The organism is Cellulomonas timonensis, from assembly GCF_900046455.1.
Classification (GTDB): domain Bacteria; phylum Actinomycetota; class Actinomycetes; order Actinomycetales; family Cellulomonadaceae; genus Cellulomonas_A; species Cellulomonas_A timonensis.
Genome location: NZ_FCOT01000012.1, coordinates 511,026 through 568,696, shown reverse-complemented (window position 1 = coordinate 568,696; position 57,671 = coordinate 511,026). Strand labels below are relative to the sequence as shown.

General features: G+C 72.2%; 48 protein-coding genes and 1 pseudogene (2 of these 49 cut by a window edge). 35 read left to right on the top strand and 14 right to left on the bottom strand.

What is annotated here, in order from left to right; all coding sequences use genetic code 11:
- Both BN3788_RS11035 and BN3788_RS11030 read right to left on the bottom strand, forming a co-directional pair.
- Nucleotides 1-702, bottom strand: the 5' end (the start) of a protein-coding gene (locus BN3788_RS11035) for a glycosyl hydrolase 53 family protein (protein ID WP_066585771.1). It extends 975 nt beyond the left edge of the window; 702 of the gene's 1,677 nt are visible here — the first part of the coding sequence; it begins with the start codon at nucleotides 700-702; its stop codon lies off the left edge, out of view.
- Nucleotides 703-812: 110 nt separating this feature from the next.
- Complete coding sequence (locus BN3788_RS11030) at nucleotides 813-2,942, bottom strand: beta-galactosidase (protein ID WP_066585769.1); 2,130 nt, start codon at nucleotides 2,940-2,942, stop codon at nucleotides 813-815.
- A gap of 195 nt (nucleotides 2,943-3,137) precedes the next feature.
- Here BN3788_RS11030 and BN3788_RS11025 point away from each other — a divergent pair, with 195 nt between their 5' ends.
- From BN3788_RS11025 to BN3788_RS11010, 4 genes are all read left to right on the top strand, one after another.
- The gene (locus BN3788_RS11025; RefSeq protein WP_066585767.1) at nucleotides 3,138-4,472 is read left to right on the top strand and encodes an ABC transporter substrate-binding protein; all 1,335 of its coding nucleotides are present in this window, start codon (nucleotides 3,138-3,140) and stop codon (nucleotides 4,470-4,472) included.
- Between the two features lie 120 nt (nucleotides 4,473-4,592).
- The gene (locus BN3788_RS11020) at nucleotides 4,593-5,531 is read left to right on the top strand and encodes a carbohydrate ABC transporter permease (RefSeq protein ID WP_066587098.1); all 939 of its coding nucleotides are present in this window, start codon (nucleotides 4,593-4,595) and stop codon (nucleotides 5,529-5,531) included.
- Between the two features lies 1 nt (nucleotide 5,532).
- The gene (locus BN3788_RS11015) at nucleotides 5,533-6,453 is read left to right on the top strand and encodes a carbohydrate ABC transporter permease (protein ID WP_066585759.1); all 921 of its coding nucleotides are present in this window, start codon (nucleotides 5,533-5,535) and stop codon (nucleotides 6,451-6,453) included.
- 22 nt (nucleotides 6,454-6,475) lie between these two features.
- Nucleotides 6,476-7,498 carry a LacI family DNA-binding transcriptional regulator gene (locus BN3788_RS11010; protein WP_234346605.1) on the top strand — a complete coding sequence of 341 codons (1,023 nt, stop codon included), beginning with the start codon at nucleotides 6,476-6,478 and terminating at the stop codon, nucleotides 7,496-7,498.
- A 58-nt stretch (nucleotides 7,499-7,556) separates the two neighbouring features.
- Here BN3788_RS11010 and BN3788_RS11005 read toward each other — a convergent pair whose 3' ends face one another.
- The gene (locus BN3788_RS11005) at nucleotides 7,557-7,826 is read right to left on the bottom strand and encodes a hypothetical protein (protein ID WP_147525110.1); all 270 of its coding nucleotides are present in this window, start codon (nucleotides 7,824-7,826) and stop codon (nucleotides 7,557-7,559) included.
- A gap of 18 nt (nucleotides 7,827-7,844) precedes the next feature.
- Between BN3788_RS11005 and BN3788_RS11000 the strand changes: the two genes are divergently transcribed.
- Both BN3788_RS11000 and BN3788_RS10995 read left to right on the top strand, forming a co-directional pair.
- On the top strand, nucleotides 7,845-8,819 hold the full coding sequence (locus BN3788_RS11000) for a 5'-3' exonuclease (RefSeq protein ID WP_066585749.1): 975 nt from the start codon (nucleotides 7,845-7,847) through the stop codon (nucleotides 8,817-8,819).
- A gap of 90 nt (nucleotides 8,820-8,909) precedes the next feature.
- Nucleotides 8,910-9,401, top strand: coding sequence for a ribonuclease H family protein (locus tag BN3788_RS10995; protein WP_066585746.1), 492 nt, complete (start codon nucleotides 8,910-8,912; stop codon nucleotides 9,399-9,401).
- Between the two features lie 96 nt (nucleotides 9,402-9,497).
- Here BN3788_RS10995 and BN3788_RS10990 read toward each other — a convergent pair whose 3' ends face one another.
- The 3 genes from BN3788_RS10990 to BN3788_RS10980 form a co-directional block, all read right to left on the bottom strand.
- Nucleotides 9,498-13,463, bottom strand: a complete 3,966-nt coding sequence (locus BN3788_RS10990) for a S8 family serine peptidase (protein ID WP_082812811.1) — start codon at nucleotides 13,461-13,463, stop codon at nucleotides 9,498-9,500.
- A gap of 186 nt (nucleotides 13,464-13,649) precedes the next feature.
- Nucleotides 13,650-14,225: a protein-L-isoaspartate O-methyltransferase family protein gene (locus BN3788_RS10985; protein ID WP_066587093.1), complete on the bottom strand. Its 576-nt coding sequence runs from the start codon at nucleotides 14,223-14,225 to the stop codon at nucleotides 13,650-13,652.
- Nucleotides 14,226-14,241: 16 nt separating this feature from the next.
- Nucleotides 14,242-14,562, bottom strand: a complete 321-nt coding sequence (locus BN3788_RS10980) for a hypothetical protein (RefSeq protein WP_066585743.1) — start codon at nucleotides 14,560-14,562, stop codon at nucleotides 14,242-14,244.
- Nucleotides 14,563-14,833: 271 nt separating this feature from the next.
- Here BN3788_RS10980 and BN3788_RS19785 point away from each other — a divergent pair, with 271 nt between their 5' ends.
- The 13 genes and pseudogenes from BN3788_RS19785 to BN3788_RS10915 all read left to right on the top strand — a co-directional run bounded on the left by BN3788_RS19785 (nucleotide 14,834) and on the right by BN3788_RS10915 (nucleotide 31,603).
- Nucleotides 14,834-16,606 (top strand): D-alanyl-D-alanine carboxypeptidase family protein, encoded by a 1,773-nt coding sequence (locus BN3788_RS19785; protein ID WP_234346604.1) that lies wholly within the window; start codon nucleotides 14,834-14,836, stop codon nucleotides 16,604-16,606.
- 359 nt (nucleotides 16,607-16,965) lie between these two features.
- Nucleotides 16,966-19,386 (top strand): DMSO/selenate family reductase complex A subunit, encoded by a 2,421-nt coding sequence (locus BN3788_RS10970; protein WP_066585737.1) that lies wholly within the window; start codon nucleotides 16,966-16,968, stop codon nucleotides 19,384-19,386.
- Between the two features lie 14 nt (nucleotides 19,387-19,400).
- Nucleotides 19,401-20,018: a DMSO/selenate family reductase complex B subunit gene (locus tag BN3788_RS10965; protein WP_066585709.1), complete on the top strand. Its 618-nt coding sequence runs from the start codon at nucleotides 19,401-19,403 to the stop codon at nucleotides 20,016-20,018.
- 3 nt (nucleotides 20,019-20,021) lie between these two features.
- Nucleotides 20,022-20,948 carry a dimethyl sulfoxide reductase anchor subunit family protein gene (locus BN3788_RS10960; protein WP_066585708.1) on the top strand — a complete coding sequence of 309 codons (927 nt, stop codon included), beginning with the start codon at nucleotides 20,022-20,024 and terminating at the stop codon, nucleotides 20,946-20,948.
- A gap of 302 nt (nucleotides 20,949-21,250) precedes the next feature.
- On the top strand, nucleotides 21,251-23,719 hold the full coding sequence (locus BN3788_RS10955) for a DMSO/selenate family reductase complex A subunit (RefSeq protein ID WP_234346603.1): 2,469 nt from the start codon (nucleotides 21,251-21,253) through the stop codon (nucleotides 23,717-23,719).
- A 14-nt stretch (nucleotides 23,720-23,733) separates the two neighbouring features.
- Complete coding sequence (locus BN3788_RS10950; RefSeq protein ID WP_066585709.1) at nucleotides 23,734-24,351, top strand: DMSO/selenate family reductase complex B subunit; 618 nt, start codon at nucleotides 23,734-23,736, stop codon at nucleotides 24,349-24,351.
- 3 nt (nucleotides 24,352-24,354) lie between these two features.
- A pseudogene (locus BN3788_RS19980) lies at nucleotides 24,355-24,657 on the top strand (DmsC/YnfH family molybdoenzyme membrane anchor subunit); the annotation flags it as partial.
- Nucleotides 24,658-24,733: 76 nt separating this feature from the next.
- Nucleotides 24,734-25,297 carry a DmsC/YnfH family molybdoenzyme membrane anchor subunit gene (locus tag BN3788_RS19975; protein WP_315969758.1) on the top strand — a complete coding sequence of 188 codons (564 nt, stop codon included), beginning with the start codon at nucleotides 24,734-24,736 and terminating at the stop codon, nucleotides 25,295-25,297.
- 314 nt (nucleotides 25,298-25,611) lie between these two features.
- Entirely contained in the window at nucleotides 25,612-28,065 is a 2,454-nt protein-coding gene (locus tag BN3788_RS10935; RefSeq protein WP_066585710.1) for a DMSO/selenate family reductase complex A subunit, read from the top strand.
- Nucleotides 28,066-28,079: 14 nt separating this feature from the next.
- Nucleotides 28,080-28,697, top strand: a complete 618-nt coding sequence (locus BN3788_RS10930) for a DMSO/selenate family reductase complex B subunit (protein WP_066585709.1) — start codon at nucleotides 28,080-28,082, stop codon at nucleotides 28,695-28,697.
- 3 nt (nucleotides 28,698-28,700) lie between these two features.
- Entirely contained in the window at nucleotides 28,701-29,627 is a 927-nt protein-coding gene (locus BN3788_RS10925) for a dimethyl sulfoxide reductase anchor subunit family protein (RefSeq protein ID WP_066585708.1), read from the top strand.
- 171 nt (nucleotides 29,628-29,798) lie between these two features.
- Nucleotides 29,799-30,527, top strand: a complete 729-nt coding sequence (locus BN3788_RS10920) for a TorD/DmsD family molecular chaperone (protein ID WP_066585706.1) — start codon at nucleotides 29,799-29,801, stop codon at nucleotides 30,525-30,527.
- The gene (locus BN3788_RS10915) at nucleotides 30,524-31,603 is read left to right on the top strand and encodes a 4Fe-4S binding protein (RefSeq protein WP_066585700.1); all 1,080 of its coding nucleotides are present in this window, start codon (nucleotides 30,524-30,526) and stop codon (nucleotides 31,601-31,603) included. Before BN3788_RS10920 ends, BN3788_RS10915 begins: the two co-directional genes overlap by 4 nt.
- A gap of 22 nt (nucleotides 31,604-31,625) precedes the next feature.
- On the opposite strand, the gene BN3788_RS10910 is transcribed toward BN3788_RS10915, so the two are convergent.
- Nucleotides 31,626-32,225, bottom strand: coding sequence for a hypothetical protein (locus BN3788_RS10910; protein ID WP_066585698.1), 600 nt, complete (start codon nucleotides 32,223-32,225; stop codon nucleotides 31,626-31,628).
- A 192-nt stretch (nucleotides 32,226-32,417) separates the two neighbouring features.
- Between BN3788_RS10910 and BN3788_RS10905 the strand changes: the two genes are divergently transcribed.
- From BN3788_RS10905 to BN3788_RS10890, 4 genes are read left to right on the top strand one after another with little or no spacing between them, the layout of a single operon-like run.
- Entirely contained in the window at nucleotides 32,418-32,855 is a 438-nt protein-coding gene (locus tag BN3788_RS10905) for an OsmC family peroxiredoxin (RefSeq protein WP_066585696.1), read from the top strand.
- Nucleotides 32,856-32,914: 59 nt separating this feature from the next.
- On the top strand, nucleotides 32,915-33,142 hold the full coding sequence (locus BN3788_RS10900) for a FeoA family protein (protein WP_066585694.1): 228 nt from the start codon (nucleotides 32,915-32,917) through the stop codon (nucleotides 33,140-33,142).
- Complete coding sequence (feoB, locus tag BN3788_RS10895; protein ID WP_066585688.1) at nucleotides 33,139-35,106, top strand: ferrous iron transport protein B; 1,968 nt, start codon at nucleotides 33,139-33,141, stop codon at nucleotides 35,104-35,106. The genes BN3788_RS10900 and feoB overlap by 4 nt, the downstream gene beginning before the upstream one ends.
- Nucleotides 35,103-35,354 (top strand): FeoC-like transcriptional regulator, encoded by a 252-nt coding sequence (locus BN3788_RS10890; RefSeq protein WP_066585685.1) that lies wholly within the window; start codon nucleotides 35,103-35,105, stop codon nucleotides 35,352-35,354. Before feoB ends, BN3788_RS10890 begins: the two co-directional genes overlap by 4 nt.
- A 41-nt stretch (nucleotides 35,355-35,395) precedes the next feature.
- On the opposite strand, the gene BN3788_RS10885 is transcribed toward BN3788_RS10890, so the two are convergent.
- Complete coding sequence (locus tag BN3788_RS10885; protein WP_066585678.1) at nucleotides 35,396-35,950, bottom strand: DUF3806 domain-containing protein; 555 nt, start codon at nucleotides 35,948-35,950, stop codon at nucleotides 35,396-35,398.
- Nucleotides 35,951-36,084: 134 nt separating this feature from the next.
- Between BN3788_RS10885 and BN3788_RS10880 the strand changes: the two genes are divergently transcribed.
- Both BN3788_RS10880 and BN3788_RS10875 read left to right on the top strand, forming a co-directional pair.
- Nucleotides 36,085-39,000 carry an FAD-binding and (Fe-S)-binding domain-containing protein gene (locus BN3788_RS10880; protein WP_187138376.1) on the top strand — a complete coding sequence of 972 codons (2,916 nt, stop codon included), beginning with the start codon at nucleotides 36,085-36,087 and terminating at the stop codon, nucleotides 38,998-39,000.
- A 278-nt stretch (nucleotides 39,001-39,278) separates the two neighbouring features.
- Nucleotides 39,279-40,895, top strand: a complete 1,617-nt coding sequence (locus BN3788_RS10875) for a hypothetical protein (RefSeq protein WP_066585672.1) — start codon at nucleotides 39,279-39,281, stop codon at nucleotides 40,893-40,895.
- Between the two features lie 13 nt (nucleotides 40,896-40,908).
- On the opposite strand, the gene BN3788_RS10870 is transcribed toward BN3788_RS10875, so the two are convergent.
- The 5 genes from BN3788_RS10870 to BN3788_RS10850 form a co-directional block, all read right to left on the bottom strand.
- Nucleotides 40,909-41,853, bottom strand: a complete 945-nt coding sequence (locus tag BN3788_RS10870; protein WP_315969757.1) for an alpha/beta hydrolase — start codon at nucleotides 41,851-41,853, stop codon at nucleotides 40,909-40,911.
- 65 nt (nucleotides 41,854-41,918) lie between these two features.
- Nucleotides 41,919-42,881: a zinc-binding dehydrogenase gene (locus BN3788_RS10865; RefSeq protein WP_066585665.1), complete on the bottom strand. Its 963-nt coding sequence runs from the start codon at nucleotides 42,879-42,881 to the stop codon at nucleotides 41,919-41,921.
- 62 nt (nucleotides 42,882-42,943) lie between these two features.
- Nucleotides 42,944-43,717: a maleylpyruvate isomerase N-terminal domain-containing protein gene (locus BN3788_RS10860; protein WP_066585662.1), complete on the bottom strand. Its 774-nt coding sequence runs from the start codon at nucleotides 43,715-43,717 to the stop codon at nucleotides 42,944-42,946.
- Nucleotides 43,718-43,794: 77 nt separating this feature from the next.
- Nucleotides 43,795-45,036 (bottom strand): homoserine O-acetyltransferase MetX, encoded by a 1,242-nt coding sequence (metX, locus tag BN3788_RS10855; RefSeq protein ID WP_082812808.1) that lies wholly within the window; start codon nucleotides 45,034-45,036, stop codon nucleotides 43,795-43,797.
- 115 nt (nucleotides 45,037-45,151) lie between these two features.
- On the bottom strand, nucleotides 45,152-46,477 hold the full coding sequence (locus tag BN3788_RS10850; RefSeq protein ID WP_066585659.1) for a bifunctional o-acetylhomoserine/o-acetylserine sulfhydrylase: 1,326 nt from the start codon (nucleotides 46,475-46,477) through the stop codon (nucleotides 45,152-45,154).
- 418 nt (nucleotides 46,478-46,895) lie between these two features.
- Between BN3788_RS10850 and BN3788_RS10845 the strand changes: the two genes are divergently transcribed.
- On the top strand, nucleotides 46,896-47,711 hold the full coding sequence (locus BN3788_RS10845; protein ID WP_066585651.1) for a coiled-coil domain-containing protein: 816 nt from the start codon (nucleotides 46,896-46,898) through the stop codon (nucleotides 47,709-47,711).
- 318 nt (nucleotides 47,712-48,029) lie between these two features.
- Entirely contained in the window at nucleotides 48,030-48,377 is a 348-nt protein-coding gene (locus BN3788_RS10840; protein ID WP_066585648.1) for a C40 family peptidase, read from the top strand.
- A gap of 81 nt (nucleotides 48,378-48,458) precedes the next feature.
- Here BN3788_RS10840 and BN3788_RS10835 read toward each other — a convergent pair whose 3' ends face one another.
- A complete protein-coding gene (locus tag BN3788_RS10835; RefSeq protein ID WP_066585646.1) occupies nucleotides 48,459-48,953 on the bottom strand; it encodes an inorganic diphosphatase in 495 nt (164 codons plus the stop codon).
- A gap of 219 nt (nucleotides 48,954-49,172) precedes the next feature.
- On the opposite strand from BN3788_RS10835, the gene dacB reads away from it, so the two are divergent.
- From dacB to folK, 8 genes are all read left to right on the top strand, one after another.
- Entirely contained in the window at nucleotides 49,173-50,585 is a 1,413-nt protein-coding gene (gene dacB, locus BN3788_RS10830) for a D-alanyl-D-alanine carboxypeptidase/D-alanyl-D-alanine endopeptidase (RefSeq protein WP_066585645.1), read from the top strand.
- 47 nt (nucleotides 50,586-50,632) lie between these two features.
- A complete protein-coding gene (locus tag BN3788_RS10825; protein WP_066585644.1) occupies nucleotides 50,633-51,736 on the top strand; it encodes a zinc-dependent metalloprotease in 1,104 nt (367 codons plus the stop codon).
- On the top strand, nucleotides 51,736-52,893 hold the full coding sequence (tilS, locus tag BN3788_RS10820) for a tRNA lysidine(34) synthetase TilS (RefSeq protein ID WP_066587082.1): 1,158 nt from the start codon (nucleotides 51,736-51,738) through the stop codon (nucleotides 52,891-52,893). Before BN3788_RS10825 ends, tilS begins: the two co-directional genes overlap by 1 nt.
- A gap of 11 nt (nucleotides 52,894-52,904) precedes the next feature.
- Complete coding sequence (gene hpt, locus BN3788_RS10815; RefSeq protein ID WP_452094365.1) at nucleotides 52,905-53,444, top strand: hypoxanthine phosphoribosyltransferase; 540 nt, start codon at nucleotides 52,905-52,907, stop codon at nucleotides 53,442-53,444.
- 113 nt (nucleotides 53,445-53,557) lie between these two features.
- Complete coding sequence (ftsH, locus tag BN3788_RS10810) at nucleotides 53,558-55,597, top strand: ATP-dependent zinc metalloprotease FtsH (RefSeq protein ID WP_066585640.1); 2,040 nt, start codon at nucleotides 53,558-53,560, stop codon at nucleotides 55,595-55,597.
- Entirely contained in the window at nucleotides 55,584-56,186 is a 603-nt protein-coding gene (gene folE, locus BN3788_RS10805; protein ID WP_066585638.1) for a GTP cyclohydrolase I FolE, read from the top strand. The genes ftsH and folE overlap by 14 nt, the downstream gene beginning before the upstream one ends.
- Before the next feature lie 22 nt (nucleotides 56,187-56,208).
- On the top strand, nucleotides 56,209-57,111 hold the full coding sequence (gene folP, locus BN3788_RS10800) for a dihydropteroate synthase (protein WP_066585635.1): 903 nt from the start codon (nucleotides 56,209-56,211) through the stop codon (nucleotides 57,109-57,111).
- Nucleotides 57,108-57,671, top strand: the 5' end (the start) of a protein-coding gene (gene folK / locus BN3788_RS10795; protein ID WP_234346602.1) for a 2-amino-4-hydroxy-6-hydroxymethyldihydropteridine diphosphokinase. 774 nt of this gene lie beyond the right edge of the window; the window shows 564 of its 1,338 coding nt (coding positions 1-564); it begins with the start codon at nucleotides 57,108-57,110; its stop codon lies beyond the right edge, outside the window. The genes folP and folK overlap by 4 nt, the downstream gene beginning before the upstream one ends.

Below are 57,671 nucleotides of genomic sequence, written 5' to 3'. Positions count from 1 at the left end.
GAGCCGTCCCACGTTCATCCCGGCGTCGGCGAGGATCCGCACCGCGTCCCCGGCCTTGCCCTTCGCCGTCTTGTACGTGGCGCCATGGTCCTCGTTCTTGGCGAGCCCGGACAGGTCGCCGCCGCGCACGTCCCGCGAGACCTGCCCCGGCGTGAGGGTCACGTCGTCCACGTTGGCCCAGGCGCCGCCCGGCCCGCGCGTGGCGATCTCCACGGTGCAGGATCCGCCGCGGACCTTCGCGGACACGGACAGCCGCACCCACGCGTCGTCCTGCTCGGTGAGCGGGGTGGTCGTCACGTCGTCCACGCCGCAGCCGGTGAGGCCGAGCGTGGTCGCGTCGAGCGCCCCACCGGACTTCACCCATGCGCTGACCGTCCACCAGCCCGGCGCCAGGCGCTTCACCGTCTGCCGGGTGCGCACGTCGTACGCGCTGGCGGACCAGTGGGCGAGGCGCTGCGCCGAGCCGTCGTGCCCGGGGCCCTCGACCTTCGCGGCGCCCGTGGCCCCGGTGACCTTCCAGCCGGTGAGGCCCGCCTCGAAGCCGCCGTTCACCAGCGCGCCGACCTGCTGGGGCGCCTTGTCGCGGGCCTGCGGGCCGGAGCCGGGCGTCGCGGCGGCCGGTGTGGCCGCGGCGAGCGCGAGCACGCCGGCCAGCGCCAACGCGGAGAGGCGGGGCCGTGGCCAGCCGAACGCCGGAGCCATGCGTGGAACGGGATCGTGTGGATCGGCCGCGTGGCGGGCAGTGCGGGGATGGTGCCTCATCGTGTCCTCCTTGACGCGTGGGCGGTGGCCGGGGCGGGCGCCCCGGCCGGTCAGCTCGGGGCGGTGGGCGCGGCGTCGTCGGCGTCATGGGCGATGCGGACCACCCGGACGCCGCCGGGGGCCACAGTGAACGCGTGCTCGACCCGCTGGCCGCTGATCAGGTCGTCGGCCAGGCCTTGTCCGGCGCCGCCGAGCGGGACGGTCGCCGCAGCCTCGCCGTGGTTGACGGCGATGACGTACTCGGCGCCGGCGCCGTGGCGGCGCACGACCTCCAGCTCCTCGGGCAAGCCGGCCGGGGTGATCCCGGCGTCGCGGTAGACGGCCGCGAGCACGGGCGCCAGGGCCTCGGCGTCGAGCCGGGTCGAGAGGTACCAGCCCGCTCCGGCGCCGTGCGTGTTCCGGGTGAGGGCGGGCCCCCCGGCGGCGGGGCCGTCGAGGTATGTGGCGACGACCTCCGCGCCGTCGAGCGTGACGTCGTCGGTCCAGACGTCGCCCACCAGCTCGAGCGGCCCGTCGCCGGACGGGTCGCCGCCGGGCCAGCCCAGCCGCGCCTGCTCTCCGGCGCGCAACGGCAGGAACTCCTCCACGGTCAGGCCCAGCGCGTCGCGCAGCGGCGCGCCGAACCCGCCGGGGTGCACGGCGTCGTGCTCGTCGACGATCCCGGAGAAGTAGGAGACGAGCAGCGTGCCGCCGTCGGCGACGTAGCGGGTGAGGTTCTCGGCGGCGGCCTGGGTGAGCAGGTACGACGCGGGCGCGACGACCAGCCGGTAGGCGGAGAGGTCCGCCTCGGGGTGGGCCATGTCCACGGTGAGCCCGTCGCGCCACAGCCGGTCGTAGAAGGCCTCGGAGCGCTCGCGGTGGGACAGGTCGGCGCTGGGCCGCCACTCGAGGTCCTGCGCCCAGAACGACTCCCAGTCCCACAGGAGTGCGACGTCGGCCCGCACCTCGGAGCCGACCACCTCGTCGAGGCGGCCGAGGTCGGCGCCCAGGGCGCACACCTCGCGCCAGACGCGGCTGGACGTGCCGGCGTGCGGGAGCATCGCCGAGTGGAACTTCTCGGCGCCGGAGCGGGAGGCGCGCCATTGGAAGAACAGCACCGCGTCGGCGCCGCGGCCCACGTGTGTGAACGCGTTGCGGGCCATCTCCCCGGCGCGCTTGGCGACGTTGCGCGGCTGCCAGTTGACCCCGGAGGTGGAGTGCTCCATGAGCACCCAGGGGCGGCCGGCGGCCACGGAGCGGGTGAGGTCGGCGGCGAGCGCGAGGCCGACGTGGCCGCGCTCGTCGGCGGCGGTGAGGTAGTGGTCGTTGGCGACGATGTCGACCTCGCGGGCCCAGCGCCACAGGTCCACGGCGGGGCAGGGGCCGGCCATGAAGTTGGTGGTGATCGGCACGTGGGGCGACTCGGCGCGGATCGCGTCCCGCTCGGCGATGAAGCACGCGAGCAACTGGTCGTTGGTGAATCGGGCGAAGTCGAGGCGCTGGGCGGGGTTGACCACCGAGGGGGCGACCGCCGGCACGCCGACGTGCTCCCACTCGCCGTAGCGCTGGCCCCAGAAGGTGGTGCCCCAGGCGTCGTTGAGCGCGGACAGCGCGCCGTAGCGGGCCTGCAGCCAGGTGCGGAAGGCGGCGGCGGAGGTGGGGGAGTAGTCCTCGGAGACGGGCGCGCCGTACTCGTTGTGCACGTGCCACAGGGCGAGGGCGGGGTGCTGCCCGTAGCGGCGCGCGAGCTGCTGGGCGATGGCCACGGACGCGCGGCGGTACTCGGGCGAGCTGGGGCTGGCCATGCCGCGTGAGCCGAAGCCGAGCGTGGTCCCCTCGCGGGTGACGACGCGGGTGTGCGGGTAGGCGGCGAAGAACCAGGCGGGCGGGGATGCCGTGGGGGTGCCGAGGTCGACGCGGATGTCATGGGCGTGCAGCAGCTCGATGAGCCGGTCGAGCCAGCCGAAGTCGTACGCGCCTTGACGTGGCTCGAGCAGCGCCCAGGAGAAGATGCCAATGCTGACCAGGTTCACCCCGGCCTCGCGCATCAGCGCGACGTCCTGCGCCCAGACCTCCTCGGGCCACTGCTCGGGGTTGTAGTCGCCTCCGTAGGAGATCCCACGGTCGCCGAGCACCCGGCCCTGCGGCGCACGGCTGCCGTCCAGGGTGGGCACGGGGGCGAGGGTGAAGCCTGAACTCATGACTCTCCTGACACGTCGTTGTGCACGCTCACAGGCCTCAGCGGGCCATGCAACGAAGAGATAACACCACGATTGACCCATTGACAAGGCCCAGAAGGGTGCCCGTACTGTGACCGTGCACAGGCACAGCGACGTCCGTGAAGTCGCAGTGCGCCCCGCCGCGACGAAGCGGCGGGTCCTTGACGAGGAGGACAGATGCGCCTGCACACAGGCATCAGGACCGTCGCCGCCCTCGCTGCCACGGCAGCGCTCATGGCGGCCTGCTCGGACGGCGGCAGCAGCGGTGAGAGCACCGGCGGAGACGGCGGGGCTGGCTCAGGGGACGCGGTGGAGCTCACGTTCTGGACATGGGCGCCCGGCATGGACGCCGTGGTCGAGGAGTGGAACTCCACGCATCCCGACATCCAGGTCACCGTCAACAAGCAGGACGGCGGCGACCCGGCCGTCACCAAGCTGCTCACCGCGATCAAGGCCGGCAGCGGGGCTCCCGACCTCATGCAGGCCGAGTACCAGAAGATCCCCACGCTGGTCTCCTCTGACGCGCTCGCCGACATCTCCGGCGAGCTCGGGGACGACGTCGCGGGCCAGTTCCCCGAGGGCGTCTGGAATGCCGTGACCCTGGGCGGCGACGCGGTCTACGCCGTCCCGCAGGACTCCGGGCCGATGCAGTTCTACTACCGGGCCGACATCTTCGAGTCCCTGGGCCTGGCCGTCCCCACCACCTGGGACGAGTACGCCGACGTGGCCGCACAGCTCCACGCCGCCGACCCGACCAAGTACCTCGGCACGTTCTCCGCCGCCGACGCGGGCTGGTTCACCGGCCTCGCCCAGCAGGCCGGGGCGTCGTGGTGGGGCATCGACGGCGACTCGTGGACCGTGTCGATCGACGATGACGCCACCCTCAAGGTCGCGGACTACTGGGGCGGCCTCGTCGAGTCCGGCGTGATCGACAACAAGCCGATGTACACCCCGGAGTGGAACGCGGCCCTCAACGACGGCACGCAGGTGGGCTGGCTCTCGGCGATCTGGGCGCCCGGGGTGCTCGAGGGCAACGCCGCCGACACGGCGGGCAAGTGGAAGATGGCCGCCATGCCGCAGTGGGACGCCGCGAAGCCCGCGACGGGCAACTGGGGTGGCTCGGCCACGGCCGTCACCACCCAGTCGGAGCACGTCGCCGAGGCCACCGAGTTCCTCACCTGGCTCAACACCGACCAGACGGCCGTGAGCGCGCTCGTCTCCGAGGGCGGCCTCTACCCGGCGAACATCCCCAGCCAGGCGAAGGCGCTTGCCAGCCCGCCGGCGTTCTTCGCCGATCAGGCCGACTTCTACGACCTGGCCGGCGAGATCGCGCAGACGGCCGGGAGCTTCACCTTCGGGCCCAACGTCAACGTGGCGTACTCCGCCTACAACGACGAGTTCGGCAAGGCCACCGAGGCGAAGTCGCGCAGCGCGTTCACCGACGCGGTGAAGGCCATGCAGAAGGCGACGATCGAGGACCTCAAGACCTCCGGGTTCTCCGTGAAGGAGTGAGGCAGGCGGTGGGTCGGCCGTCCTCCCCCCGGCCGGCCGGCCCGCCGCGCACCGATCCCGCATCCGCCCCACGAGGGAGAGCCACCCGTGACCAGCACCGAAGCGGCGCAACGCCCGTCCATCCCGCCCGATGCCACCGTCCGGCCCGGCTGGCGCGGGGGCCGACGGCGCACGCTCGCGCCGTACGCGTTCCTCGCCCCCGCCGTCACCCTATTCGCGCTCTTCCTCGCGCTGCCCATCGGGTACGCCGCCTACCTCAGCCTTCGCACCGTCAAGGTCAGCGGCCTGGGGCTCGGCAAGGGCGCGCGCACCGAGGTGTGGGCAGGGCTGTCCAACTACGAGCGGGCGCTCTCCGACCCTGAGTTCATCGCCTCGGTGCTGCGGGTGGGGCTCTACGGCCTGCTGCTGGTGCCGACGATGCTCGGGATGGCGCTGCTGTTCGCGCTGCTGCTCGACTCGCGGCGCACCCGCGCGCGCGGGTTCTCCCGGGTGTCGATCTTCCTGCCGTACGCGGTGCCGGCGGTGATCTCCTCGCTGCTCTGGGGTTTCCTCTACCTGCCGGCGGTCAGCCCATTCGCGTGGATCGCGGAGCGGCTGGGCGGCGACTTCCCCCAGCTGCTGTCCTCCGACCTGGTCATCTTCGCCGTCGCGAACATCGCGTTGTGGGGCGGCGTCGGCTTCAACATGGTGGTCCTGTACACCGCGCTCAAGGCGATCCCCACCGAGTTGTACGAGGCGGCGCGCATCGACGGCTGCAACGAGATCGCCATCGCCTGGCGCATCAAGATCCCGATCGTGGCGCCGTCGCTCATCATGACGTCCGTCTTCTCGATGATCGCCACGCTCCAGGTCTTCGCCGAGCCCACCACGCTGAAGCCGCTGACCAACACCATCTCCAGCACGTGGACCCCGCTGATGAAGGTGTACCGCGACGCGTTCACCCGGGACGACCTGTACTCCGCGGCCGCGACGTCCGTGGTGATCGCGGTGGCGACCTTCGCGCTGTCGTTCGGGTTCCTGCGCCTCGTGCAGAACCATGCCTTCAACCAGGAGAAGTGACATGGCCACCACGTATCCCACGCCGGCGCCCGCCACCGGGACGGACCCAGGCGCCGCGCCGAGCCGCCGTCGCCCCGGACGGCCCGCCGGGGGCGAACGACCCAGCGCCGTCGCCACCACGATCCTCGTGCTCGGCGCCGTGTACTGCCTGCTGCCCGTCGCGTGGGTGCTCATCGCGTCCAGCAAGAGCGCCGGCGAGCTGTTCTCCACGTTCACCTTCGCCCCGTCGACGCACCTCCTGGAGAACATCGGTGAGCTCGCGTCCTACCGGGGAGGCCTGTTCTGGCGGTGGATGGCCAACACCGCGCTGTACGCGGGCGTCGGCGGGCTGCTGTCGGTGGTGGTCTCCGCCACCGCCGGCTACGGGCTCGCCACGTACCAGTTCGCCGGCAAGAAGGCGATCTTCAACGTGCTGCTCGCCGGGGTCCTGGTGCCCGGCGTCGTCCTGGCGATCCCGCAGTACCTCCTGCTGGCACAGGTGGGCCTGACCAACACCTACTGGTCGGTGCTGCTGCCCAGCATCATCAGCCCGTACGGCATCTACCTGGCGCGCATCTACGCGGCGGCCTCGGTGCCCACCGACGTGATCGAGGCGGCCCGCACCGACGGCGCCGGCGAGCTGCGGATCTTCGCCACCGTCGCCGTGCCGATGATGCTGCCCGGGCTGGTCACCGTGTTCCTGTTCCAGTTCGTGGCCATCTGGAACAACTTCATGCTGCCGTACATCATGCTCGGCAACGACCGGCTGTTCCCGCTCACCGTGGGCCTGTCCGGGCTGCTCAACCAGGGCGCCTCACAACCCGCGATGTACACCTCGGTGATCACCGGCGCTCTGCTGTCGATCATCCCGCTGGTCGCGCTGTTCCTCACGCTGCAGCGCTACTGGCAGGTCGACCTCGCCGCGGGCGCGGTGAAGGCCTGAGATGCGCCTAGAGTCACGTGGCGTGGAGCAGCACACCCCGCCGACCCCGCGGAAGCGACCGACCATCCGCGACGTCGCCGCCGCCGCCGGAGTCTCGCGCGGCACCGTCTCCCGGGTGATCAACGGCGGGCACTGGGTGTCCCCGGATGCGCTCGCGGCCGTCAACGAGGCCATCCGGGCCACCGGCTACGCGGCCAACCACCACGCCCGCAGCCTCGTCACCGGGCGCTCGAACTCGGTGGCGTTCCTGCTCACCGAGCCGCAGCACCTGCTCTTCGAGGACCCCAACTTCTCCATCCTGCTGCGCGGCGCCGCCGAGGCCCTGGCCAAGCGGGAGATGCCGCTGCTGCTCATGGTCGCGTCCACCCCCGAGGAGCGCCGCCGCATCACCGCGTACGTGACAGCCGGCCACGTCGACGGCGTGCTGCTCATCTCCTCCCACCGGGACGACCCGCTGGTCGCGTCGCTGCTGTGCGCTGACGTCCCCGTCATCGCCTGCGGTATGCCGCTCGGCTTCGAGGAGCAGGTCGGCTACGTCACCGCTGACGACGCCGGGGGAGCACGCCGCATGACCCGGCACCTGCTCGACCAGGGCCGCCACCACGTCGCGACCATCACCGGGCCGCTCGACACCCCCGGCGGCACGATGCGGCTCGCCGGGTACCGCGAGGAGTTGGGCGACCGCTTCGACGAGACGCTCGTCGCGCACGGCGACTACACGCGCGACGGCGGCGAGCAGGCGATGCGGGAGCTGCTCGCCCGGCGCCCCGACCTCGACGCCGTGTTCGTCGCCTCCGACCTCATGGCCTCCGGCGCCCTCGTCGCGCTGCGCGATGCCGGCCGCAGCGTGCCCGAGGACGTCGCCGTCGGCGGCTTCGACGACTCCGGCCTCGCCGCGAACCTGCACCCGCCGCTCACCACCATGCGCCAGCCGTTCGAGCGGATCAGCGCCGAGATGGTCCGGCTGCTGCTCGAGGTCATCGAGGGCCAGGAGCCCGCGGCGATCACCCTGCCGACATCACTGGTGCGGCGCGCCTCGGCCTAGCCCGAACCGGAGCCACGTGTGTGAGCACGGTCGTCCTCATGGATCCGAGCCCGCGCGGTCACTGCTCGTCCACGCACCCGTCGCCTTTGTGATGCTGCATCCGCAGGTGGCTCGCGAGCTCGTTGATGGCGCGATCGAATGGCTCGGCCGCGAGTTGGCCTTCCTCACCGAAGCCGAACCACGGCTCGTCAACTGCGAGCCCGATCACCTCGTGGGCGAGGTTCTCGATGAGGTGCAGGTAGGTGAGCTCGTCGTCATCTGCGATCGCGGCCATGTGGCTCATGATGGCCGCCCGAGGAGCCAGGACTCGGGTGACCAGAACGGTCACCGGTGGGAGAGTACACACATGGCCGAACGCACCGAGAAGCTCATGTTGCTCGACACCGCCTCGCTGTACTTCCGGGCGTTCTTCGGTGTGCCGGACTCGGTGCGGGCTCCCGACGGCACGCCGGTGAACGCGGTGCGCGGGCTGCTGGACATGATCGCCCGGCTCGTCGACGACCACCGGCCGGGCCGGCTCGTGGCGTGCTGGGACGACGACTGGCGCCCGGAGTTCCGGGTGGCGGCGATCCCGTCCTACAAGGCGCAGCGGGTCGCCCAGGAGGTGCCCGGCACCACGGGCATCGAGGTGGTGCCCGAGGCGCTCACCCCGCAGATCCCGGTGATCATCGAGGTGCTGGCGGCGCTCGGCATCGCCCGTGTCGGGGCGCCCGGCTACGAGGCCGATGACGTGATCGGCACCCTGGTGGCCCGTGAGGTCGCACGCCCCGACGCCGTGCGTGCGGGCGTCGACGTGGTCACCGGCGACCGGGACCTGTTCCAACTCGTCGACGACGACGCCGGGGTGCGGGTGCTGTACACGGTGAGCCGTGGCATCAAGGACATCGCCGTGGTGGACGACGCGTGGCTGGCCGAGCGGTACGCCGTGACGTCCGGCGCCGCGTACGCGGACCTCGCGGTGCTGCGCGGCGACCCCAGCGACGGGCTGCCCGGCGTGCCCGGCATCGGGGAGAAGACCGCCGCGGCGCTCATCCACCGGTACGGGGACCTCGCGGGGGTGCTGGCCGCGCGGGATGCGGGCGACTCCGGGCTGACGGCCACGCAGCGGCGCCGGTTGCAGGAGGCCGCGTCGTACCTGGAGGTCGCGCCGATGGTGGTGCGGGTCGCGCCCGACGCCCCGGTGGGGGAGTTCGACGACGCCCTGCCGGCCACCCCCGTCGACCCCGAGGGACTGGTCGCGTTGGCGGAGCAGTGGGGGCTGGCGTCGAGCGTCCGCCGCGTCGTGGACGCGCTGTCCGCCGCGGGCACGCTGTCCGGCTGAGCGGCGCTGACGCGCGGGTTGAGCGGGCGTCGACGACCGGACCGGGGCGCCGAGTCGTCGGGTCGCGGGACGGGCAGGCAGAATGCTCCGGTGATCACGGTCAGCACGGACGGCTCCTGCCTGCGCAACCCCGGGGGGGCCATCGGCTGGGCCTGGGTCAACCACGACGGCACCTGCGAGTCGGGCGGCGGCCCGTCGGGCACCAACCAGATCGCGGAGCTCACCGCGCTGCTGGAGGCGATCCTGGCCCACCCGGGCGACGAGCAGCTCCGCATCGAGTCCGACTCGCAGTACGCGATCAAGTGCGCGTCCGAGTGGGTCGCGGGGTGGAAGCGCAAGGGCTGGCGCACCGCCAGCGGCTCGCCCGTGCAGAACCTGGCCCTCGTGCAGGCCATCGAGAAGGCCATCGCGGAGCGGCCCGGCAAGGGCGTCTTCCACTGGGTGCGCGGCCACCAGGGCGACACCTTCAACGAGCGCGCGGACGTGCTCGCGGGCCAGGCGGCCCGTGCGGCGCTGGCGGGCACCTCCGACCGGGTGCCGGTGGCGCCCCGGCCCGCGCCGGAGCCCGACCTCTTGTTTTGAGGCGGCTCTGACGCGACGACGGCGGGCCGGGCAGCGAGGAGGAGTCCTCGCTGCCCGGCCCGTCGTGGTCAGCCGATCAAGATCATCGGCGCACGGTCAGCGGCGCACGGTCAGCACCCCCGCCGTGACCGACGGCAGGTAGGACGCGCCCCCGCCGTAGACCACCGCGACGACCGCGGGCCCGGTGACCTTCGGCGCCGTGAACGTCGCGCTGCCGCCCGCCAGGGCCGGTGTGCCCACCGTGCGCCCGTTCACCAGCACCCGCACCGTGCCGGTGGGCGCGGGTGCGCCCTCGACGCCTGCGGCGGTGATGGTGACGGTGGGCGTGGCGCCCTTGTCCACCGACCAGGACGCGGTGGAGAGGCTGAGCCGTGCGAGCGTCCGGACGATGACGTGCGTGGCCGTGGCGGAGGATGCCGCGACCTCCGCGCTGCCCGGGTAGGCGACGGTCAGGGTGTGCGAGCCCACCGCCAGGTCGCGGGGGAGCGGCACAGTCGCCGTGCCGGTGAGGCCGTCCACGGCGAGCGTCCCGGTGGCGATCACGGTGTCGCCCTCGCGGACCTCCACCTCCCCGGACGGCGCCGCGGTGGCGCCGGTGACGGTGACGGCCACGCTCGTGCCCGAGCCGTAGGCGCCGATCCGCTGCGCGACCTTCGCCGTGGTGGTGGACGCCGAGACGGGGATCGCCTCCAGCACGGTGACGTCGAGCACCTGCGTGCGCGTCGTCGTGGTCGCGTTGTGGCTGTGCAGCACCAGCACCTGCGGCAGTTCGGTGGCCGCCGGGTCGCGGTGCACGGCCACCTCGGACCCCTCTGCGCTCACCGACCAGAACGTGTCAGCCGCGCCGCCGAACCACAGCGCGGGGGCGAACGGGTCCACCGTGAACGGCTCCACGGCGTCGACCCGGCGGCTGGGGTCGGCGGCGTACTGGGAGTACGTCCACACCTGCAGCGTGGGCGTGACCCCCGGCGTGATGCCGACGTCCGCGAGGCTGAGCGGCACCACCACCACGTTGTTGTCAAAGACCGTGGAGTCCACGTCGCCGAAGAACCCGTTGACCGGCTGCGCGTCGAGCAGGTCGCCGGTGGAGTAGTCGAAGGTGAGCTGCACCGTCACGTCGGTGGCCTCGTTGAGCTTCTGCACCACCGTCTGCCGGTCGTAGGCGCCGTCCCCGTCGAGGTCGATGTCGATGACGGGCAGCACGGACTGGCCCAGCGTCGCCCACTCGCCGTCCACCGCGATGCCGACGCCCAGGTACCCGCCCGCCGGGTCGAGCCCGGCGGCGGCGCGCTGCGGCGCCGTCGACGCCCAGCCCACCGTGCGCAGGTCGCCGGCGGCGACGGAGGAGTCGGACGTGACGAGCCCGGGGGCCCGCTCGAGGCGAGGGCTCGTGGCGGCGAGCTGCAGCGGCGCGACGAGCGAGGTCCAGCCGCCCGAGGCGATGCCACGGCCGGCCAGCGCGAGCTCGGCCTCGGCAGAGCCCGCGTCGGCGAACGCGATCCCGCTGGCGGCCAGGTCGCTGACCAGGCGCGGGGCGGCCTGCACCGGCACCCGCAGCTCAGTGGCTCCGGAGGTGAGGAGCAGCCGCCCGGTGAGGGCGGCCACGTGCTCGCGGGGCAGCCCGCCCTGCGTCGCGGCCGACGTCGGGTCGAGCTCGCGCTCGAGCGTCGCCGGGTCGGCCGTGAGGGTCAGCGTGACGAGCTGGGTGCGGCCGGACTGCACGGTGATCGTCGCGGGGGAGGTGGTGATCGTCGCGCCGCCGGTGGTGGTCGCCGCGGCGAAGGACGTCGAGTACCGGACGGCGGTGCTGCCGGTGTTGCGCACCGTCACGGTCTTGCGCTGCACGACGGTCTCGGCGCCGACGGGCACCACGCCGAACGTCACGGAGACCTGCTCGGGGTCCTCCGAGCCGAAGGCCAGCACGGTGCCGGCCACGGCGTCGGCCGCGTCGACCCGGCCGGAGCCGACCCGCTGCGGGCCGTAGACGTCGCCCGTGCCGTGGGCGCCCGTGAACACGTCGTGTGTGGCGGTGTTCATCACGGCGGCCTTGACCTCCGCGGGCGTCCAGCCGGGGTGCGCGGCCCGGACCAGGGCGGCGATGCCCGCCACATGAGGCGCTGACATCGACGTGCCGGACAGCGAGTGCGCGGCGCTCCCGCCACCCGAGGCAGCGGACAGGATGCTCGTGCCGGGCGCCGCGACGTCGGGCTTCGCGATGCCGAGCGACCCGTGCGCCCCGCGGGAGGAGCCAGGGTTGAGCACGTCGCCCGCGGAGTCGTCGTTGACCGACGCGGCGAGCGACGGTCCGAGCTTGACGCTCACGGCGCCCGTGCGGATCGCGGGCAGCAGTGCGGCGGTGGCGCTGGCCGTGAGCTGCGCGCCGGGGATGGCGGCGTTGCCCGCGATCCCGCCGGAGAACACGGCCCGCTGCGTGCCGAGCAGCACGCCCACGGCGCCTGCGGCCTGCGCGTTGTTGAAGCGCGCGCCGCTGCCGCACGCCCGGGTCGCGTCGTCGTCGTCCCAGGACAGGTAGACGACCTTGCCGGTGATCTCCGCGCTCCGGGCCGCCAGCGAGGAGCAGCCGCTCACCGTCTCGCCGAGGAAGGCGACCGGCGCGCTGACGTCCTGGTCGCCCGCGTAGGCGACCGAGTTCTGCGCGGCGTGGGCGCCGAGGAGCGCGGCGTCGGGCGCCGCGGTGACCTCCACGCCGTCGAGCGTCAGCGGGCTGCCCACCGAGTTCGCGACGGTCAGGCCGCTGGCGGCGCTGCCGGGTGAGCCGCCCACGTCGGTGATGTCGCCGGAGTTGCCGGCCGAGAGCACGGACAGCACCCCGAGGTCGGCGAGCCGGTCGATGAGCAGGTTGTCCGGGTCGTCGGACGGCGTGGCGGAGGCGCCGAGGGAGAGGTTGACGACGTCGAGGTGGTCGTTGAGGTCGCCGTCGCCATTCGGGTCGGCGGCCCAGTCGAGCGCCTGGGCGGTGAGGTTCGTCGAGCCGCCGATGTCGCCGAAGACCTTGAGCGCGTAGACGCCGGCTCCGGGCGCCGAGCCGGGGCCCACCTGCCAGTCCGTCAGGTCGGACAGTGCGGCGTAGTCACCGCGGAACGTGGACCCATCGGCCTGCACGCCGTATCCGGCGGCGGTGGCGGCGACGTGGGTGCCGTGGCCGCTGTTGGGGCTGGTGGCGAGGCTGTCGATGGGGTTGTCGTCCGGCACGGGGACGGTCGTGGCGCCCGGCAGGGTGGAGGCGGGGTTCGCGTCGTAGTACGTCCCGGCGAAGTCGCGGCCGCCCAGGTACTTGGCGCCGTCGAGCAGGTCGGCGGGGACCGTGCCCGTGCCGTCGGCGCCGTATGCGGCGGCGTAGGCCTCCGATGTGCCGGGACCGCCGAACACCGCATGCGTGTAGTCGACGCCGGTGTCGATGATCCCGACGCGGATGCCGGCGCCGGTCTGCCCGGTGCCCTGCCACACGTCGAGCGCGCGGGTGAAGGCGTCGCTGCTGGCGTTGTCGAGGGTGCGCGGCGTCACCTGGTACACGGCGACGACGTTGTCCCGGTCGGCGAGCTCCCGCAGCTGCGCGGCGTCGCCGGACACGAGGCTGCCCGCGATCACGTTCGTCAGGGTGGAGATCCGCCGGGGCTCGCCGGCGTCAGCGGCGCGGGCGCCGGGGTGGGCGGCCTCGGCGGGGATGACGGCCTCCGCGAGCTCCTCGACCTGCTGGGTGGCGGCCTGCACCTGCGCGGTGCTGCCGCCGTTCTCGTGCACGTCGAGAGCAGAGGGCGTGTCGAGCTGCACGAACGCGGTGACCTGGCCTGTCGCCTCAGCCGTCGCGGGGGAGACCTTGGCGCCGGACAGCGCGTCGGCCGAGGCCACGGGGCCGCCGGGAGCGCCGGGCTCGATCCCAGGGCTGTCCGGTGGGGCGGCGCCTGCGGGGCCGGCTCCGGCGAGTGTGGACGCCAGCAGTGCGAGCGCGACGGGCAGGGCGAGCCTGGAGGGCTGAGAGGGCCTGGAGGTCCGGCGTATGCCGGACGGCCAGGTGGCGGCGGACGACGGGCGACGCGTCATGGGTCACTCCTGCGGGCGGCGGGCGCGGATGGTGTCGGCGGCGCCACCTCGTCGCGTGCGGCAGGTGCAGTCCGGGAGGGCCTCCGGACTGCACCGTACTGGCGAATGGGGGGTTCGTCACTCTTTCGAGGGACATCCGTTACCGACCGGTACGCACCGATGCCCGCAGTGCCCGGAGGCAGCCTCTCAGCGCAGCGGGACGAAGGCGTACGACCCCTGCGGGCTGCGTCCGACCTGTTCGCCGTGCCGCTCGACCAGCCACATCGTCGAGCGCACCGGGAGCACCATCCGGCCACCGTCCGCGAGCTGGGCGACCAGCGCCTCTGGAAGCTGCTGGCCGGACGCGGACACGAGGATGCGGTCCCAGCCGTCCTCGACGGGCCGCCCCAGGGCGCTGGGGTCGGCTTGCTCGATGGCCGCCCATGGCATGGACCAGGCGGCCAGGTTCTCCGCGCCCCAGACCGCGAGGTCCGGGTCGATCTCCAGGCCGAGGACGCGGCCCTCGGGGCCGACCAGGCGGCCGAGCAGGGCGGTGGTCCAACCGGAGCCGGATCCAATGTCGAGCACGCTCGCGCCGGCCGGGACGTCAAGCAGGCGGAGCATGGCGGCCACCGTGCTCGGCTGGGAGTTCGTCTGCCCGTGGGCGAGCGGCAGGGGTCGGTCCTCGTCGGCGTGGGCGCGCTGCGCCGGTGGGAGGAACGCGCGACGGGTGAGCGTCGTCATGGCCTCCGCGACGGCGTCCGAGGCAGCGGACCCGGTCATCGTCACAGCCTAGGCATCACTCCGAGAGTGGCGCGATCTGCGGAAGTCGGGTGCCGTGCGGGGGTGTGTGCACGATGACGCCGCGGGGCTTGCGACCAGGGCGGCCGGGCGTGCGACGCTCCTCGATCCCCTCGAGGGTCGACGCGCGCCAGACCGCGCCTCCGTTGAGGCGGCCGTCGGGCGGCGGCAGCCAGGGCACCTTGCGGGAGAGCCAGACCCGGATGGTCGCGTTCTCGACGTTGAGGCGCGCTGCCAGTCGTGCGATGTCGTACAGGTCGTCCAGTCCGCCAGTTCGTATGGCGGGATCGGCGCTGGAGGCCGGGTCTGCGGGTGTCACGCTGGCGAGCCTATCCGCCCGTCCGCAGCCCACGGCGGCATCCGCGCTATCTGACGCGCGAACGTGACACAAATCTCAGCCCACGGGCTTTTGGACGCGCGTCCTGATGCCTATCGTGTTACGGGTGAGTAACAGAAAGCGTCCGACAACCCGGTCCCTCCGAGACCGTGGCCACCGGGCGATGCGTGCAGTCGCCCCCGACATATCCACCATGTTGATGATGACCAACACTCGCATCCACAGGGTGATCCGGGCCCTCCGGCCTCACACGATGGTCCAGCTTCTCGGCCTGGCCACCCTCTTCTCTGTCCTCCAGCAGACCAGCGTCGTCCAGACGCTCCGAGCCGAGATCACCCGGTTCCTCGCATGGGCCGACGACCAGGCACAGGCGCTCCTCGCCAGCCCCGCGGCCGAGGCGGTGCGGAACAGCCAAGCCGTCGCCGTGATCCGCGAGTACGCCGACCTGGTGACGCACCACTTCGGTCGTCTCGTCGAGACGATCCGCATGCATCACATCACGCGGACCTTGCAGGCCCGCCCCATCGCCCGTGGTGTGCTCGCCGCAGGCCTGCTCCTGGGCGGTGGCGCCGCGTTCGCCACGCCGGCGATCGGCGCCGAGGCCTCCCAGGTGTCGGAGGACGAGCGGCTTGCTGACGTCTCGCAGGTCGCCGCCGACGCCGCCAAGACGGCCGACGCCGTCCGCGAGGCCGCGAACGCGGCCGACATCCCCACCGACGAGCTCGACGCCGCGACCGCGCGGCTCAACGAGATCCTCAGCGCGAACGGGCTTGTCGAGGAGCGCTCCGCCCTCGAGGTCGAGATCGCTCTGGCGGTCGAGGCGGACAAGGCTGCCGAGGCCGAGGCGGCGCAGCAGGCCGAGGAGGCTCCCGAGCAGGAGCAGCCCGCCGAGCAGCAGCCCGCCGAGCAGCAGCCCGCCGAGGGTGAGCAGCCTGCCGAGCAGCAGCCCGCCGAGGGTGAGCAGCCTGCCGAGCAGCAGCCCGCCGAGGGTGAGCAGCCTGCCGAGCAGCAGCCCGCCGAGGGTGAGCAGCCTGCCGAGCAGCAGCCTGCCGAGGGAGAGCAGCCCGCCGAGGCTCAGCCTGCCGCCGAGCAGCAGTCCGCGCAGGAGCAGCTCGTCGAGACGGCTGCCGCTGAGAAGAAGTCCGGCTCCGACATCGTCGGGACCGTCCGGACGGCGTCTGTCGAGCCGACCAACATCGGCCCGCTCGCCACGGACCGCTCCGCGGGGACCATGCTGACTGACGTGCTGACCTCGTCGGCCAAGGAGCACGCCACGCAGACCGTGGCGGCGGACATGCACGACGCCCTCGACCAGGTGACCGACCTGACCGAGAAGGTCAGTGCCGCCGCGGGCATCGGCGCGTCGGGCACAGCTGTGATCGCCCAGGTTCCGGAGGTCCCGGAGCCGACCGCGGAGCAGGTCGCCGCGGCCGAGCAGAAGCTGGCCGAGAAGGCTGCCGCCGAGCAGGCCGCAGCCGAGCAGGCGGCGGCTGAGGCTGCCGCGGCCCAGGCTGCCGCCGAGGCCGCCGCGAAGGCCGAGGCCGAGGCTGCCGCCATGGCCGCCAAGGACGACGCCTCGCGCGCCGCCGCCGCGCAGGCTTCTGCGCGGGTCGCGGCCGAGGGCGTGCCCAGCGCGGGCAACGGCCGGTTCCCCGAGTCGTCGCTCTGCGGGCTGAGCTTCGCCCCGGGCGCCCAGCTGCGCTGCGACGCGGCCGCGTCGCTCGAGCTGATGAACATCGAGTACCGGCATGCGTTCGGCACCGACATGAGCATCACGGACTCCTACCGGTCCTACGACGCGCAGGTGCGGGTCAAGGCCCAGCTCGGCTACCTGGCCGGGACGCCTGGCACGTCCACCCACGGCTGGGCCCGCGCCCTCGACCTGGGCGGCGGCATCCAGACCTTCGGGTCGCCGCAGCACCAGTGGATGAAGGCGAACGCCGGCCGGTTCGGCTGGGTGCACCCCAGCTGGGCGCAGATGGGCGGCAGCAAGCCTGAGGCCTGGCACTGGGAGTACAACGGCTGACAGACCGTTCGATGATCGACGGCATGGCCCCTGCGGTGACAATCGCAGGGGCCATTGCCATGCCGCTGATGACGCTCGGCTGGGTTCTCCCAGCCGAGCGTTCTTGCGTGTCGGCCGTTGGGGGACCGGGCGACGCGCCCGAGTCGTCAACGCGGCGGGCATTTCGGGCAATAGCGCACACGTGTATTGCGTATGTGCACATGGATACCGGCAAATTACCGTCGAAACAGGGTTGAATCCGGCAGGACCATTGCCCCACGTCGCACATCGGAAGCCCGGGAGCATTAGGCCATCCGTCGCGGTGACAACGTCGTAGCCGAGACCTGTGCGAAAGGGCTTCCCCGATGACAGCCGTTGGGATGACAGAGACTCCACCCACGATCGGGATGCCGCGGCGGTCGTTCCTCAAGTGGTCGGGTGCGGCGGGGGGTGGTGCGGCACTCGTCGGCGCAGGCGCGTCGTTCGGAATCCCCGGTGTCGGCGCCGCGAACGCCGCGGCCGCGTCGCCGATCACGGGCGCGGACTCGGTGGCGTGGAACTCGTGCTGGGTCAACTGCCAGAGCAGGTGCCCGCTGCGCTTCCACGTCAAGGACGGCACGATCGTCCGGGTCGAGACCGATGACGCCGGTGATGACGAGCTCGGGTCGCAGCAGATCCGCGCCTGCGTGCGTGGACGCTCGATGCGCCAGCGCATCTACAACGCGGACCGGCTCAAGGCCCCCATGAAGCGGGTCGGCCCGCGAGGGGCGGGCGAGTTCGAGGAGATCACCTGGGACGAGGCGTTCGACACGATCGCCGCCGAGCTCGAGCGGATCATCGCCGAGCACGGCAACGAGGCGGTCTACCTCAACTCGGGAACGGGGACCAACGGCGGTGCGATCGGCTCGCGCTCCTCGGTGCGCCGGTTCCTCAACTGCCTCGGCGGCTACCTGCTCTCGTATGGCACGTACTCGACCGGCGCCATCCAGATCGCCGCGCCCTACACCTACGGCACCTCACCGTCGACCAACACGTTCGACGACGCCGTCAACTCCCAGCTCGTCGTGCTGTGGGGCAACAACCCACTCGAGACGCGCATGGGCGGCGAGGCCTTCGTCATCCAGAAGGCGAAGCAGATGAGCAGCACGAAGTTCATCGTGGTCGACCCTCGCTACTCCGACACAGCGTCGACCGTGGGTGACGAGTGGGTTGCGCTGCACCCGGGCACCGACGCGGCGCTCGTGGCCGGCATGGCACACGTGATGATCACCGAGGACCTCGTCGACCAGGAGTTCCTGGACACGTACTGCGTGGGCTACGACGAGGAGCACATGCCCGAGGGCATCCCGGCGGGGAACTCCTACAAGAGCTACATCCTCGGCACGGGCCCCGACGGCGTCGTCAAGACGCCTGCGTGGGCCAGCCAGATCACCGGCGTCACGAGCGCGCAGATCATCTCCGTCGCCCGGCAGATCGCCGGCGCCAAGCCGTGCGCGATCAGCCAGGGCTGGGGCGCGCAGCGTCAGATGAACGGCGAGAACTCGGCCCGCGCGGTCTTCATGCTCGCGCTGCTCACGGGCAACGTCGGCATTCCCGGTGGTGGCACCGGTGATCGTGAGACCACCTACAACTTCAAGGTCGCGGGCTTCCCCGAGCTGAAGAACCCGGTCGGGACCTCGATCTCGATCTGCATGTGGACCGACGCGGTCGAGCGCGGCCCGGAGATGACGAAGCTCCGGGACGGGGTGCGTGGCAAGGACAAGCTGGACACCGGCATCAAGTTCCTCTTCAACTACGCCGGCAACACGATCGTCAACCAGCACATGGACGCCAACCGGACGTCGAAGCTGCTGCAGGACGAGTCGCTGCTCGAGTTCATCCTCGTGATCGACAACCAGATGACCGCCTCGGCGAAGTTCGCCGACATCCTGCTCCCGGACGTGTCGAACGTCGAGCAGCGTGACCTCACGGCGGGCGGCTCGACGGGTGACCTCGGGTACGTCATCTACGCGGACAAGGCGATCGAGCCGCTATTCGACTCCAAGCCGATCTACGAGATCCTCACCGAGCTCGCCAAGCGGCTGGGGGTCGAGGAGGAGTTCACCGAGGGCAAGACCCAGGACGAGTGGATCGACGAGCTCATCGAGGCCACCCGCAAGGACACTCCGGCGATCCCTCCGAACGAGGAGTTCCGCGCGGCTGGCGTCTACCGCCAGAACAACCCGGCGGGGCACGTCATCCCGCTCAAGGCGTTCCGTGACGACCCGGTCGCGAACCCGCTCAAGACGCCCTCGGGCAAGATCGAGATCTTCTCGAAGCAGATCTGGGACATCGCCCACACGTGGGAGCTGCCCGAGGGGCAGCGCATCACGGCCCTGCCGGAGCACATCGTCGGCGCCGAGGGTGTCGAGGAGGCGCGGACCAACGAGAAGTACCCGCTGCAGTGCATCGGGCACCACTACAAGTCCCGGACGCACTCGACCTACGGCAACGTCCCCTGGCTGCAGGAGGCCCACCCGCAGATGGTGTGGATCAACCCCGCCGACGCCCGGGAGCGTGGCATCGAGAACGACGACGTGGTGCAGGTCTTCAACGACCGCGGCCGCATCGAGCTGGTCGCGCGGGTGACCCCGCGCATCATGCCGGGCGTGCTCTCGGTGCCGCAGGGCGCCTGGTACCGACCTGACAAGGACGGGCTGGACCGTGGGGGGAGCATCAACACCCTCACGAGCTGGAACACCACGCCGTTGGCCAAGGCCACCACGGCGCACACGAATCTTGTCCAGGTCGAGAAGGCGTAAGGGGGTAGACGATCGTGGCTGCTGAGCTGGGTTTCCATTTTGATCAGACGCTGTGTAACGGGTGTAAGGCCTGTTCTGTGGCGTGTAAGGACAAGCATGATCTGCCGGTGGGTGTGACGTGGCGGCGTGTCGCGGAGTATTCGGGTGGGACGTGGCAGCGTGACGGGAACACCGTTGTGCCGAATGTGTTCTCGTATTACACGTCGATCGCGTGTAATCACTGTGAGGACCCGATTTGTGTGCGGGTGTGCCCGACGACGGCGATGAGCCAGGGTCCTGATGGTGTGGTCACTGTCGATCAGGATGTGTGTGTGGGGTGCCGGTATTGCGAGTGGGCGTGCCCGTATTCGGCTCCGCAGTTCGACGCGGAGGCCGGGCATATGACCAAGTGCGACCTGTGCGCGGACTACCGCTCCGAGGGCAAGGACCCGGCGTGTGTGGCGGCGTGCCCGTCGCGGGCGCTGAGCTATGGCCCGGTCGAGGAGCTGCGCGCCGAGCATGGTGATCTGGCCGGTGTGGAGCCGCTGCCGGACCCGGCGATCACGCGTCCGCGCCTGGTGATCACCCCCCACCGTGACGCCCAGCCCAGTGGTTCGGGCACGGGTTCTGTGGCCAACCCTGAGGAGCTGTGACTCATGCACACCGCTGAGCTTCCGATGATCGTGTTCACCGTGGCCGCCCAGATGAGCGTGGGCGCGTTCGTGGTGTTGGGAATTGTGCAGGTCGTGGCCGGTCGCAAGTTCGCGGCGGGCACGGTCGAGAAGATGACCGACACCGCGTTGTATGCGATCGGCCCGGTGATGGTGCTGGGATTGATCGCGTCGATGTTCCACATGGGCGACCCGATGCACTCGCTGAATGTGATCCGGCATTTCGACTCGTCGTGGTTGAGCCGGGAGATCGTGTTCGGGGTCGGGTTCGCCGGGCTGGGGTTCTTGTTCGCCCTGGCGCAGTGGTTCAAGTGGGGCTCGGCGCGTTTGCGTCAGGTCCTGGCTGGTGTGACGGCTGTGGTGGGCCTGTGCTTGGTGTTCGTGATGAGCATGATTTATTACACGCTCGAGACGGTTCCGGCCTGGCACACCTGGGCGACGCCCGCGCAGTTCTTCGCCACGACATTCCTGTTGGGCTCGCTCGCCGTTGGTGCGGCGTTCATGGGCTCGATCATGTGGCGCCGTCGCTCGGCTGGCGGGGCCGAGCTGGATGAGTCGACGGCGGCGTTGTTGACGGGCTCGCTCAAGGGCGTGGGGTTGGGCGCTGTGGCGATGCTCGGCGTCGAGTTCGTGATCATCCCGCTGCACATCTCGAACCTGTCGGCCGCCGGGGGGGCCGCGGCGGAGTCGGCCGCGGTGTTCTCTGGGGTGTGGTTCGTCGCGCGGCTGGTGCTGGTGTTCGCCGGGGCCGGGCTGCTGGGGGTGTTCCTGTACCGGTATGCCTCGCATGCGAAGGACGCGGGGGTGCGGATGCTCGCGATCGTGGCGACCAGCGCGTTCGTGCTGGTGCTGGCCGGTGAGCTGATCGGCCGGTCGCAGTTCTACGAGCAGATGACCCGCATCGGCATGTGACACCCCGCCGAGCCGCCGCCCATCACGGCGACGACGCACGGCGAATGGCCCGCACCCCCACCAGGGTGCGGGCCTTTGGTCCGGCTGGCCCCGGCACTTTGCGGGGGACGAGGGCGCCATTTCGGGCAATAGCACACGCGAGCCTTGCGTATGTACGCGAATAAACCGTCGATTTCTGTGGCTAAACGGTCCAATCCCGGCAGGACCATGGCCCCACGTCCCACATCGGGGGCCCGGGAGCATTGAGCCATCCGTCTCCGTGCCAATCGCGTGCGCGAGACCTGCGCGAAAGGACGCCCCCGATGACCGACGTTGGGACGACAGAGATTCCACCCACCACCACCGGGATGCCGCGCCGATCCTTCCTGAAGTGGTCGGGCGCGGCTGGCGGTGGGGCAGCCCTCGTGGGCGCGGGAGCCTCGCTGGGCCTCCTGCCCGGCGTCGGGCCCTCCAACGCGGCCACGCTCACGGCAGACGCGGCGACGGGGGACAAGACCACCTGGTCGGCCTGCATCATCAACTGCGGTTCGCGGTGCCCGCTGCGGTTCGACGTCAAGGACGGCGCGATCGTCCGGGTCTCGCCCGACCCCACGGGTGACGACGAGCTCTACACGCGGCAGATCCGCGCATGCGTGCGCGGCCGCTCGATGCGCCAGCGCATCTACAACGCCGACCGGCTCAAGGCCCCCATGAAGCGGGTCGGCGAGCGCGGCTCGGGCGAGTTCGAGCAGATCACCTGGGACGAGGCGTACGAGCTGTTCGCCGAGAAGCTCAAGGGCACGATCGAGAAGTACGGCAACGAGGCCATTTACAGCAATTACGGCTCGGGCACCTGGAACGGCCTGATGTCGACGAGCGGCGGCTGGGCTCGGCTGCTCAACCTCATGGGCGGCAACCTCGGGTACTACGGCAACTACTCCTACGGGCAGATCGGCACCTGCACCCGGTTCCACTACGGGAACCCGGACGAGCAGATCAGCAACAGCTTCGAGGACTCGGCCGCGAACTCCCAGCTCATCGTGCTGTGGGGCAACAACCCCATGGAGACGCGCATGAGCGGCGGCGGTGTGCTCTTCACGTCGCTGTGGGCCAAGAAGCAGGCCGGCGTGAAGTTCATCGTCATCGACCCGCGGCAGTCTGACTCGGTGGTGAACCTCGCCGACGAGTGGCTGGCGCCGCGGCCCGGGACTGACGCGGCGCTCGTCGCGGGCATGGCGCACGCGATCATCAGCGCGAACTTGCACGACCAGGAGTTCCTCGACGCGTACTGCCAGGGCTTCGACGAGGCGCACATGCCCGAGGGTGTTCCCTCCGGCAACTCCTACCGCTCCTACGTGATGGGCGAGGGCTCCGACGGGATCGAGAAGACCCCCGAGTGGGCGGCCGACGTCACCGGCGTCCCGGCAGGCCAGATCATCCGCGTCGCACGCGAGATCGCGCTCGCCAAGCCCGCCAACATCACGCAGGGCTGGGGGCCGCAGCGGCACGCCAACGGCGAGAACCAGGCCCGGGCGATCTACACGCTCGCGGCGATCACCGGGAACGTCGGCATCTCCGGCGGTGGCACGGGCGGTCGCGAGGGCTACTACTGGCCCGCGTCGATGTGGTTCCCGGACGGCTCGAACCCGGTCGAGACCCAGATCTCCATGTTCGGCTGGACCGACGCGATCGAGCGCGGCCCGGAGCTGACCCGGCTCAAGGACGGGGTCCGCGGCAAGGACAAGCTCGACGTCGGCATCAAGTTTCTGCTGCAGTACGCGGGCAACATGCTGGCCAGCCAGCACGCGGACATCAACCGCACGCGCGCGATCCTCAAGGACGAGTCGCTCTGCGAGTTCATCGTGGTCGTCGACAACCAGATGACGGCCTCGGCGAAGATGGCCGACCTGATCCTGCCCGACACCACAACCGCCGAGCGCTGGGACATGGCGCCCAGCGAGTACACCGGTGACGTCGCGTACCTGATCATGTGCGAGAAGTCGATTGAGCCGCTGTTCGACTCCAAGCCGTCCTACGAGATCTGCACCGGGATCGCCAAGGCCCTGGGTGTCGAGCAGGAGTTCACCGAGGGGCGCACCGGCGAGGAGTGGGTCCGGTGGATGCACGAGGAGACGCGCAAGGACCGCCCTGACTTCCCGACCTTCGAAGAGCTGCAGAAGCAGGGCGTGTACCGGTACACGAACCCCGACGGACCCACCGTCCCGCTCAAGGCGTTCCGCGAGGACCCGGTCGCCAACCCCCTCGACACCCCGTCCGGGAAGATCGAGATCTTCTCCTCCGAGCTGTGGGAGATGACCTCGACCTGGGAGTTCCCCAACGCGGAGCCCGGTGACAAGCTCACCGCCCTGCCCGAGCACGTCGACACGTGGGAAGGCGCCATCGAGGCGCGGACCAACGAGAAGTACCCGCTGCAGGTCATCGGGCACCACTACAAGTCCCGGACGCACTCGACCTACGGCAACGTCCCCTGGCTGCAGGAGGCCCACCCGCAGAAGGTGTGGATGAACCCCGCCGACGCCCAGGAGCGTGGCATCGAGAACGACGACCTGGTCGAGATCTTCAACGACCGGGGCCGGATCCGCATCCCTGCGAAGGTCACGGCCCGCATCATGCCGGGCGTGCTCTCGGTGCCCCAGGGCGCCTGGTACAAGCCCGACCAGGACGGCGTCGACACCGGTGGCGCCGTCAATGTGCTGACCCGGATCCATCCCACCCCGTTGTCCAAGGGGAATGCGCAGCACACAGCTCTTGTCCAGGTCGAGAAGGCGTAAGGGGGTAGACGATCGTGGCTGCTGAGCTGGGTTTCCATTTTGATCAGACGCTGTGTAACGGGTGTAAGGCCTGTTCTGTGGCGTGTAAGGACAAGCATGATCTGCCGGTGGGTGTGACGTGGCGGCGTGTCGCGGAGTATTCGGGTGGGACGTGGCAGCGTGACGGGAACACCGTTGTGCCGAATGTGTTCTCGTATTACACGTCGATCGCGTGTAATCACTGTGAGGACCCGATTTGTGTGCGGGTGTGCCCGACGACGGCGATGAGCCAGGGTCCTGATGGTGTGGTGACCGTCGATCAGGATGTGTGTGTGGGGTGCCGGTATTGCGAGTGGGCGTGCCCGTATTCGGCTCCGCAGTTCGACGCGGAGGCCGGGCATATGACTAAGTGCGACCTGTGCGCGGATTACCGCTCGGAGGGCAAGGACCCGGCGTGTGTGGCGGCGTGCCCGTCGCGGGCGCTGAGCTATGGCCCGGTTGAGGAGTTGCGCGCCGAGCATGGTGATCTGGCGGGTGTGGAGCCGTTGCCGGATCCGGCGATCACGCGTCCGCGCCTGGTGATCACCCCCCACCGTGACGCCCAGCCCAGTGGTTCGGGCACGGGTTCTGTGGCCAACCCTGAGGAGCTGTGACTCATGCACACCGCTGAGCTTCCGATGATCGTGTTCACCCTGGCGGCGCAGATGAGCGTGGGCGCGTTCGTGGTGTTGGGAATTGTGCAGGTCGTGGCCGGTCGCAAGTTCGCGGCGGGCACGGTCGAGAAGATGACCGACACCGCGTTGTATGCGATCGGCCCGGGGAGGGTGTTCGGGTTGATCGCGTCGAGGTTCCACATGGGCGACCGGATGCACTCGCTGAATGTGATCCGGCATTTCGACTCGTCGTGGTTGAGCCGGGAGATCGTGTTCGGGGTCGGGTTCGCCGGGCTGGGGTTCTTGTTCGCCCTGGCGCAGTGGTTCAANGGCGCAGTGGTTCAAGTGGGGCTCGGCGCGTTTGCGTCAGGTCCTGGCTGGTGTGACGGCTGTGGTGGGCCTGTGCTTGGTGTTCGTGATGAGCATGATTTATTACACGCTCGAGACGGTTCCGGCCTGGCACACCTGGGCGACGCCCGCGCAGTTCTTCGCCACGACATTCCTGTTGGGCTCGCTCGCCGTTGGTGCGGCGTTCATGGGCTCGATCATGTGGCGCCGTCGCTCGGCTGGCGGGGCCGAGCTGGATGAGTCGACGGCGGCGTTGTTGACGGGCTCGCTCAAGGGCGTGGGGTTGGGCGCTGTGGCGATGCTCGGCGTCGAGTTCGTGATCATCCCGCTGCACATCTCGAACCTGTCGGCCGCCGGGGGGGCCGCGGCGGAGTCGGCCGCGGTCTTCTCCGGGGTGTGGTTCGTCGCGCGGCTGGTGCTGGTGTTCGCCGGGGCCGGGCTGCTGGGGGTGTTCCTGTACCGGTATGCCTCGCATGCGAAGGACGCGGGGGTGCGGATGCTCGCGATCGTGGCGACCAGTGCCTTCGCGCTCGTGCTGGCCGGTGAGCTGATCGGCCGGTCGCAGTTCTACGAGCAGATGACCCGCATCGGCATGTGACCCCCCGCCGAGCGCAGCGAATGGCCCGCACCCCCACCAGGGTGCGGGCCATTCTTTTATCCCGCCTTCGACGTGGTAATTCTCATCTTTTATCCCGCCCCCGGGCGTGGCAATGGCCACGAGTGCGATTCGCGGCGTAATACCTCACGCGCTTGTTTCGTATGTGCACCGCACGAATCGACCATCGCGGGTCGAATATGTCGATCACTGGCAGGACCATTGCCCTAGATGAATTTTCATGTCGGCGCGGACGATGGGGCAATCGATCTCGGTGCACCCCGTAGTACCTGAGAACTGCTCGAAAGGATGCCCCGATGACGACCGTTGGGACGCAAGAGAAGCCACAGGCGGCGGGCTTGCCACGTCGCTCCTTCCTGAAGTGGTCAGGGGCGGCCGGTGGCGGCGCCGTGCTCGTGGGCGCAGGAGCCTCCTTCGGTCTGCTGCCCGGGGTCGGCGCGGCGAACGCGGCCCGGATGAGTCCCGCGGACTCGGGTGACAAGGCCGTGTGGAACGCCTGCCTGGTGAACTGCGGGTCGCGCTGCGCGCTGCGCCTGCACGTCAAGGACGGCACGCTCGTCAAGGTCGGCACCGACGACACCGGCTCGGACGGCCTCGACGGCCCCCAGCTGCGGGCCTGCGTCCGCGGGCGCTCGTTCCGCCACCGCGTCTACAACCCCGACCGCCTCAAGACCCCCATGCGCCGCAAGCCCGGCACCAAGCGTGGCGCGGGCGAGTGGGAGGAGATCTCCTGGGACGAGGCGCTCGACACCATCGCGTCCGAGCACGCGCGCGTCGTCAAGGAGCACGGCCAGGAGGCCGTCTACCTGCAGTACGCGTCGGGAACCGCGGGCGGCAACATCACCAGCGGGTGCTGGAGCAGGCTGCTCTCGCTCGCCGGCGGCTACCTGGGCTACTACGGCAGCTACAGCACCTCGCAGATCACCTACGCGATGCCGTTCACCTACGGTGCGCGCATCGAGTCGAACTCGATCGGCGACACCGTCCACTCGAACCTCGTCATCTACTGGGGCGACAACCCGGTCGAGACGCGCATGAGCGGCGGCGGCAACATGTACAACGCGCAGGTCGCGAAGAAGGACTTCAAGACCCGCACCATCGTCATCGACCCGCGGTACTCCGAGACCGCGCTCGACCTCGCCGACCAGTGGATCCCGATCCGCCCGGGCACCGACGCCGCCCTCGTCGCGGCGTGCGCGCACGTGCTCATCACCGAGGACCTCGTCGACCAGGAGTTCCTGGACACGTACTGCGTGGGCTACGACGAGGAGCACATGCCCGAGGGCATCCCCGCGGGCAGCTCCTACAAGAGCTACATCCTCGGCACGGGGCCCGACGGCACGGTCAAGACGCCTGAGTGGGCGTCGGAGATCACGGGCATCCCGGTGGACGTCATCATCCAGCTCGCCCGCGAGATCGGGACGGCCAAGCCGTGCGCGATCATGCAGGGCTGGGGCCTGCAGCGACAGGCCAACGGCGAGAACAACTGCCGCGCGGTCATGATGCTCCCGATCCTCACCGGCAACGTCGGCATCCACGGCGGCGGCAACGGGTCGCGTGAGGGCACCATCAAGTTCCCGCTGGCCCGGATGGGGCTCGCCAACCCGATCAAGACCAAGATCTCGTGCTTCATGTGGACCGACGCGATCGAGCGCGGCGCCGAGATGACCGAGATCGCGGACGGCGTCCAGGGCAAGCCGCAGCTCGACGGCCCGATCAAGATGATCATCAACGTCGCGGGCAACGCGATGATCAACCAGCACTCGGACACGACGCGCACGGCCAAGCTCCTCGAGGACGACTCGCTGTGCGAGCTCATCGTCGTCGTCGAGAACCACATGACGTCGTCGGCGCGGTACGCGGACATCCTGCTGCCCGCGACCACGAACGCCGAGGAGGACGACTTCATCGCGAGCGAGTACTCCGGTGACACGGCCTACGCGATGATCGTCGACAAGGCCATCGAGCCGCTGTACGACACCAAGTCGCACTTCGACATGTGCGTCGACCTGTCCCGCAAGATGGGCCTCGAAGAGGAGTTCACCGAGGGCCGCACGCTGCAGGAGTGGCGCACCGAGCTCATCGCCCGCACGAAGAAGGACGTCCCGAGCCTTTACAGCGAGCAGGAGTTCCGGGACAAGGGCGTGTTCCGCCTGTCCAACCCGGACGGCACCTTCGTCGCGAGCAAGGCGTTCCGTGAGGACCCCGTCGCGAACCCCCTGACGACCCCCTCCGGGAAGATCGAGATCTTCTCCGAGCGGCTCTGGGAGCGGTCGAAGGTCTGGACGTTCGACGGCGGCAAGAAGGGTGACAAGCTCACCGCCCTGCCGGAGCACGTCCCGACGTGGGAGGGCGCCGAGGAGGCGCTGACCAACGAGAAGTACCCGCTGCAGTGCATCGGGCACCACTACAAGGGTCGGACGCACTCCTCCTACGGGAGCGTCGACTGGCTCATCGAGGCCCACCCGCAGGTCGTGTGGATGAACACGCTCGACGCCCGGGACCGTGGCATCGACAACGACGACGTTGTGCGGGTCTTCAACGACCGCGGCGTGATCCAGCTGCCCGCGCGGGTGACGCCCCGCATCATGCCGGGCGTGCTCTCGGTGCCCCAGGGCGCCTGGTACTCGCCTGACAAGGACGGCGTCGACACCGGTGGGTGCATCAACACGCTGACGGACTGGCACCCGTCCCCGTTGTCCAAGGGGAATCCGCAGCACACGAATCTTGTCCAGGTCGAGAAGGCGTAAGGGGGTAGACGATCGTGGCTGCTGAGTTGGGTTTCCATTTTGATCAGACGCTGTGTAACGGGTGTAAGGCCTGTTCTGTGGCGTGTAAGGACAAGCATGATCTGCCGGTGGGTGTGACGTGGCGGCGTGTCGCGGAGTATTCGGGTGGGACGTGGCAGCGTGACGGGAACACCGTTGTGCCGAATGTGTTCTCGTATTACACGTCGATCGCGTGTAATCACTGTGAGGACCCGATTTGTGTGCGGGTGTGCCCGACGACGGCGATGAGCCAGGGTCCTGATGGTGTGGTCACTGTCGATCAGGATGTGTGTGTGGGGTGCCGGTATTGCGAGTGGGCGTGCCCGTATTCGGCTCCGCAGTTCGACGCGGAGGCCGGGCATATGACCAAGTGCGACCTGTGCGCGGACTACCGCTCCGAGGGCAAGGACCCGGCGTGTGTGGCGGCGTGCCCGTCGCGGGCGCTGAGCTATGGCCCGGTCGAGGAGCTGCGCGCCGAGCATGGTGATCTGGCCGGTGTGGAGCCGCTGCCGGACCCGGCGATCACGCGTCCGCGCCTGGTGATCACCCCCCACCGTGACGCCCAGCCCAGTGGTTCGGGCACGGGTTCTGTGGCCAACCCTGAGGAGCTGTGACTCATGCACACCGCTGAGCTTCCGATGATCGTGTTCACCGTGGCCGCCCAGATGAGCGTGGGCGCGTTCGTGGTGTTGGGAATTGTGCAGGTCGTGGCCGGTCGCAAGTTCGCGGCGGGCACGGTCGAGAAGATGACCGACACCGCGTTGTATGCGATCGGCCCGGTGATGGTGCTGGGATTGATCGCGTCGATGTTCCACATGGGCGACCCGATGCACTCGCTGAATGTGATCCGGCATTTCGACTCGTCGTGGTTGAGCCGGGAGATCGTGTTCGGGGTCGGGTTCGCCGGGCTGGGGTTCTTGTTCGCCCTGGCGCAGTGGTTCAAGTGGGGCTCGGCGCGTTTGCGTCAGGTCCTGGCTGGTGTGACGGCTGTGGTGGGCCTGTGCTTGGTGTTCGTGATGAGCATGATTTATTACACGCTCGAGACGGTTCCGGCCTGGCACACCTGGGCGACGCCCGCGCAGTTCTTCGCCACGACATTCCTGTTGGGCTCGCTCGCCGTTGGTGCGGCGTTCATGGGCTCGATCATGTGGCGCCGTCGCTCGGCTGGCGGGGCCGAGCTGGATGAGTCGACGGCGGCGTTGTTGACCGGTTCGCTCAAGGGCGTGGGGTTGGGCGCTGTGGCGATGCTCGGCGTCGAGTTCGTGATCATCCCGCTGCACATCTCGAACCTGTCGGCCGCCGGCGGGGCCGCGGCGGAGTCGGCCGCGGTGTTCTCTGGGGTGTGGTTCGTCGCGCGGCTGGTGCTGGTGTTCGCCGGGGCCGGGCTGCTGGGGGTGTTCCTGTACCGGTATGCCTCGCATGCGAAGGACGCGGGGGTGCGGATGCTCGCGATCGTGGCGACCAGCGCGTTCGTGCTGGTGCTGGCCGGTGAGCTGATCGGCCGGTCGCAGTTCTACGAGCAGATGACCCGCATCGGCATGTGACACCCCGCCGAGCGCGGCGAATGGCCCGCACCCCCACCAGGGTGCGGGCCATTCGCGTCGCTGCCAGCCGGTGGTGGGGCGAAGGGCCCACATCCGCTGTCAACGGCTCGGACACCATGGGGATGGCGTCAGGACGGCCCCACGAGCCGCCGGCCACGAGGAGACATCGCAATGACGACGGACCAGTCCATTCAGCAGGGCACGCACGACCCCGACCCCAACGGCGCCGGCCCCGTGGACCTCCTCCTCGCTGATCGCGAGCAGCTCGGCGAGACGCTCGACCGCTTCGCGGCGGCTTTCACGGCGCTGTCCGGCCTGCTGGTCGCGGCCCCCGACGCCGAGCTCGTCACGCGCATGCGCGACGCCGAGCTCCTCGCCGACTGGCCCCTGCCCGACGAGGGCGACACCCGCGAGGGCGTGGAGCTCCTGCGCGCGTCCGCACAGGCCGACGAGTCGGTCGAGGTCATCCGCCGCGACTACAACCGGTTGTTCTTCGGCCCTGAGCCGATGATCGCGCCCCCGTACGAGTCGGTGCACCGGTCCCAGGAGCGCCTGGTCTTCGAGCGGGAGACCATGCAGGTGCGGGCCGCCTACGCCGAGTTCGACCTGGCCGCCCCCCGGCTGAACCGTGAGCCGGACGACCACATCGCGCTCGAGCTGAGCTTCTTGTCGACGCTGTGCGTCCGCGCCATGGACCTCCTCGACGCGCACGACGACGCCTCCGCCGCGCGCCACCTGGTCGCCGTGCGCGCCTTCCTCGCCGAGCACCTGCTCGTCTGGGGCCCGACCTGCTTCGAGCAGGCCGTGGACGGCGCGACGACGTCGTTCTACCGGGGCGTCGCCCGACTGGGTCGCGGGACCCTCGCCGCCGCACGGACGGCGTTCCTGCTCGTCCCATGACGGCGGGCCCGCTGCACGCCCTCCAGGTCTGGCTCCGCCACGAGCCCGAGGAGCCAGACCTCGAGCTCGTGTGCGCCGAGCACCCCGACCCGTCCCGTGGGGACCGGGCCCGCACGGTGGTGCGCTTGACCGTGTGCGCGAGCAAGCTCCCCTGGCATGAGCTCGCCGAGCTGCTGCTCGTCGGGGCCCGCACAGTGACCGTGCGGCTCGACGGGTGCGACGACCCGGACGCGTCCGCACAGAACGTCGAGGCTGTCGCCCGCGTGCTGCAGGCGGCGGGGGTCGACCGCCTGCGGGTCGAGGGCGGCGAGCCCGCCGTGGACCCCTCCGCCCCGGTCGACACGAAGGGCCGCGGCGGGCGGGGTCGGCGCGCCCAACGCCGGCCCGTGCTCGATGGCGCCCACCTGCCCGTGCCGCGTCGTCGGCTGCTCGGGCTGGGCGTCGACGTGTCCCGCGCGCTGCCGGACATGGAGGCCGCGCCGCAGGTGCGCCTGACCGCTGCCGTGCGCGCCCTGGCGGGCCCCGGCGTCGCCGTCGCCGTCGCCGAGTCGGCGATCCCCGCGCCGATGGCCGCCGCGATCCCCGCGCCGATGGCCGCCGCGATCCCCGCGCCGGTGGCCGCCGCGCCAGCCGAGGCCCCGCCGCCAGCGCGGCCCCCCCGCGACGGCCTCGAGGACGTCAACAGCCCTGCCGTGGCGCTGTCCGCGTCGGGCTGCACCGCCTGCGGCGTGTGCGTCCAGGCCTGCCCCACGCAGGCCCTCACCCTGCAGCACAACGGCGGCGGGGCCGTCGCGATCAGCACGCTGCTGCAGAACCCGTCCGCCTGCGACGGCTGCCAACGCTGTGTCGACCTGTGCCCGGCGGATGTGCTGACCGTCGCGGGGCAGTGGCGCTGGTCCGAGCTGCTCACGGACTCCACGCGCGGCGTCGCGACGATCAGCACCGCGACGTGCACCCGGTGCGGCACGCAGTTCCCGACCACGAGCGGGGAGCGCTGGTGCCAGGTGTGCAGCTACCGCCGCAAGAACCCGTTCGGCTCCACGCTGCCCCCGGGCATGGCCGTCCCCACGAGGTGACCGTCGCGGGCTTGCCCGCCGGTCAGCCTGCCGAGTCGATCCGGCGTCGGTCCGACTCGCCGAGCACCGAGCGCTGGTAGTCGCGGCCCGACTCCGCGGACAGGAACGCGAGGAGGAGCCGCCCGAGCGCCCGCCACAGCTCCCTGCGGGAGTCCTGCACGAGGCGCCTGCCGACCTCGGGCAGCACATCGACGAGGTGCGCGTCGAGGAACGCGCGCTGCCCGGCGCGCAGGGCCTTGCCGGCATCGAGGTCGCCCTCGGCCCACGCCCGCGACTCGTCCCGGCACAGCTCGGCGACGTCATGCAGGCGCAGCACCGCAGGAAGGTCCGGGCCGACGAGCAGGTGGTGCTCGGCGGTGAGCATCGCGAGGTCGTCCTCGGCGGTCCTGCGCGCCGCCCCGCGCACGAACACGTCGAGGCTGAGCAGCGGTGAGCCGACGGTCGTCGCGTCCGCGCCGAGCCAGGCCACGCCGGTCCGCCACGTCTCGACGAGCTCTCCTGAGCGGAGCCGCTCGACCACCTCGGGCGTCGGCTCGTCGAGCACGTCGGCGAGGGCGTCCCATGCGGCGGCGCGCTGCAGGGCGACGAGCGCGACCTGCGCGGTGAATCCGGGGTTCGTCACGAATGCTCCTGGTCGGCGGGGCTGCGCCGGTCGGTTCCTGGGTCGTCCACCCGAGGCTAGGCCTCGTCCGGGGGCGTCCCGCGTGACCTTCGGCCGGGGCCGGCTTCCAGCCTCACGTCGCCGACTGGGACGTTCCGACCTACCGTGTCGGCGGGGCCGATCGGTCCCAGAGGCGTCGACTGAGGAGATCACATGGCAACCCGCACAGCGCGCACGGCCTGGCAGGGCACGCTCAACGAGGGCGCCGGCACTGTCAGCCTGGCCAGCTCGGGCGTCGGCTCGTTCGACGTCTCGTTCCCCCGTCGTGCCGCCGACGACGCGGGCGGGGTCACGAGCCCGGAGGAGCTCATCGCGGCGGCGCACTCGTCCTGCTTCGCGATGCAGCTCTCGGCGGTGGTGGCGGAGGCCGGCGGCACGCCGAAGTCCTTCGACGTGACAGCGGACGCCACGCTGCGCCCCGACCCGGAGGGCGGGTTCCGCATCGCGGAGGTCAAGCTCACCGTCCGAGGAACTGTCGACGGGCTCGACAACGACCAGTTCATCGCGGCGGCCGAGCTCGCCTCGACCACGTGCCCCGTGTCGAAGGCCCTGACCGGCACCCAGATCACTCTCGACGCCGCACTCGCCTGAGCCGCGAGGGGGACTTCGGTCCCTGAGGACAGCCTTGCCTCAGTCGTAGCGTGGCGCGCATGAACCTCGCCCAGTCTCCGGTGGACGCGTGCGCCCGGGTGGTCGACCTCGATGCCGAGCAGTCGATGCGTCTGCGCATGAGCGAGCTGGGCCTCCGGGTCGGCGCCGTCGTGCGCGTCACCCAGCGCGCCGCCTTCGGTGGCCGGGTGGTGGCCATCGGCGCGCAGCGGTTCGCTGTGGACGGGCAGACAGCGGCCCGCATCCGCATCGAGCCGGTGCGTCCGTGAGCTGCCACGGCGCCGGCTCCGAGGACTCCCTCGGGGCCGTGTCGTCGCGCCGCGGCGCCCGCGCGGAGGTGCGCGAGCCGCTGTCCGTGCTCCTCGTCGGCAATCCGAATGTCGGCAAGTCCACGCTGTTCAACTCGTTGACGGGCGCCCGTCAGCAGGTCACGAACGCCCCGGGCACCACTGTGGAGTTGCAGGTCGGCGCCTGGCGCCAGGCCCGCGCTGGCGCCCCCGTGCGGCTCATCGACCTGCCCGGCACGTACAGCCTGCTGGCGCGTTCGCCCGATGAGCGGGTCGCTGCGGAGGCTGTCGCCGGCACCAGCCCGCTCGGGAAGCCCGATCTGGCCGTCGTCCTCGTGGAGGCCGCGGCGCTGGGGCGCTCGCTGTACTTGCTGGCCCAGGTCGCCCAGAAGGGCTGCCCGCTCGTGGTCGCGCTCACCATGACGGACGTGGCCGCCTCGCGGGGCATCCCCGTCGACGCGGACCGGCTGTCGGAGGTGCTCGGCGTGCCCGTCGTCGCGGTGGACCCGCGCACCGGCGCCGGCGTCACCGCGCTCACCCGGACCGTGGAGGCCGCGCTGACGGCGCCCGGCACGGTCCGCGGCATCGAGCCGGTGGCGGACGACAGCGAGGGCGCCGATGTCGCCGCGGGGCTCGCGCGGGCCGAGGCGCTCTTCGGCTGGGTCGACGACGTCACCCACCAGCTCGCCGCGCCCGAGCCGCAGGCCCGCACAGCCTCGGACCGCGTGGACGCCGTGCTGCTGCGCCCGTGGGTGGGCATCCCGGTGTTCCTGGCCGTCGCCTGGCTGCTGTTCCAGCTCGCGACGTCGTTGGCGGCGCCGCTGATGGACGCCGTCGCGAACTTCGTGGCGGGCCCGATGTCGGACGTCGCGCGGTTCCTCGTCCCCGGCCCGGCCTGGTTGCAGGGCTTCGTCGTGGACGGGCTGCTCGCCGGCGTCGGCACGGTGCTGTCCTTCGCCCCGCTGATGGCCGTCATGTTCCTCGCCATCGCGCTGCTGGAGGACTGCGGCTACTTGGCCCGGGCCGCCTTCGTGGCGGACCGCGCGATGCGCGCCCTCGGGCTCGACGGGCGCGCGGTGCTGCCGCTGGTCGTCGGCTTCGGCTGCAACCTGCCGGCGCTGGCCGCCACGCGCACCCTCCCGCATGCGCGGCAGCGGCTGCTCACCGGGCTGTTGGTGCCCTACGCGTCCTGCACCGCGCGGCTGACCGTGTACCTGCTGCTGGCGAGCATCTTCTTCCCGGAGAACGCGGGCACCGCGATCTTCCTGATGTACGTGGCCTCCGTCGCGCTGATCGTGCTGGGCGGCCTCGCGCTGCGCCGCACGGCCTTCCGAGACCTGAAGCAGGAGCCGTTCGTGCTCGTGCTGCCCGCCTACCAGCGGCCCCGCGTGCGGGCGCTGCTGCTCTCGGCGTGGCTGCGCACCCGGGGGTTCGTGTCCAAGGCGGGCCGCGTCATCATGGTGACGCTTGCGGTGGTGTGGGTGCTGCTCGCGATCCCGGTGACGGGCGGCCACGCGGTGGGCGACGTGCCCGTGCAGGACAGCCTCTACGGCAGCACGGCGCAGGCCATCGCGCCGGCGCTGGCGCCCGCGGGCTTCGGCGAGTGGCACTCCGCTGCCGCGCTGGTCACCGGGTTCGTCGCCAAGGAGGTCGTGGTCGGCTCGTTCGCGCAGACCTACGCGGTCGAGGAGCCCTCCGACCCCACCCAGGCCGGCGACCTGGGCGCGCAGATGCGTGCCACCTTCGAGGAGACCTCGGGCGGCCACGCGGCGGCGGCCGCGGCGGCGTTCATGGTCTTCGTCCTCGCGTACACGCCGTGCGTCGCGACCCTCGCCGAGCAGAAGCGGCTGTTCGGCGCCCGGTGGACGGTGGGCGCGATGGTCGTGCAGCTCGCTGTGGCGTGGGGACTGGCGGTGGCGGTGTTCCAGGTGGGCAGGCTGCTATGAGCGTGCTCGCGGACGTGCTGCGGGAGGCTCGCACCGGCGCCACGAGCGACGGCATCGCCCGCCGGCTCGGCATCGATCCCGGCCTCGCGGAGGCGATGGTGGACCACTGGGCGCGGCTCGGTGTGGTGCACCGGGCGCATGACGTGCTCAGCCAGCAGTGCGGCGGTGGCTGCCCGACGGGTGACGAGCAGGCCCGAACCACGGTGCCCTCTGGCTGCGCGGGGGGCCCGATCGCGCAGGCGCGGTAGGGCGGGCGGCTCAGCGGGCGGGCGGCGCCGCGGGCGACAGCTCAGCGGCGCAGGCTCAGGAGCCGCAGGGCGCCGGACAGGCGCGCGGGCTCGTGCAGCGCCCCGGCGCGCCGCAGGGTCCGCTCGACGAGGTCCTCCACCAGCTCGGGGAGCGCCCCGGGACGCCCGGCGGCCCAGGCGGCGGACACCGCCTGGAGCGGCAGCTCGAGCGTTGTCGTGGCCGGATGGGCCAACGCGAGCGTGTGGGTGTCGACCATCACGACCCAGTGCGCGCCCGCGGCCTGGCGGATCACCAGGTCACCCACGGCGATCGCGGCGGCGGTGGTGGTCGGCCTCGGGTCCCAGCGCAACGCCGGATCGGTGGCGTGCCACGCGGCGGCGTAGGTGTCGAACACCGCGCTGAGCTGGTCCACGTCGTCGAGGTCCGCGCCGGGGCCGTGCAGGTGGCGGCGGCACTCCTGCATCCAGTGCAGGTCGGCGGGGTCGAGCGGGCGAACCGCGGGGCGCGCGTCGGGGGTCGCACGCCCCGCGGCGGTGCGGGGAGACGGGATGAGCGGCGCGCGCCGGTCGCGTGCGTGCCGTGCGGTCACCGTCATGTGGGGGTCATCGGCATGGCGGGCCTCCGGGGCGATCACCCTGGGGGGGGAACCTCGGCCCTCGGGCCGTGCCCGGCCGTCCGAGGGCCGACCCGCCGGGCCTGCGCGCGAGCCGACGGTGGGAGACTGCCGTCGTGTCGATCGTGACGGCCCCCACGCCCCCTGAGCACCAGCCCGCCACCGACCTCGTGCACGCGTTGCGCGCGGTGGTGCGGGGGTCGGTGGACGACTCCACCCGCCGCCGTGCCGAGTACTCCACGGACGCGTCCAACTACCGGGTGCCACCCCAGGTCGTGGTGTTCCCGCGGGACGTGGACGACGTGCTCGCGACCCTCGAGGTGGCCCGCGAGGCCGGGGCGCCGATCACGTCGCGCGGCGGCGGCACGTCCGTCGCCGGCAACGCGGTGGGCCCGGGCATCGTCATCGACTTCTCGCGCCACGTGAACCAGGTGCTGGAGATCGACCCGGAGGCGCGGACGGCGCGCATCGAGCCGGGCGTGATCATGGCGGATCTGCAGAAGCAGGCGGCGCCGTTCGGGCTGCGGTTCGGGCCGGACCCGTCCACGCAGGCCCGCGCGACGCTCGGCGGGATGATCGGCAACAACGCGTGCGGCCCCCGCGCCGTGGCGTTCGGCCGCACCGCCGACAACGTGCTCGAGCTCGACGTGGTGGACGGCCTGGGGCGCCGGCTCACCGCGGGGAAGGGGCTGGACCCGGTGCCCGGCCTCGACGAGCTGGTGCGCCGCGAGCTGGAGACGCTGCGCACGGAGCTCGGCCGGTTCGGCCGCCAGGTGTCCGGGTACTCGTTGGAGCACCTGCTGCCCGAGCGCGGCGCGGACCTGGCGAAGGCCCTGGTCGGCAGCGAGGGCACCCTCGTGACGATCCTCGGCGCCACGGTCAACCTGGTGCCCGTCCCCGCCGCCCCGGTGCTGGTCGTCCTCGGCTACCCGGACATGCCGACCGCCGCCGACGCCGTTCCGGCGCTGCTGGCACACCAGCCGCTGGCCATCGAGGGGATGGACGCCCGGCTGGTCGACGTCGTCCGCCGCGTCCGGGGGGCCAGTGCCGTGCCGCACCTGCCCACGGGCGGCGGCTGGCTCATGGTGGAGGTGGGCGGGCCGACGCTCGACGTGGCGATGGACAACGCCCGGGCGCTCGCGGCCGACGCCGCCACCGACGCGGTGCAGGTCTACCCGCCGGGACCCGAGGCCGCCGCGATGTGGCGGATCCGCGAGGACGGCGCCGGTCTCGGCGGCCGCACCCCCGCCGGCGAGCAGGCATGGCCCGGCTTCGAGGACTCCGCGGTGCCGCCCGCCCGGCTCGGCGCGTACCTGCGCGAGCTCGAGGCGCTGATGGCGTCGCACGGCGTGGACGGGCTCGCCTACGGGCACTTCGGCGATGGCTGCGTGCACCTGCGGCTCGACGTGCCGCTTGAGCGCTCCGGCGACCCGCTGCGCGCGTTCATGACCGACGCCGCGCATCTCGTGGCCGCCCACGGCGGGTCGCTGTCGGGGGAGCACGGCGACGGCCGCGCCCGCAGCGAGCTGCTGCCCGTCATGTACTCGCCGCGCGCGATCGAGGCGTTCGGCGCCATGAAGGCCCTGTTCGACCCGCGCGACCTGCTCAACCCGGGCGTCCTGGTGAGTCCCCGCCCGCTCGACGCCGACCTGCGCCGGCCCGCTGCCCACCCGCTGCCGGCACTGCGCGGCCGCGAGGGCGGCTTCTCGTTCGAGCACGACGCGGGGGACATGACCACGGCGGTGCACCGGTGCGTGGGCGTCGGCAAGTGCCGGGCGGACACCACCGCGTCGGGTGGCTTCATGTGCCCGTCCTACCTGGCCACCCGCGACGAGAAGGACTCGACGCGCGGTCGCGCCCGGGTGCTCCAGGAGATGGCCAACGGCACGCTCATCACCCGAGGCTGGTCGGCCCCGGAGGTGGAGCAGTCCCTCGACCTGTGCCTGAGCTGCAAGGCGTGCTCGTCGGACTGCCCGGCGGGCGTGGACATGGCGCAGTACAAGTCGGAGGTGCTGTTCCGCAAGTACCACCGGCGGCTGCGGCCCGTGACGCACTACCTGCTCGGCTGGCTGCCGCGCTGGATCCGCCTGGTGACGAGCGTGCCGGGCCTGGCGCAGGTCGCCAATGCCGCGCTGAGCTGGCGCCCGCTCGCCAAGGTCGTGCTGGGGGCCGGGGGCATGGACACCCGCCGCAGCATGGTGACGTTCGCCCCGACCCCGTTCCGCACGTGGTGGCGCCGGGAGCAGCGGAAGACGAGTGATCGGCGGGACACGGGCTCGCCGCGCCCGAAGGTGCTGCTGTGGACCGACTCGTTCAGCGACTCGCTGTCCCCGTCGGTGCCGCAGGCCGCCGTCCGGGTGCTGCGCGCCGCCGGCTACGACGTGCTCGTGCCCGAGGCGGAGGCGTGCTGCGGGCTCACCTGGATCACCACGGGCCAGCTCCCCGCGGCCCGCAAGAAGCTCACCGAGCTGCTGGGCGTGCTCGGCCCGTACGCCGTCAACGGCATCCCGATCGTCGGGCTGGAGCCGTCGTGCACGGCGGTGCTGCGCTCCGACCTGCTAGACCTGCTGCCCGACGACCCGCGCGCGGTGGCCGTGTCCCGCCAGACGCACACCCTCGCCGAGCTGCTCATGGCGCCGGCGCCCATCGGCCCCGCGCCCGAGCCCGAGTCCGGCTGGACGCTGCCTGACCTGTCCGAGGTGACGGCAGTGGTGCAGCCGCACTGCCACCACCACTCGGTGATGACATACACGGCCGACCGCACACTGCTCACCCAGGCCGGCGCGAAGTTCCGCACGCTCGCGGGCTGCTGCGGCCTGGCCGGGAACTTCGGCATGGAGAAGGGCCACTACGACGTGTCCGTCGCGGTGGCCGAGCATGAGCTGCTGCCCGCGCTGCGCGAGGCCGGGCCGCAGGACGTGTTCCTCGCGGACGGGTTCTCCTGCCGCACCCAGGCCGACCAGCTCGCCGACGTCCAGGGCGTCCACCTGGCCGAGCTGCTGGCCGCGCACCTGCCTGCCCGAGCCACCTGATCGGGGGACTGGCGCCGACGCGTCCGCGCGCACCTCGGGCGACCCTCGCCTCGGGCGACTCGCCGGGGCAGCCTGCGGGTGGGGCACGGCATCGATGCCCCGACTACCCTGAACGCACGTCCAGTGGACGTCCTGTGCAGGTTCGGCCATGCGGGCGACCGCCGCCCGACCGGATCGCCCTGACGTGCCAGACTGCCCGTGCCGCAGGGTTCTCGGCCGGCGTCAGATGAGGACGACCGCACGCTGAGCCCGCCGCCGCGCCAAGGAAGCAGGAGCAGATGCCAATCTTCGAGCTCGACGAGGGACGCCCCCTCCTCGTCCAGCCGATGCAGCCCGCTGCCGGCACCTTCGCGCCGGACACGTCCGCACTGGTCACCGAGCACCTGACCGCGCTGATCGGGGAGGAGCTCTTCCCGGTCACCACCCGCACCGCGCCCGAGGGCGCCCAGCTCCTCGCGCTCGACGCCGCCGGACGGCCCGTCGTGGTTGAGACCGTGCCCGTGCTGGACGGCCCGGCGCTCGTCCGCGCGCTGAACCACGCGGGCACCGCCGCCACCCGGACCCGGGGCGAGGTGCTGCGCGCCTACGACGGCGGGCGCAGCGCGCTCGACGCGGACCTCGCGGCTTTCCGAGAGCGCGTCCCGATGCGGGGCGCCGCCACGGATGGCGCCGTCCGGCTCGTCGTCGTGTGCGCAGAGGTGGCGCCCGAGGTCGGTGACGCGGTGGCGTTCCTGCGCTCGACGGGACGGCACGTCGAGGTGCTCCAGACCGGTGTGGTGCAGGGCGCCGACGGACGCCGTTTCGTCCAGGTCTCCGCGTGGTCGCATGACGGGACCACGGCGCGCCGGGCCGTCGAGCCCACGGCGCTGCCGTCAGTCCGCACCGCCGCCCAGGCCACCGTGCCGGAGCCGGCGCCCGCTCCGATGACGCAGCCGCCCGTGCCGCAGCCGCCTGTGCCGCAGCCGGCGATGACGCGGCCGCCCACGACGCAGACGCCACTGACGCCTGCGCCGATCGCCTCGGCAGATGTGCCCGCGCCCGAGCCGTACCTCGCCGAGCCCCGCCGCCCGGAGTCCGGGCGACGCACCGAGGTCGCCTACCCGACCCCTGCCCGGCCCACGCCGGCCAGCGCCCGGATCGACGAGACCATCGTGCTGCCCGCCGGGCTGATGGACGACTTCGACGACGACCGGGGGCGCACCCGTCCGTCGGTGGACCGCTGGGAGCCCGCCCGCCCGAACACCGGCGCCCACCCCGTCACCGGCCTCCTCGACGTCGCGCCGCAGCGGCCCGCCCTCAGGCGTCGCGACCCCGCCGCCGAGTGGCCGGACCTGGCCCCGACCGGTATGCAGCGCGTGGCTCCCGATTGGGCCGCCGTCAGGCCCGCAGATGACTCGCCGACCGCCGTGTCGCGGCCGGCCACTGCCGCGACGTCCCTGGTCAGGCAGCGCTCCGCAGCCGACTCGGGGAGCGGCTCCACGCCGGTCTCGACGCCGGGCCGCACCGAGGGCGCAGCGCCGGAGGCAGCCGCCTGGGCCGCTGTCGCGCCCGCGGCCCCCCGGTCGGCCTCGCCCGTGCCCCCGCCGGCGGACCTGCTCCCGTGGAGCGGCGCCTCGGCGCAGCCCGCCCACCGACCGCATCCCGCGCTGGCCGCGCTGGCGGGCGCCCGGGGCCCCGACGTCACGCTGGGGTGGTTCCGTGCGCGGCGAGGCCAGCGGCTCGTCGCGACGCTCCGCCTCGACGGCCTGATCGAGCTGCCCGGTGGGCGGCTGCACGCCGACCCCGACGAGGCCGCCGCAGCGGCCGCGGACGTCGAGGGCGTCGTCGACGGGTGGCGCGCGTGGCGGCTCGGCGACGGCGGCCCGATGCTCCTCGAGGCCACCGGCGCCTTCTGATCGACGGGCCCGGTCAGCCCCAGCCGTAGGCGGAGAGCCATCGGCTGGTCTCCGCGTAGAACCGGGCGCGCACCGGCGGCCTGGACAGGGTCAGGTCGTGCAGCCCGCCCGGGATCCGCGCGATCGTCACGACCGACCCGAGTTGCACGGCCCGCCGGGCGAGCAGTTCGACGTCGAGCACGGAGTCTGAGGCGCGCATCGCCTCGCTCCATCGCGGACTGATGGCGGACCGGCTGGACGCCGCCATGAGGATCGGCGCCTGGATGTCGAGGCCGCGGGCCACCTGCGCGTGGCCGTCCATGATCGCGCGCAGCCACCCTGCCCGGACCGGGAAGGCCGGCACGGGGCGCCACCGATCGTCGTACTCCCACTCGCCCCCGTCGGCTGCGCGCAGCGTGCGGGCGTAGTAGCCGGGGTCGATATTCGGCAGCGCGGCACGGGGGGAGAACCGGGCGAGCTGATGGATCGCCGGGGTGCTGACGTGGCGCAGCACTGCGGAGCCCTGGAGCTCCAGCCACGGGCTGTTGAGCACGATCGAGTCGACCTCGCCGGGGTGCCGGTCCGCCCACAGCACGGACACGAGGCCGCCGGTGGAATGGCCCATCATCAGCAGGCGCGAGCGGGCGCCGAGGTCACGGCGGATCTGCTCGATCGCGGCCTCGATCTCCTCGTCGTACGTTCGCAGGTCGTCGACGTAGCCGGGGGTCTGGTGGGGGCGCAGGCTGCGGCCGTACTTGCGCAGGTCGAGGGCGTAGAAGGCGGCGCCGTGCCGGTGCCAGAACTCCGCGAGCTCGGTCTGGAAGAAGTAGTCGGACCACCCGTGCACGTACAGCACGCCGCGGGAGGGGCGCAGGGCCTCCGGGCTCGGCGGGGCATAGCGCACCCGGGTGGCGACGACCTCGCCCTCGTCGTCGGGGTCGAGGGGGAGGGTCCGGGCGCGGTAGTCGGGTCCGAGCACGTCGGGACTCCACCGACCGGCCATGACTCTCCTCTCCGTCGTGCTGACGACGCGCTCCCGCCCTGTCAGACCTCGAGGACGACCTTGCCGAACTGCGCGCCCTCGTGCAGGCGCCTCAGCCCAGCGTGCGCCTGCGCGAGGGGATAGGTCGCGTCGACCAGCGGGCGCAGGCCCGTGCGGCCGAGCAATGCGAGCAGGTGCACGAGGTCGTCGCGCGATCCCATGGTCACGCCGATCACCGAGAGCTCGAGGAAGAAGATGCGCTGGAGCTGGGCCGCGTCGGGGTCTCCGGAGGTGGCCCCGGCGACCACCACCGTGCCGCCGGGGCGCAGCGAGCTGACGGAGTGCGCCCAGGTCGCGGCGCCGACGGTCTCCAGCACCAGGTCGACCTTGCCGGGCAGGCGCTCGCCCGGCGCCACGGCCCCGGCGGCGCCGAGCTCGAGGGCGCGGGCCCGGCGGCCCGCGTCGCGGCTGGTGACCCACACCTCGAGGCCCGAGGCCGCGCCGAGCAGCACCGCCGCGGTGGCGACCCCGCCCCCGGCGCCCTGCACCAGCACCCGCTGGCCGGGGGTGGCGCGGCCGCTGCTGAACAGCATGCGGTAGGCGGTCAGCCAGGCGGTCGGCACGCAAGCGGCCTCGACGAAGGACAGCCCGGCGGGCTTGTCGACGAGGTTCCACGTGGGGACGGACACCTGCTCGGCGAGGGTTCCGGGGTGCCGCTCGGAGAGCAGGCTGCGGGGCTCGTCGGGTCCCACGCCGTGGCCGCTGGCGCCGCCGATCACCGAGTGCACCACGACTTCGCGGCCGTCGGGCGTGACCCCAGCGGCGTCGGTGCCCAGGATCATGGGCAGCCGGTCGCCGCGCAGGCCGACACCGCGCAGCGACCACAGGTCGTGGTGGTTGAGGCTGGCGGCGCGGACGTCCACGGTGGTCCAGTGCTCGCGCTCCACCGGCTCGGGGCGGTCCCCGATCTCGAGGGCGCTCAGGGGATCGTCGGGGCTGGTCCGGGCGGCATACGCGGCGAGCATCTGTGCACCGTACCCCGCAGTAGCGTCGCGGTGGCCGCTCAGGACAGCCGCGGCGCGGTCACTCAGAACAGAGGGAGCACCCGTCCGAGGTCGGGGACCGCGTCCGACGTGTAGGGCGCCTGCAGGGCGGCGGCCAACGTGTCGACGTCGTAGTGCGTGCGACCGGCGGCGAGCCGCACCCAGGTGATCGGGTCGACGACCTCCACGCTCCAGCCCCCGCGCGCCACCAGCACGTCGAGCAGCGCCTGCGACACGAGCTCGAGGGCGCCGGCGTGGATCGGGCCGGGGCCGGGGGCGCCGCGCTCGAGCAGCTCGGCCCCGCTCGGGCTGGTGCGCGCCCGGTCCACCGAGCGCTGCAGGTCGTCCGCGTGCACGACGAGCTCGATCACCCGGGAGGTCACCATGTCGCCGAGCCGGATGGGGCCGCGGCGGGCGATGACGACGCGGTCCACCGTGCCGAGCGTGCGGAGGTGGTCGAACGCCTCGGCTGCCAGGGCGTCGACTCCGGCCAGCAGGTCGGGGGAGAGCGTCTCGGCGAGGTCGCGGGTGCCCTGGGCGATGGCCTCGGCGCCGTCCGCGTACCCGGCCACGTACTCGCCGAGCGCCAGGGGGACGGTGCCCTCCGGCGCGGGCTCCAGCGCGGTGAGGGCATTGAGCGCCCGGCCGACATGGGCGACGAGGTGCGCCACCGTCCAGCCCTCGAGGATGCTCGGCTCCGCGCCGGTGCGCGCGTCGACCTGGGCGCCGATCCACGGCCGCAGGGTCGCCCACTGGGCCCTCAGGGCCTCGGTGGCGGCGGCGAGCTCGGGGGACGGCGGCGCCGGGATGCTGGTCATCCGCACATCCTTGCGCACGGCCGCCACCCCGGCACAGGGGTGCGGGGCAGCCATGCCGGGATGCGCGTGCGGGCAGTTCAGACCTCGGCCAGGAACTCCGTGACGATGGCGCCGAGCTGCTCGGCCTCGATGAGGAACCCGTCGTGCCCGAAGTCGGAGTGGATGGTGCGCACCGGCCCGGCGCCCGGGATCCCGGCGGCGATCCGCTCGGACTGGGCGGGGAGGAAGAGCCGGTCGGAGTCCACCGCCACGACCAGCGCCTTCGCGGTGATCGTCGCGAGCGCGGCGTCGACGCCGCCCCTGTCGCGGCCCAGGTCGTGCGTGATCATCGTGCGGGTGAGCACCACGTAGGTGTTGGCGTCGAACCGCCGGGCGAGCTTGTCGCCGTGGTGGTCGAGGTAGGACTGCACGGCGAACCGCCCGCCCTCGAACGGGTTCTCCCCACCCTGCGGGATGCGCCCGAACCGCTCGTCGAGCTCGAGCGCGGACCGGTACGTCTGGTGGGCGATCTGCCGCGCGATGCCGAGCCCGACGTGCGGGCCCTCGCCGTCGGGGGCGTCGTAGTAGTCCCCGCCCGCGAACCGCGGATCGGCCTGGACCGCTGCGAGCTGGGTGTGGAAGCTCGCGATCTGGTCGCCCGACGTCTGCGCGGCCGTCGCGATGGCCGCGAGGCCGCGCACGCGCTCGGGCGCCGTGGCAGCCCATTCGAGCACGCGCTGCCCGCCCATCGACGCGCCGATGACCAGCGCCCACGACTCGATGCCGAGCGCGTCGGCGAGGCCGATCTCGGCGGCGACCTGGTCCCGCACGGTGACGTGCGGGAACCGGCTGCCCCATGGGCGGCCGTCCGGCGCGATGGAGGACGGGCCGGTGGAGCCCTGGCAACCGCCCAGCACGTTGGGCGCCACCACGAAGTAGCGGTCGGTGTCGATCGGCGCGCCGGGGCCCACCAGCGACGCCCACCAGCCGGGAGTGGGGTGGCCGGGGCCGGGCTCGCCGGTGACGTGCGAGTCGCCGGTCAGCGCGTGCAGCACCAGCACGGCGTTGTCCCCGGCGGCGTTGAGGGTTCCCCACGTCTCATAGGCCAGCCGCACGCCGGGCAGCCGCCCGCCGCCCTCGAGGTCCAGCGGCCCCACGTCGACGAACTCGCGCCGTCCGGGGTCGTCGCCCTCCCGCCAGGCGCTGCTCGCCCGGGTGGGCGGCGCGGCTGGCGCCACGGGCGCGCCATGACGGTCCGCTGGCGCCGGCACGGAGCCGGGCGCCGCGGGCCGGTGCGGGCGCCCTGACGCGGCGACCCGGGCGGTGTGTTCCGTGGACATGGCGTCCCAATGTACGGGGGCGGCGGGAGGGCCGTCGCCCGCCGGCTCCCGGGTCAAGGCGACCCAGGAGTCGGAGGGCGACGGGACTGTCGTGGGGAGCTCGGGCACGTTGGACTCAGGCGCCCTTCGCAGCCCGGAAGCCCGCGTCGAGGTCCGCGAGGATGTCGTCGATCCCCTCGAGGCCCACCGACAGCCGGACCAGCCCGGGGGTGACGCCGGAGAGCGCCTGCTCCTCGGGGGTGAGCTGGCTGTGCGTCGTCGAGGCCGGGTGGATCACGAGCGAGCGCACGTCGCCGATGTTCGCGACGTTCGAGTGCAGCTCGAGCGCCGACACGAACGCCTGGCCGGCCGCCGCGCCGCCGTCGATCTCGAAGGCGAGCACCGCGCCGGCGCCGCGCGGCAGGTACTTCTGCGCGCGGGCGTGCCACGGGCTGGAGGGCAGGCCCGCGTAGTGCACGGCCCGGACCTCGTCGCGCGCCTCGAGCCACTCGGCGACCTTCTGGGCGTTCTGCACGTGGCGCTCGATGCGCAGCGACAGCGTCTCGATGCCCTGCGCGATGAGGAACGCGTTGAACGGGGAGATCGCGGCGCCGAGGTCGCGCAGCAGCTGCACGCGCGCCTTGAGGATGAACGACAGGTTCGCGCCGAACGCGCTGCCGACGCCCAGGTCACGGGCGTACACGAGGCCGTGGTAGCTCGCGTCGGGGGTGTTGTAGTTGGGGAAGCGCTCGGGGTGCTGGGCGTAGTCGAACGTGCCGCCGTCGACGATCACGCCGCCGATCGCCGTGCCGTGGCCGCCCAGGTACTTGGTGGCCGAGTGCACCACCACGTCCGCGCCGTGCTCGATGGGCCGCACCAGGTACGGCGTGGCGACGGTGTTGTCGACCACGAGCGGGACTCCCGCCGCATGTGCGACCTCGGCGACGGCCTCGATGTCGAGGACGTCGGCGCGCGGGTTGGGGATGGTCTCGGCGAAGAACAGCTTGGTGTTCGGGCGGACGGCGTCACGCCAGGCCTGCGGGTCGTGCGGGTCGGTGACGAACGTCGTCTCGATGCCGAGCTTGGGCAGCGTGTAGTGCAGCAGGTTGTACGTGCCGCCGTACAGGCTGGGGCTGGCGACGACGTGGTCGCCGGCCTCGGCGATGTTGAGGATCGCCAGCGTCTCGGCGGCCTGGCCGGAGGCGACGAGCAGCGCGCCGACGCCGCCTTCCAGGGAGGCGAGGCGGTCCTCGACGACCTGCTGGGTGGGGTTGCCGATGCGGGTGTAGATGGGGCCCAGGTCCTTGAGCGCGAACCGGTCGGCGGCGACGCCGGCGTCGGGGAACACGAAGGACGTGGTCTGGTAGATCGGCAGCGCGCGGGCGCCGGTGGTGGGGTCGGCGCTCTGGCCGGCGTGGATCTGGCGGGTCTCGAAAGACCAGTTCTTGACGGGCTCGGTCATGTGGGGCTCCTCGTGGGGCTGCGGGCGCGCAGTTCGTGCGCCGTGGGGGCGCACGCCCTCTCAGTGCCGGGGAGCGGCCCTGTCAGCGGCCGCTAGCTCCTGTCGCCGGTGGGCGAGGAGGAGAGGGGGCCGGGCTGCGGGCACAGCCGAGCGTGCGCTGGTCAGCGACACATTCGGCAGAACATGGGTCGAGACTAGGAGGCCTGTCCTGGATGTGAAACCCGGGTCTCACACTGCGAGATCTAGTGTCCATGCGCCACGTCGCGCACGACATGTCCGAGATGCCAGGAAACTACATTGCTGTGACTCGTGAGGCTGGAGTGGCGGGTGTTCACTTCGCCTCGATCCGCGGGTAGCGTGCGAGAACCGAGTGCCTCAGGCGCTCAAGTGCACGGCGCGGGCGGACGAAGGAAGACACGTGAGCACACAGCGGACGACCCCCCGGCGGCATCGGCACCTCGTCGCGCTGCTCGGCGTCGGCCTGCTGGTCATAGCGCCGTCCGTCCCCGCGATGGCCGAGCCCAGCGCGCCCAGCGACAAGGACGTGCGCGACGCCCGGGCCGCCGTCGCCGGCGCCTCCCGCTCCGTCGCCGCGATCGAGGTGCGGCTCGCGCAGCAGAGCGTCGAGCGGGAGGCCGCCGAGGTCGCCGTGCAGGCGGCCGGCGAGGCCTACACCCGTGCCGAGGTCGACCGTGAGACCGCAGCCGCCTCCGCCGAGGTCGCCGCCGAGCGCTATGAGCGCGCCAACGAGGAGGCCGAGCACGCGCGTCGGACCCTCGTGGCCGTCGCCCGGCAGGCCGCCCGCTCCGGCGGGTCGATGGACGGCGTGCAGGCCTTCCTCTCCGCCGAGGGCTTCGAAGAGCTCGTCGAGCGCAGCAACGCGATCGCGCGCGTCGGCGCCCGGTCGGACGAGGCCGTGCAGTCCTACCTGGCCACGCAGCTCGTCGCCACAGCGCTCAAGACGCGATCGGACGACGCCTACGCGGAGCAGGAGGACAAGACCCGCGCGGCGAAGGACGCCCTCGCCACCGCCGAGCAGACCCACGCCGACGCCGAGCAGCGCGACGAGGTGCCGATGCCGCCGGGGGGTCGTCCGCTGTGTGCTCACGTGTCTTCCTTCGTCCGCCCGCGCCGTGCACTTGAGCGCCTGAGGCACTCGGTTCTCGCACGCTACCCGCGGATCGAGGCGAAGGGAACACCCGCCACTCCAGCCTCACGAGTCACAGCAATGTAGTTTCCTGGCATCTCGGACATGTCGTGCGCGACGTGGCGCATGGACACTAGATCTCGCAGTGTGAGACCCGGGTTTCACATCCAGGACAGGCCTCCTAGTCTCGACCCATGTTCTGCCGAATGTGTCGCTGACCAGCGCACGCTCGGCTGTGCCCGCAGCCCGGCCCCCTCTCCTCCTCGCCCACCGGCGACAGGAGCTAGCGGCCGCTGACAGGGCCGCTCCCTCACCGCCCCGACCACCCCGCCGTCCACGCCGTCGGGCCAGTACGGCCTGGGGACGGGGACCACGCGCGGCAGCGCCGCGCAGGGCGCCGCGGCCGTGGCATGGGCCGTCGCCCGCGTGGGGACCCCCTACCTGTGGGGCGGCGTGGGCCCCGACGGCTACGACTGCTCCGGCCTGACCATGAAGGCATGGCGGGACGCGGGTGTGAACCTCAACCGCACCTCGCGCGACCAGTACAAGCAGGTCCGCAAGATCAGCTACGACGAGATGCGCCCGGGCGACCTGGTCTTCTGGGGCTCCAACGTGAACGACCCCGACTCCATCACCCACGTGGCGATGTGGATGGGCAACAACCAGATCGTGGAGGCGCCTCGCGCAGGGGTCCCGGTGCGGGTCACCTCGATGCGCTGGTCCGGCACGATGACGTACGCCGGCCGGCCCTGACCGAACGCCCCGACGGGGCTCCTGGACGACGCAGTCCAGAGGAGCCTCGACGGGGCGTCCCGATCCGTCCCTAGGGACGGATCAGTGGTGGTACCCCGCGTCGATGGCGCGCTGGCGTGACCGCTCGATCTCGGCCTCCGCCTCGGCGCGGCCCGTCCAGTGGGCGCCCTCGACCGACTTGCCGGGCTCCAGGTCCTTGTAGACCTCGAAGAAGTGCTGGATCTCGAGCCGGTGGAAGTCGGACACGTCATCGATGTCCTGCCGCCACGCGGCGCGCTGGTCGCCCGTGGGGACGCACAGCACCTTGTCGTCGCCGCCCGCCTCGTCGCGCATGCGGAACATGCCCAGGGCGCGGCAGCGGATCAGGCAGCCCGGGAACGTGGGCTCCTCCAGGAGCACGAGCGCGTCCAGCGGGTCGCCGTCCTCGCCGAGGGTGCCCTCGATGAACCCGTAGTCGTCCGGGTACCGCGTCGAGGTGAAGAGCATCCGGTCCAGGCGGATGCGCCCCGTCGCGTGGTCCACCTCGTACTTGTTGCGCTGACCCTTGGGGATCTCGATCGTGACGTCGAACTCCACAGCTCTCCTCCGCCGGTGCGGGCCGCCATGCCTGATGGGCGCTGCCGGTGCACGCACGATGTTCTTCGCGACGCGCCGTCGTGCGACCCGCCGCCCCAGTGTGACCTAGTGTGACGCACCGGAAGGTATGGGCGGGAACGCCCACGCGCATGTGTCGGAGCCCAGGGCGCCCGGCGGAGGCCTCGAAGGCCATCGCGGGCGCGGCGAAGGGGAGGTCTGGTGGCGGCAGCAGCCCGCGCGGCGGGGACGGCGGCGCTCGTGCTCGTGCTCGCAACCGGCGGGTACGCGACCGCCGACGCCTACGACCTCGTCCCCGGCGTGCTGACCCTCGCGCCGGAGCCTGCCCCCGCCGCCGCGTTCCCCCAGGCTCCCGGGGCCGTGGAGGGCGTCGCGCCCGCTGGGGTCCTGGGCGGCCTCGACGCCGGGTCGCCGCTCCCGTCGGCCGCGGCGGTGCAGGCCCGGGTCGACGCCCTCGTCGCGGACGCGCGGCTCGGCTCGAGCGTCGGCGTCGTGGTCGCGGACCAGCTCACCGGCCAGGTGATCGCGCAGCACCGGGGGGCCGAGGCGCGCACGCCCGCGTCCACCGCCAAGCTCCTCACGGCCGTCGCCGCGCTGAGCGAGATCGGCCCGAGCGCGACGCTGCAGACCCGCGTGGTGCGCGGCAAGGCCGGGCAGATCGTGCTGGTGGGCGGCGGCGACGTGATGCTCGCCGCGGGCGCCGGGTCTCCGGACGCGGTCAACGGGCGTGCTGGCCTGGCGGACCTCGCGGACCAGGCCGCCGCCCAGCTCGTCGCGGCGGGCGAGCCCAACGTGACGCTCGCGGTGGACGACACCCTGTTCAGCGGCGCGACGGTCAGCCCCACCTGGAGCGCGTCGGACGTGAACCTCGGATTCGTCGCGCCCGTCACCGCGCTCGAGGTGAACATCGCGAAACTCACCGATGCGGAGTACCCGCCCCGGCAGACCGACCCCTCGATGTCCGCCGCCAAGGCGTTCGTGGCGCTTCTCGCCGAGCGTGGGGTGACGGTGACGGGCGCGCTCGTCCGGGCCGCCGCCACGCCGGACGCGGCGCAGCTCGCGGTCGTGGAGTCGGCCCCGATGGGCGACATCGTCGACTATTTCCTGCACACGTCCGACAACACGGTCACCGAGGCCGTCGGGCGGCTCGTGGCCGTGGACGCGGGCCTGCCGGCGAGCTTCGAGGGCGCCACCGTCTCCGTGCTGCGGGCCGTCGCGGCGTTGGGCGTCGACACGACGGGCGCGGCGCTGGCCGACGCCTCCGGGCTCGGCGACGGCTCGGCGCTGTCCCCGACGCTGCTGGTCGAGATGATGCGGGTCGCCTCCGACCCGACGCGCCCCGAGCTGCGGCGCGTCATGACGGGCATGCCGGTGGCCGGGCTGTCCGGCACGCTGTCCGACAGGTACACCGCCTCGTCGGCCCGGGGGATGGTCCGGGCCAAGACCGGCAGCCTCACCGGGGTGACGTCGCTGGCGGGCACCGTGGTGGACGCCGACGGCCGGCTGCTCGTGTTCGCGGTGATGGCGGACCAGACGCCGCCCGGCGGCCAGTGGGGCCCGCGCACGGCGATCGACGCATTCGTCACCGATCTCGCGGCCTGCGGGTGCCAGTAGCCCCTCCCAGCCGCCGGTCATCGCCCTTCCCGGTCTACCGTGGGGAGATGGAGTCGACCACGGTGCGTGCGCCGTCCACCGAGCCGACCGCACCGGTCGACTGGCCCACCGCCGCCCGCGAGGATCTCGTGGAGCTCGTCGCCGGCCTGCGCGCCGCCGCGACCACGGCGACAGCACATGCCGCGCGGATCACCGGGCTGCTCCCCGCGGACGGCGCGGACCCGCAAGCCGAGCCGGTCTCCAAGGTGCAGGTCGTGGACCGGGCCGGCTGGGCCGCCGCGAACGTCCGGCTGATCGAGTCACTGTCCGGGCCGCTCGTCAGGGAGCTCTCCGACGGCAAGGTCCCGTCGCGCCCCATGCGCCTGGCCGGGGCCGTGGAGGTCGGCAGCGTGCTCGGGCTGTTGTCCGGCAAGGTGCTCGGGCAGTTCGACCCGTTCACCAGCGACGCGACGGCGCCCCGCGGCCGGCTGCTGCTGGTCGCCCCGAACGTGCTCCAGGTGGAGCGGTCGCTGGGGGTCGTCCCGGAGGACTTCCGCCTGTGGGTGGCGCTGCACGAGCAGACCCATGCGCTGCAGTTCGCCGCCGCGCCCTGGCTGGCCGGGCACCTGCGCGCGCGGGCGTCGGAGCTGCTCGCCGACGTGGGCCGCTCGGGGATGGGCCGCTCGGGCACGGCGCGGTCCAGTGGCATGGCGCGGCCCGGAAGGCCCGCCCTCGGCGACCTCGCCCAGCTCGCCGTCGAGATCCTGTCGGGACGCGACAGCGGCAACGGGGTGCTCGACCTGCTCGCGGACGAGCAGAAGCGCGCGCTCGAGGAGGTCAGCGCCGTGATGTCGTTGCTCGAGGGGCACGCGGACGTGTTCATGGATGCCGTGGGCCGCTCGGTGGTCCCGTCGGTGCGGCAGATCCGGTCGCGGTTCGAGGCCCGCCGCGACGCCGCCGCGAACGCCGTCGGCCCGCAGCGGGTGCTGCGCCGGCTGCTCGGCCTCGACGCGAAGCTGGCCCAGTACCGCGACGGCGCGGCGTTCGTGCGCGAGGTGCGCCGTTCCGTCGGCGTCGACGGCCTCAACGTGGTGTGGACCTCTCCCGAGCACCTGCCGACCTCGCGTGAGATCGCCGACCCGCGCGCGTGGGTGCGGCGCGTGCACGGCTGATGGCCGGCCCCGCGCCCGCCGTCGCGGCGATCCGCTCGGCGGTCACCGCAGCCACCGTCGGCCTGCCGGACGGCTCTCTGGTGCTGGTCGCATGCTCTGGTGGGCCCGACTCCCTCGCGCTCGCTGCCTGCACGGCCTTCGTCGCCCAGCGCAGCGTGCGGATGGCGGGCCGCCCGCACGCGGGCCCCCTGCTGCGCGCCGGGGCCGTCGTGGTCGACCACGGGCTCCAGGCGGAGAGCGCGGAGGTGGCCGCCACCGCCGGGATCAAGTGCCGGCGGCTTGGGCTGGACCCGGTGGCTGTGGTGCGCGTCGAGGTCGGCACCGCAGGCGGGCCCGAGGCGGCCGCGCGGGAGGCCCGGTACGCGGCGCTCGAGCGCGCGGCCGAGCAGTCGGGGGCCGCGATGGTGCTGCTCGGGCACACGCTGGACGACCAGGCTGAGACCGTGCTCATGGGACTGGCCCGGGGATCCGGCGCCCGGTCGCTGGCCGGCATGCGCTCGCGTCGCGGCCTGATCGTGCGCCCGATGCTCGGCTTGCGTCGGACGGACACCCTCGCCGCATGCGAGGCGCTGGGGCTCGACCCCTGGCATGACCCGACGAACAGCGGGCTGACCCCGGAGGGCGGCGGTCGCGCGCCGCGACGCTCACGCGTGCGGGCCGAGGTGGTGCCGGTGATCGCGGACGTGCTTGGCCCGGGGGCCGTGCTGTCGCTGGCCCGCACCGCCGACCTGCTGCGGGCCGACGCCGACGCGCTGGACTCGCTGGCCAACTCGTTGTTCATCGCCGCCACCGTGGGCAAGGGCGCCGAGGGCCGGGACAGCCGGGGCGTGCGGCGGGAGCCGCCGCCACCCGCTCGCCCAGGCCAGCCCCAGGACTCGGCCGACGCGGCGGCGATAGTGCTCGACGTCGAGATATTGGGCCGCGCCCTGCCCGCGATCCGCCGGCGCGCGCTGCGGATCGCCGCCCTGGCGTCGGGCGCGCAGGCGGGGTCGCTGACCCACACCCACATCGACGCGGTCGACGCGCTCGTCACCCGCTGGCACGGTCAGGGGATCGTGGCGCTGTCCGGGCGTGTCCAGGTGCGGCGCGCGTATGGCAGGCTGGAGTTTCATCCGGGGCAAGAAGGTCCGGAGCGAGCGGAGAACGGTGAACGGTGAACCCTGCGGACATGGGTGACGACCTCGAGCGGGTCCTGCTGACGGAAGAGCAGATCAACACGCGGCTCGACGAGCTGGCCCAGCAGATCGACGCCGACTACGCCGGCAAGGACGTGCTGGTCGTGGGAGTGCTGAAGGGCGCCGTGATGGTGATGGCCGATCTGGTGCGCCGCCTGCACACGTCGGTCGAGATGGACTGGATGGCCGTCTCGTCGTACGGCTCGGGCACGAAGTCCTCGGGCGTCGTGCGCATCCTCAAGGACCTGGACACGGACCTCATCGGCCGCCACGTCCTCATCGTCGAGGACATCATCGACTCGGGCCTCACCCTGTCGTGGCTGCTGGCGAACCTGCGCAGCCGCGGCCCGGAGAGCGTCGAGATCGCCACCATGCTGCGCAAGCCCGACGCCGCGAAGGTCGAGGTCGACGTGCGCTACGTCGGGTTCGACATCCCGAACGAGTTCGTCGTCGGCTACGGGCTCGACTACTCGGAGAAGTACCGCAACCTCCCGTTCGTCGGGACGCTCGCGCCGCACGTCTACAGCGCCTGAGCGATTCCTGCCCTGGGCGAACAGGGGCGGTCATCCCCAGTTCCACCGTGTAGTTTTCAAGCCGACCCAGACCCAGCCTTGCGACCGGAGGGATGAGGGGTCTCGCCCCGCCCATGAATCTCAAGCGCCTCACCCGTGGCCCCGCACTGTGGATCGTGCTCGCCGTCCTCCTCCTGTGGATCGGCGCGACTGCGCTGACCGGATCCGGTGTGCAACGCATCGACACGTCCACGGGCCTGGAGTTGATCCGCGACGGCAAGGTCGAACAAGCCCAGGTCACCGAGGGTGCCCAAAAGGTCGACCTCACCCTCAAGGACGACCTGGAGCAGGACGGCACGAACCTCGGCAAGAACGTCGAGTTCTTCTACGTGACGCCGCAGGGCGACACGGTGGTGGACGCGATCGCCGAGGCCAACCCCTCCGGCGGGTACAACTCCGACGTCCCGCAGACGTCGTGGTGGACCAGCCTGCTGAGCCTGGTGCTGCCGTTCATCATCATCCTGGGCCTGTTCTGGTTCCTCATGTCGAACGCCCAGGGCGGCGGCTCGCGTGTGATGAGCTTCGGCAAGTCCAAGGCGAAGCTCGTGAGCAAGGAGTCCCCGCAGGTCACGTTCGCGGACGTCGCGGGCGTGGACGAGGCGGTGGAGGAGCTCCAGGAGATCAAGGAGTTCCTCGCCGAGCCCGCGAAGTTCCAGGCGGTCGGCGCGAAGATCCCCAAGGGCGTGCTGCTGTACGGCCCGCCCGGCACCGGCAAGACCCTGCTCGCCCGCGCGGTGGCCGGCGAGGCCGGCGTGCCGTTCTACTCGATCTCCGGCTCGGACTTCGTCGAGATGTTCGTCGGCGTCGGCGCGAGCCGTGTGCGCGACCTGTTCGAGCAGGCCAAGCAGAACGCCCCGGCCATCATCTTCATCGACGAGATCGACGCCGTCGGGCGCCACCGCGGCGCCGGCATGGGCGGCGGCCACGACGAGCGCGAGCAGACGCTCAACCAGATGCTCGTCGAGATGGACGGCTTCGACGTCAACGCGAACGTCATCCTCATCGCGGCGACGAACCGCCCGGACATCCTCGACCCGGCGCTGCTGCGCCCGGGCCGCTTCGACCGCCAGGTCGCCGTGGACCCGCCGGACATGAAGGGCCGCGAGCGGATCCTCACGGTGCACGCCCAGGGCAAGCCGATGGCTCCCGGCGTGGACCTCGCCGCCGTCGCGCGCCGCACCCCCGGGTTCACGGGCGCCGACCTGGCGAACGTGCTCAACGAGGCCGCGCTGCTGACCGCCCGCACGAACGGCGAGATCATCGACGACCACACCCTCGACGAGGCCATCGACCGCGTGATCGCCGGGCCGCAGAAGCGCACCCGCATCATGAAGGTCAAGGAGCAGAAGATCACCGCGTACCACGAGGGCGGCCACGCGCTCGTGGCGGCCGCCCTGCGGTACACGGACCCCGTCACCAAGGTGACGATCCTGCCGCGCGGCCGTGCCCTGGGCTACACGATGGTCATGCCCACCGAGGACAAGTACTCGACCACGCGCAACGAGCTGCTCGACCAGCTCGCGTACGCGATGGGCGGCCGTGTCGCCGAGGAGCTCGTGTTCCACGACCCGACGACGGGCGCGAGCAACGACATCGAGAAGGCCACCGCCGTGGCCCGCAAGATGGTCACGCAGTACGGCATGAGCGAGAAGCTCGGCGCCATCCAGCTCGGGCAGCAGTCCGGCGAGGTCTTCATGGGCCGCGACATGGGCCACGGGCGGGACTACTCCGAGGCCGTGGCCGCGACCGTCGACGTCGAGGTCCGCCGCCTGATCGAGGCCGCGCACGACGAGGCCTGGTCGGTGCTCGTCGAGTACCGCGACGTGCTGGACCGCCTGGTCCTGGAGCTGCTGGAGAAGGAGACGCTCAACCAGCAGCAGCTCGCCGAGATCTTCGCACCGGTCGTCAAGCGCCCGCCCCGCGAGGTGTGGCTGTCGAGCGAGGAGCGCGCGGTGTCCGACCGTCCGCCGGTGCTCACCCCCGCCGAGCGCGCCGAGCAGAACGGCACGGTCATCCCGGAGGACGAGGCCGCCGCGGCCAAGGCCGAGCACCCCGCGCAGGTCACCGTCGAGGTGCCGCCGGAGGACACGCCGAAGCCCTATGGGCAGGACTGAGCCGGTGGCGGGCGAGCACGTGGGCGAGTACGACGCCGCCCGGGTCGAGGCGGCCGTTCGCGAGCTGCTGATCGCCGTCGGCGAGGACCCGGACCGCGACGGCCTGCTGGAGACGCCCGCCCGGGTCGCGCGCTCGTACGAGGAGACCTTCAGGGGCCTGCGCCAGGACGCCGGGGACGTGCTCACCACGAGCTTCGACCTCGGCCACCAGGAGCTGGTGCTGGTCAAGGACATCGAGGTGTACTCGACGTGCGAGCACCACCTGGTGCCGTTCCACGGCGTCGCGCACATCGGCTACATCCCCGGCCCCGAGGGCCGGATCACCGGGCTGTCCAAGCTCGCACGGCTGGTGGACGTGTACTCCAAGCGGCCCCAGGTGCAGGAGCGGCTGACCACGCAGATCGCGGACGCGCTGGTCGACCACCTCAAGCCGGCCGGCGTCCTGGTGGTGATCGAGTGCGAGCACCTGTGCATGTCGATGCGCGGCGTCCGCAAGCCCGGCTCCCGGACCGTGACCTCCGCAGTGCGCGGCCAGATGCTCGAGGCCGCGACGCGTGCCGAGGCCATGAGCCTCGTCCTGCGGGGCTGACACACCCCCTAGGCTCGTTGTCGTGAGCACCGGCACACGGCCCCGTCCCCTCCCGGACCAGTTGGCGCGGCTCGACCGCACCCTGGTCATGGGCGTCGTCAACGTCACCCCCGACTCGTTCTCGGACGGCGGGCGGTGGTTCAAGCCGGGCGCCGCCGTCGCGCACGGCGTCACCCTGATGGGCCAGGGCGCGGACATCTTGGATGTGGGCGGGGAGTCCACGCGGCCCGGATCGCGGCGGGTGCCCGTCGACGAGGAGCTTGTGCGGGTGCTGCCCGTGGTGGAGGACCTGGTCCGCCGGGGAGCGGTGGTGAGCGTCGACACCACGCGCGCGGTCGTGGCCCGGGAGGCCGTGGCCGCAGGGGCGCAGATCATCAACGACGTCTCCGGCGGGCTCGCCGACCCTGAGATGCACGCGACCGTCGCGCGGACTGGCGTCGTCTATGTGGCGATGCACTGGCGTGGCCACGCCGACGTGATGGACGCGAACGACAGCTATGGCGACGTGGTGGCGGATGTGCGTCGTGAGCTGGCCGAGCGGGTCGCGGAGCTGCGGGCCGCCGGGGTGCACGACGAGCAGATCGTGCTGGACCCGGGACTCGGCTTCGCGAAGGCCGGCAGTAGCAACTGGCCCCTCCTGGGGCGGCTGCCCGAGCTCGTCGCCGACGGGTTCCCGGTGCTCGTGGGGGCGTCCCGCAAGCGGTTCCTGGGCCACCTGCTGGCCGGGCCGGAGGGGGGGCCGGCGCCGCCGTTGGCCCGTGACGGAGCCACGGCCGCGGTGTCCGCGCTGGCCGCGCAGGCCGGGGCATGGTGCGTGCGGGTGCACGAGGTGGCAGGCTCAGCGGACGCGGTCCGCGTCGCGGCGGCATGGCGGGACGGCGCCGACGACCGGGGCGCTACGACGACGAGGGAGGACATGCCGTGAGCACCGAGGCGGGCAGCCAGGCGCCCGGAGGCGGCGCCCCGTGGGCCGGTGGGGTCACCCTCGACTCCTCGGGCCGGCCCCTCGACCAGATCCGGCTGGTGGGCATCGCCGCCATCGGCCACCACGGGGTGTTCGAGCATGAGCGCCGCGAGGGGCAGCGGTTCGTGGCCGATGTCGTGGTGCACCTCGACACGCGCCGGGCCGCCGCGGGGGACGACCTCGCGCACACCCTGCACTACGGCATCCTCGCCGAGCAGGTCGCGGCCGTCCTCGCCGGGGACCCGGCGGACTTGGTCGAGACGGTCGCGGAGCGGATCGCCGCCACGGTGCTGGCCTTCCCCCAGGCCGTGGCCGTCGACGTCTCCGTGCACAAGCCGCAGGCCCCGATCACCGTGCCGTTCGACGACGTGGTCGTCACGATCCACCGCGACCGGACCAAGCTCCCCGCCGCGGAGCCGTACCGTGCGCCGGCCGAGGCGTCCGCGCCCACGCCTGTCCAGGCGCCGCCCACGTCGACGGCCGCGTTCCCGCTGGTCGCGCCGTCCGCTGCCGCCGCGCCG

Excerpts from the sequence above, each read along its gene's own strand:
- BN3788_RS10920 (WP_066585706.1), top strand. The coding sequence starts at position 29,799 with ATGACGACGGACCAGTCCATTCAGCAGGGCACGCACGACCCCGACCCC.
- ftsH (WP_066585640.1), top strand. The coding sequence starts at position 53,558 with ATGAATCTCAAGCGCCTCACCCGTGGCCCCGCACTGTGGATCGTGCTC.
- BN3788_RS10990 (WP_082812811.1), bottom strand. The coding sequence starts at position 13,463 with ATGACGCGTCGCCCGTCGTCCGCCGCCACCTGGCCGTCCGGCATACGC.
- BN3788_RS10925 (WP_066585708.1), top strand. The coding sequence starts at position 28,701 with ATGCACACCGCTGAGCTTCCGATGATCGTGTTCACCGTGGCCGCCCAG.
- BN3788_RS19785 (WP_234346604.1), top strand. The coding sequence starts at position 14,834 with ATGGTCCAGCTTCTCGGCCTGGCCACCCTCTTCTCTGTCCTCCAGCAG.
- tilS (WP_066587082.1), top strand. The coding sequence starts at position 51,736 with ATGGCCGGCCCCGCGCCCGCCGTCGCGGCGATCCGCTCGGCGGTCACC.
- BN3788_RS10850 (WP_066585659.1), bottom strand. The coding sequence starts at position 46,477 with ATGACCGAGCCCGTCAAGAACTGGTCTTTCGAGACCCGCCAGATCCAC.
- folE (WP_066585638.1), top strand. The coding sequence starts at position 55,584 with ATGGGCAGGACTGAGCCGGTGGCGGGCGAGCACGTGGGCGAGTACGAC.
- BN3788_RS10935 (WP_066585710.1), top strand. The coding sequence starts at position 25,612 with ATGACGACCGTTGGGACGCAAGAGAAGCCACAGGCGGCGGGCTTGCCA.
- metX (WP_082812808.1), bottom strand. The coding sequence starts at position 45,036 with ATGTCCACGGAACACACCGCCCGGGTCGCCGCGTCAGGGCGCCCGCAC.
- BN3788_RS10955 (WP_234346603.1), top strand. The coding sequence starts at position 21,251 with ATGACCGACGTTGGGACGACAGAGATTCCACCCACCACCACCGGGATG.
- BN3788_RS10900 (WP_066585694.1), top strand. The coding sequence starts at position 32,915 with ATGAACCTCGCCCAGTCTCCGGTGGACGCGTGCGCCCGGGTGGTCGAC.
- BN3788_RS10885 (WP_066585678.1), bottom strand. The coding sequence starts at position 35,950 with ATGACGGTGACCGCACGGCACGCACGCGACCGGCGCGCGCCGCTCATC.
- BN3788_RS10985 (WP_066587093.1), bottom strand. The coding sequence starts at position 14,225 with ATGACCGGGTCCGCTGCCTCGGACGCCGTCGCGGAGGCCATGACGACG.
- BN3788_RS10915 (WP_066585700.1), top strand. The coding sequence starts at position 30,524 with ATGACGGCGGGCCCGCTGCACGCCCTCCAGGTCTGGCTCCGCCACGAG.
- BN3788_RS10890 (WP_066585685.1), top strand. The coding sequence starts at position 35,103 with ATGAGCGTGCTCGCGGACGTGCTGCGGGAGGCTCGCACCGGCGCCACG.
- BN3788_RS10960 (WP_066585708.1), top strand. The coding sequence starts at position 20,022 with ATGCACACCGCTGAGCTTCCGATGATCGTGTTCACCGTGGCCGCCCAG.
- BN3788_RS10970 (WP_066585737.1), top strand. The coding sequence starts at position 16,966 with ATGACAGAGACTCCACCCACGATCGGGATGCCGCGGCGGTCGTTCCTC.
- BN3788_RS10825 (WP_066585644.1), top strand. The coding sequence starts at position 50,633 with ATGGAGTCGACCACGGTGCGTGCGCCGTCCACCGAGCCGACCGCACCG.
- BN3788_RS10865 (WP_066585665.1), bottom strand. The coding sequence starts at position 42,881 with ATGCTCGCCGCGTATGCCGCCCGGACCAGCCCCGACGATCCCCTGAGC.
- BN3788_RS11030 (WP_066585769.1), bottom strand. The coding sequence starts at position 2,942 with ATGAGTTCAGGCTTCACCCTCGCCCCCGTGCCCACCCTGGACGGCAGC.
- BN3788_RS10875 (WP_066585672.1), top strand. The coding sequence starts at position 39,279 with ATGCCAATCTTCGAGCTCGACGAGGGACGCCCCCTCCTCGTCCAGCCG.
- BN3788_RS11015 (WP_066585759.1), top strand. The coding sequence starts at position 5,533 with ATGGCCACCACGTATCCCACGCCGGCGCCCGCCACCGGGACGGACCCA.
- BN3788_RS10905 (WP_066585696.1), top strand. The coding sequence starts at position 32,418 with ATGGCAACCCGCACAGCGCGCACGGCCTGGCAGGGCACGCTCAACGAG.
- BN3788_RS11000 (WP_066585749.1), top strand. The coding sequence starts at position 7,845 with ATGGCCGAACGCACCGAGAAGCTCATGTTGCTCGACACCGCCTCGCTG.
- BN3788_RS10860 (WP_066585662.1), bottom strand. The coding sequence starts at position 43,717 with ATGACCAGCATCCCGGCGCCGCCGTCCCCCGAGCTCGCCGCCGCCACC.
- BN3788_RS11025 (WP_066585767.1), top strand. The coding sequence starts at position 3,138 with ATGCGCCTGCACACAGGCATCAGGACCGTCGCCGCCCTCGCTGCCACG.
- hpt (WP_452094365.1), top strand. The coding sequence starts at position 52,905 with ATGGGTGACGACCTCGAGCGGGTCCTGCTGACGGAAGAGCAGATCAAC.